The following is a 56,538-nucleotide window of genomic DNA, read 5'->3' as shown; positions in this document are numbered from 1 at the left end:
CTCGAACTCCAGCCCGAACAGGCGGTTGGCCACGTCGAACACCGCCCCCAGCATGGCGTCGAGCGTCAGGTAAGGCTTCACCTCGGCCTCATCCAGATCATGTTCGGCACGGCGCTTGCGTTCCGCGTAATAGCGCCAGTCCCACGGCGCGAGGTCTGCATTGATGCCGTCATCCTGCATCATCATCGACAGCTGCGCGCCATCGGCATCAGCGCGTTTTTTCGCGGCATTCCAGACCTCTGTCAGCAGTTCCTCGACCCGCTCGGCGGTTCCGGCCATTTCCGGTTCCAGCTTGAAGGCGGCGAAATCGGCATAGCCCAGCAGTTGCGCGCGCTCGTGCCGCAGGGCCAGAATTTCGGCGATCAGCGGCAGGTTGTCGGTCTTGGCACCGCCCGCGCCCTGACCCGAGCCGCGCAGCGACCAGGCCCGCCACGCCGCCTCGCGCAACTCGCGATCGTCGGAATATTGCAGGAATGGCACGATCAGAGAGCGGTTCAGCGTCACCACCTGCCCCGTCAGCCCGCGTTCGCTCGCCGCCGCCCGCATCGCCGCCAGCAGCCAATCGGGCAGGCCCGCCAGCCGGTCGTCGGGGATGGGCATGACGAAATCGCGTTCATCGGCCAGCACATTCTGGCCAAACTGGTTCGACAGCACCGCCAGCCGCTGCCGGATCGCGGCCATGCGGTCGCGGTCCACGCCTTTCAGCCCGGCACCGGCGCGGCGGAAATCGCGCAGCGCCAGTTCGGTGATGCGCCGATCCTCGGGCGGCAGCGCATCGGCGCCTTCCCATACGGCGGCGACCCGGTCAAAAAGCCGCTTGTCCATCCCGACCTTGCTGCCATGCGCGGCCAGAAGGGGCGCGAATTCGCGGCTCAGCGCCTCGCGCTTATCGTTGGAATCGACGCCGGTCAGCGTATAGAAAACCGCGCAGACATTGTTCAGCGTCTCCTCGGCCACTTCCAGCGCGGCAAGGGTGTTGTCAAAGCTGGCCGGCGCGGGATTGGCGGCGATCGCCTCAATGGCCGCATTGGCATCGGCAAGGGCCTGCTGCATCGCCGGGGCGAAATCCTCGTCCGAGATGAGGTCAAAGCGCGGCAGCCCGTAGGGGCCGGTCCAGTCGGTCAGTTCGCGGTTCATGGCGGTCTCCTTTGCGGGAAACCTAGGCCTCCGGGGCGCGCTGTTCCAGCCCTGAACAGACCGGGCAGTCGGGGTTGCGGTGAATGGCGATACGCCGGGTCTCGCCATAAAGCCCGTCAAAGATCAGCATTTGCCCGGCCAGCCCCTTGCCCGCACCGGCAATGCGCTTCACCGCCTCCAGCGCCATCATTGACCCGATGATGCCAGGCAGTGGCCCGGCGACGCCCGCCTCGGCGCAAGCGGGGGCGAGGCCCGCCGCCGGTGCTTTCGGGAAGATGCAGGCCATGCAGGGCGCACCATGGGCCGGGTCATAGGTGGTCAACTGACCTTCCCATTGCGCGATGGATCCGGCGATCAGCGGCACCCCCGCCGCCACACAGGCGGCATTGATGGCCGCGCGGTCGGCGAACTGGTCGCTGCCGTCCAGGACCAGGTCATGTTCGGCGATCAACGCGGTATCGGCGGCGTTCACGCGCCTACGCAGGGCGTGCACCTCGATCAGCGGGTTCAGCGCCCGCAGTGCCTCGGCGGCGGCGAGCCCCTTGGGACGGCCGGCATCACCGGTGCGATAGATGATCTGGCGTTGCAGGTTCGAGATGCTGACCGTATCGGGATCGGCCAGCGTGATCCGGCCCACGCCCGCACCTGCCAGATACAGCGCGGCAGGCGCGCCCAGACCGCCTGCGCCAATCAGCAGCACACGGGCATCGCGCAGCTTTGCCTGTCCCGGCCCGCCGATTTCGCGCAGAACGATATGGCGGGCATAGCGATCAAGCGCATCGTCGCCGCCCAGCCCCTGCCCAGCTGCCAGCCCCTGCCCCTGCCCCGCTGCCAGCCCGGCCGCCCCTCGTCCCGCAGGCGCAAGGCCCGGCGCATCCTCGATCCCCCAGCGACGCTTGACGGCGGCGCGGGCACGCTCGACCAATGCGCCGTAAGCCAGCGTGACCCCAAGCACCAGCCCGCCGATCACCCAAACCCGGGCATCAAAGCCAGTCGTGGCGCGGATCTCGGCTGCCGGGGCGGCCAGCATCAGTACCAGCACCACGATCCAGACGATAAAGATCACGACCAGAACGCGCAGCACGCCCCAGCCCATCCACCACGCCAAGCCAAGAATGCTGAGAATGGCGATGGGCAGCAGTGCCATTGTCAGCCCCGCCCGGTCGAACCGAAGCCGCCTGCCCCACGCGCGGTGTCGTCAAGCGCCTCTGCCGCGACAAAGCGGGCCTGCACGACCGGGGCCACGACGATCTGGGCGATACGGTCGCCATGGCGGATCACCAGCGACTTTTCCGACAGGTTGATCGCGATCACACCCACCGGGCCGCGATAATCGGCGTCGATGGTGCCGACGCCATTGACCAGCGACAGCCCGTCACGCAGCGCGGCACCCGAGCGGGCGCGGACCTGCACCTCGAATCCCGCCGGGATCTGCATGCGCAGCCCGGTGGGGATCAGCTTGCGTTCCAATGGCGCCAGCGTCATCTCGGCTCCGCGGCCCAGATCCGCGCGCAGGTCGGCACCGGCGGCGCCAGCAGTCTCATATGCGGGAAGCGGCAGATCCGGGTCGGCGCCGGCGTCTTTCAGGATCATGATGTCAGGTTGCATGATATTCGGTCCATGAATGAAAAGGCCGCCCGAAGGCGGCCCCGATTGGCGGTGGCGCAGCTTACCTGGGCGCGATCATCATGACCATCTGCCGGCCTTCCAGCTTGGGCATGCTTTCGACCTTGCCGGTCTCGCCGACATCGTCACGGACGCGGTTCAGCAGGTCCAGACCAAGGTCCTGGTGGGCCATCTCGCGGCCACGGAAGCGCAGGGTCACCTTGACCTTGTCGCCGCCTTCCAGAAATTTCAGCACGTTGCGCATCTTCACGTCATAGTCGTGGGTATCCGTACCGGGACGGAACTTCACTTCCTTGATGTCGATGATCTTCTGCTTCTTGCGGGCCTCGGCCTCACGCTTCTGCTGTTCGTATTTGAACTTGCCAAGATCCATGATCTTGCAGACGGGCGGGGTCGCGTTGGGGGAAATCTCGACCAGATCGAGACCAGCCTCTTGCGCCATCTCCAGCCCACGGGCGGGCGAGACGACGCCGATGTTTTCACCATCCGCCCCGATCAGGCGAATTTCGGCGACACGAATACGTTCATTGACGCGGGGACCGGCGTCACGGTTGGGGGGCGGCGCGTTATGCGGACGACGAGCTATGGTCGAATTCCTTTGATAGACTCGGTTGAATGCGACGCAAAATAAGGTGTTGCGTGCCATGATACAACCGGATTCCCCAGCATTTCGTTCCACGGCACGGGGTTTTCGCCGCGCCGTCATTGTGGCAACAGGGGCGCAAGTCAACAGGGGGCACACATGCCAAGGCTGATTGCCGTCATCGTCGCATTGCTGGCCCTGCTGGGTGCCGGCTGGTGGGGCTGGTCGAATCCCGATCTGCTGCCCGAAAGCCTGCGCGCGCGCCTGCCCGGCACCACGCCAGAGGTCGCCGCCACCCGGCCGGCGCCGCGTCCCGCGCCCACCCCACCGGAGCCGGCACCGGCACCTCAACCCCTGCCCGAATCCCGGCCCGCCAGCCCCAGCCTGACGCCTCCGCCCCAGAACGCCCCACTGCCGCCTGAAACCGGCAGCGCCATGGCGGCCGAGACCGAGCGCGTGGCCGAGGCCGCCATAGCCGCAGCCGATGCGCGGGCCGAGGCCCAGGCCCTTGCACGCGCCGAAGCAGAGGCGCTTGAAGCCGCGAAGCAGCGACTTCTGGCGACACTCGGCCCGCTGCTGGAACCCGAGGCCGACCCCACCGCACTCCGCGACCGGCTGGAGGGCCTTGCCGTTCCCGCAGATCCGATTGCCGCCCGCGTCCAGTCCGGACTGGTGGCCGAGATCACCTCGGCCCTTGCCGAGGCCGAAGTTCCTGCCGCGCCGGACCCTGCCGGCACAGACGGCGCGACCGCGCCGACCGAAGCAGCAACTGCGACCGGGACCACGGCCGGCACACCAACCGCCCTCCCCGCCGTTGGGACGGCACTGTCGGCCCGCATCAAGGACCTGCTGAAGTGACTGACAGCCTGCACAGCTATCTTGCCTCTCGTCCAGCCGAGTTGAACGCCGGCCCGATTGCGGTGATCCTTTTCGAGGACGAGGTCGAGACCGCCTCGACCTTGGACCATGCGCTGCGCGCCGGGTTTCGCACGGTGCTGGCGTTGTCACCCGGGCCGCTGGCGCTGGAAATTCCGCGCGAAGGCGTGCGCCCGCTGATCTTCGACACCCGCCGGCCCGACGCCCATGTCGTCGCGGTCAATGCCGTCAACGACGCCGTGCCCCCGGGCACCTGGCTTTATTACGGCTATAACGCCGAATACCTGTTCTATCCCTTCTCGGAAAAGCGGCGGGTGGGCGAAATGCTGGCCTTCCACACCGAAGAGCGGCGGGCCTCGATGCTGACCTATGTGATCGACCTTTACGCACCCGATCTGCAGCAATTCCCCGACGCCGTCAGCATTGAACATGCCAGGTTCGACCGCACCGGTTATTACGCATTGGGGCGTAAGGATGCCAACGGGGACCTGCTGGAACGGCAGCTGGACTTTCACGGCGGGCTGCGCTGGCGGTTCGAAGAATACCTGCCCGAGGACCGCCGCCGCATCGACCGCATCGCCCTGTTCCGCACCCGCCCCGGACTGCGCCTATTGGCAGATCACCGGTTCAACGATCAGGAATACAACACTTATTCCTGCCCCTGGCACCACAATCTGACCGCCGCAATCGCCTCGTTCCGGGTGGCCAAGGCACTGATGCGCAACCCCGGCTCGCGCGACGAGATCGCCGGTTTCACCTGGCGCAACTCGCACGAATTTCGGTGGAGCTCGCAGCAGCTGATGGATCTGGGCCTGATGGAGCCGGGCCAGTGGTTCTGATGCCCGCCGGGCCGTGCTGCTTGCGGGATGGCACGGCGATGTCTAGATAGGGCCGCAATCCGCGTGACCTGCCGTCAACTGACGGGCTGAGCGCATCTGAACAACGGGCCATTGCCCGGACAACAAGGAAGGTTCCTTTACCGATGGCAATGCAGAAGACCCAATTCGACAAGGACGATCTGCTGGCCTGCGCCCGCGGCGAACTGTTCGGCCCCGGCAATGCGCAGCTGCCCGAACCGCCGATGCTGATGATGGATCGGATCACCGAAATTTCCGAAGATGGCGGGCTGCATGGCAAGGGCCATGTCGTCGCCGAATTCGACATCACCCCCGATCTGTGGTTCTTCGCCTGCCACTTCCCCGGCAACCCGATCATGCCGGGCTGTCTGGGGTTGGACGGGCTGTGGCAGCTGACCGGCTTCAACCTCGGCTGGCGCGATTGGAAGGGCCGCGGCTATGCGCTTGGCGTGGGCGAGGTCAAACTGACCGGCATGGTCCGCCCCGATCGCAAGCTGCTGACCTACAAGGTCGATTTCACCAAGGCCGTGCAGACCCGCCGGCTGACCATGGGCGTGGCCGATGGCATCGTCGAAGCTGACGGCGAGGTGATCTATCAGGTCAAGGACATGAAGGTCGCCCTTTCGGAAAGCTGAGACCGCGGAACCGGGGACAAGGGGGCGCTGCCCCCTCGCGCCGGATGGCGCTCTCCCCCGGGATATTTGGGCCAGAATGAAAAGGGGTCGCCGGTTGGGCGGCCCCTTTTCTTGGGGCGATCATCCGGCAAGCAGGCGCGGCAGGGCCATCGTGATGACCGGGAAGGCCAGCAGCAGGGCGACCCGAAGAAGCTCGGCCAGAAAGAAGGGCAGCACGCCCTTGAAGGTTTCGATCATCGGCACATCGCGGGCGAGGCTGGAGATGATGAAGACGTTCATCCCCACCGGCGGCGTGATCAGGCCGAGTTCGACCACCACCAGCGCGAGGATGCCGAACCAGATCTTCAGGTCATCCGTGCTCATCCCGAAACCCGCGCCTTCGGCGGCTGTCTGATAGAGGCCGCCATTCAGTTCCAGCAGCATCGGCCAGAAGAAAGGGATGACCAGAAGGATCATCGACAGGCTGTCCATCAGGCAACCCAGCAGGATCAGTGCGATCAGGATCATCACCATCACCGCCATCGGCGCCATGCCGCTTTCGGCGATCCAGGTGGCGGCCTGCTGGGGCAGGCCCACGCGGGACATGAAGATCTTCATCAGCTCGGCGCCGAGCAGGATCAGATAGATCATCCCCGAGGAGCGCGCCGTGGCCTTCAGCGCGCCGATCAGCGCCGGCGCGTTCAGCGACCGGGTCAGCAAGCCGTAGATCGCGACCAGCACCACGCCGATCGCCGCCGCGGGCGTCGGGTTGAACAGGCCGCCATAAATCCCCCCAAGCACCAGCCCGAAGATCACCATCACCGGCAACAGCCCCAGCGTAGCCTCGATGAATTCGGGCCGGCTGGACACGCCGCCGCGCGGTCCGGCTTCGGGGCGGATGCGGACATAGATCGCGATGGTCAGGATGAACAGCAGCACCGCCAGAATGCCCGGCAACAGGGCGGCGGCGAACATAGTGACGATATTCGCCTCGACCATCACCGCATAGACGATCAGCACGACCGAGGGCGGGATCAGGATGCCCAGCACGCCCCCCGCCGCCAGCGAACCGGTCGCCAGTGCCGGCGAATAGTTGTATCGGCGCAGTTCCGGCAGCGCCACCTTGCCCATGGTCGAGGCGGTGGCCAGCGAAGATCCGCAGACCGCGCCGAACCCCGCGCAGCCAGCGATGGCGGCCATGGCGGTGCCGCCGCGCATCCAGCCAAGCCAGGCATTCGCGCCCCGAAACAGCGCCTGACTGAGCCCCGCGACCGTCGCCAGTTCGCCCATCAGGATGAACATCGGCACGATGGACAGGTCGTAGACCGAGAACTGGCCATAGGCGAGCGTTTTCAGCTGGCTCAGCAGCAGTGCCGGACCGTTCAGCAGCATGATGCCGCCACCACCGACGATGATCATCGCATAGGCAATCGGCATGCGGATGGCGATCAGCGCCACCAGCAGGATCAGGGCGGCGATGCCGATGGTAATCGGATCGCTCATCCCCGGGCCTCGCGAAGATCTTCGATCAGGGTCAGCAGCGCCGTCGCGGCCAGCAGCAGCAGCGAGGCGAGGATCGGCAGATAGGCCCACCAGATCGGGATCTGCAGGATTGCGGTGCTGGCGTTATAGTCGCGCTGATCGACCATGCCGGGATACATGCGCCACAGCAGCAGGCAGCCAAAGCCGAAGGCCACCAGCGATGCCAGCGCCCGCAGCCCCGCCACCACCCGCGGGCTGGCGCGGGCGGTGAAGATGTCGGCAGTGACATTCGCGTCGGTCAGCTGGCAATAGGGCAGAAAGGCAAAGACGGCGACGGCCACGCCCATCTCGGTCAGTTCGAAATCGCCCGAAAACGACGTTCCGAAAGCCGCGCCCAGCACGCTGACCGCATTGATCGCCACCACGGCCAGCAGCACGACCCCGCCCAGAATCGCCCATCCGGTGGCCAGCCGTGCGATGGCGGCGGCGAGGCCCCTGCGGCCCGGGGCCTCGTCGGCGAACATTACCGCGCCCCTGCGGCCGAGGCGTTCTTGGCGATGGACGCGCGCACGGTTTCGACAAGGGCGGCACCGTCGATGCCCTGCGGCGCGACCTCGTCGACCCAGCGGTCGACCACGGGTTCCAGCTTGGCGCGGAAGGCCTCGGTTTCTTCGGGCGTCAGGGTGATGTGGGTGTTGCCGCTGTCGACCGCGACCTTGATGCCGCGTTCGTCAACGTCGCGCCAGATCTGGCCCACCTCGACCAGCCAATCGCGGTCAGAGGCGTCGCGGAAGGCCTTCTGCACATCCTCGGGCAGGCTGTCCCAGCGCGCCTTGTTCATCGAGACCTGAAAGATCGAAGTGCCGAAGCGGGTCTTGTCAGCGCCTTCGATCTGGAACTGGGTCTGGTCCTGGATCTTCAGCGCCGGGATGATTTCCCACGGGATCAGCGCGCCGTCCACGACGCCCTTGGACAGCGCCAGCGGCAGGTCGGGCACCGGCATGGAAACCGGCGTGGCGCCAAGCGCCTCGATCACCCAGGCACCGGTGCGGGTCGGGATGCGCAGCTTCATGCCGGCGATATCGTCAGGCATGCGGATTTCTTTCGAAACGGTTTGGATCGCCTGACCGGCATGGCTGTGCAGGAACATCGGCTCGACGCCCTTGTATTCCTCGGCCAGGTGGTCGGGATAGATCTCGGCCAGGGTCAGATTGGCGGCCACCGGATCGTTGAGGAAGACAAAGGGCAGTTCCATCACCTCGGTCCGGGGGAACAGGCCGGGGGTATAGCCGTTCAACGTCCAGACCAGATCGACCACGCCGTCGCGGACCTGGCTGATAAGTTCGGGCGGGCGCCCGCCCAGCGTCATCGAGGGGTAGATCTCGATCTTCACCGTGCCGCCAGAGTTTTCCTCGACTCGTTTGGCCCACGGCTCCAGCATGTCCTTTTGCGCCGGGGATTCCGCACCGAGGAAATGATGCAGCTTGAAGACATGTTCCTGCGCCAGCACGGCATCGGCCGCAAAGATCGTCCCCAGCATGACCGCACCCGATGCGAGCGTCGCTTTCAGGTTCAGCATGATATTCCTCCCGTTTTTCGTTTTGTGGCCGCCGGTATGCGCCCCGGCACCCGTCATTCTCCCGCGGCCGAGGCTATACGGATTTCCCTGTAAGAGAATGCACTATTCACATGGAGAGGCCGCGCTTTTCATCCGGCCTGACCGGTCGGAACCTCGCCGGAAGGAATGACCTGCGCGATCATCAACATGCGCCCGATACAACGGGCGTCGACACATAGGGGCCAGCCCCGATCGTCAAGAGCGGGGCTGGCCGTCTTTCACCCGCGCTTACAGCGCGGCGGTGACGATGAATTCGACACGGTAGTCGGGGGTGGCCAGACGGGCCTCGCCGGTGGCGCGGGCGGGCGGATTGTCTTTGTCGACCCAAGCCTCATAAACTTTGTTCATGGTGTCGAAGTCAGCCATATCGGCAAGCCAGACGGTGACGGACAGGATCTTCGACTTGGACGATCCGGCCTCTGCCAGCAGCGAATCGACCGCCGCCAGTGCTTCCTGCGCCTGTTCGGCAATCCCGCTGCCGGGATTACCCACCTGCCCCGCCAGATAGACGGTATCGCCGTGGATGACGGCCTGGCTCATCCTCGGGCCGGGGTGAAGGCGTTTGATCGACATTGCAGCTTCCTTTCCGCTAGCAGATTCTGCGCAGAGTTTATGCACAAGATACACCCGGCGCCCAGCCCAAAGGCAGCGGATCGGTGATACGAAAGATTGCCTGCTTCGATATCTCGCGCGCGGCCAGCTTCGTGGTAAAAAGCGCCATTCGCCCCCATGAAAGGTGCCGCCATTGCCCCCGGTCAAACCGCTGGTCAACGACCTGAACTGGAACCTCTTGCGCAGCTTCTGCGCCATCGCCGAGGAAAAGGGCATCACCCGTGCCGCCAAGCGCCTGAACATGAGCCAGCCCTCGGTCAGTCAGGCCCTGCAACGGCTGGAGGAACAGCTGGGCTGCCAACTGGTCTTTCGCGACAGCCGCCGCTTTGCCCTGACCCTGCGCGGCGAGCGGGTCTATCAGGAATGTGTCGAGATCCTGCGCGGCGTCGACCGTATCGCCGTTCTGGCGCAGGACCGTAATGATGAAGATTACGGCACGCTCGCCCTTCAGATCATCAGCAACCTTTGCTCCCCGCTGCTGGACGAGGCGCTGCGGCTGTACCACCAGCGCAACCCCTCGATCACCTTCCATATCGAGGTTCAGAACAGCCAGGAAACCGTGCGCCGGATCAGTCAGGAAAAGACGGGTCTGGGCATCTGCCTGCTCAGCAAGCCCATCGTCGGGCTGGATTGCAAGCTGCTGTTCCGCGAGGAGTTCGTGGTCTTCTGCGGCGCCGAGCATCGCCTGTACGGTCAGGCGCAGGTCAGTGCGCGAGAGTTGCAGCAGGAGCCCTTCGTCGCCTTCACCTGCGCCACCGACGGAATGGGTCTGGAGCCGATGGTGATGCTGCGCGAGGGTGCCGGGCTTGGACGGCGGATCAGCGGCTCCAGCCACAATCTGGAGGAGGTGCGCCGCATGATCGTCTCGGGGTTAGGCATCGGTCTGCTTCCGGCGGCGGCGGTGGCCGAGGAGGTGGCCCAGGGCCAGCTGTGGCCGCTGCGTTTCACCAGCCAGCCGCTGGGGGCGGATGTCTTTCTGATCCGCCATCCCGACACCCCGCCCAGCATCCCCGAAGCCAAGTTCATCGGGTTGCTGGACGAATTACAGCAGCTTTACCCCGACATGTGCTAGCGGTCGGCGCGCGCCACCACCGCATGCAGCAGCATGTTCAGCCCGGCGGTGAAATCCTCGGGTTCGCAGCTTTCGGCATTGTTATGCGTGATGCCGCCCTTGCAGGGGGTGAAGATCATCGCCGTTGGGCAATGCATGGCCATGTGATAGGCATCATGGCCAGCCTGCGACTGGATATCGCGCCAGTCAAAGCCCATGCGGATGGCCTGATCGCGGATGCCGCCGACCAGTTCGGCATCGAAGATGTCGCCGCCCCAGAACCATTCATCCTCCACCGTGACCGTACAGCCGGCCATGGCGGCGGCGGCGGTTGCGGCGCGGCGCATCTTTTCGGCCATGACGCGGGCGGTGATCGGATCGGGGTGGCGCACATCGGCGATGGCCTGCGCGGTGTCGGACAGGATCCCCGGCTTGTTCGGCCATGCCGCCAGCCGCGACCCGGTGGCTTTGCCGTCGCCCACGGCAAATTCCCAGCCGATATCGTCCACCGCCGTCAGCCAGCGCGCACCCGCGATCAGCGCGTTGTGGCGCAGGTCCATCGGCGTCGGCCCGGTATGGGCGGTCTGGCCGTCGAAACGCACCCGCATCCCGTGGCTGGGATAGCCGCCCGTCACCACGCCCACCTGCCGGTTTTCGGCATCGAGGATCGGGCCCTGTTCGATATGCAGCTCGAAATAGGCGTCGATCTCGCCGGCCTTGCAGGGGCGGCTGCCCTTATAGCCGATGCGTTCCAACTCGTCCCCGAAACGGGGCCCGTCATCAGCGATCAGGTCGTAGACCCAGTCCACCGTGTATTTCCCAACGAAGGCGCCCGAGGCGACCATGGGCGGCGAAAACCGCGCGCCCTCCTCATTCGTCCAGTTCACCACCACGATGGGGCGGCGGGTGGTATGGCCCGCATCGTTCAGAGAGCGCACCACCTCCAGCCCGGCCAGAACGCCGGCGATGCCGTCGAAGCGGCCGCCATTGATCTGGGTGTCCAGATGGCTGCCGATCAGGATCGGGGCGGCGTCCGGGTCGGTGCCTTCGCGACGGGCAAAGATCGAACCCAGCTCGTCGATCTCGACCGTCAGGCCGGCGTCTTCGCACCAGCTGATGAACTGGTCGCGCATGATGCGGTCGTCGTCGGTCAGGGTCAGCCGCGCCAGCCCGCCGGGGCGGCCGATACCGATTTCGGCAGAGCGTTCGATGGTGGACCAGAAACGGCCGAGATCGGCCCGAGTTTCGGGGGAAAAGGACATGTCAGCCTCAACAGATTGAATGTGATGGGAAAGGCGCGTCAGGACGCGCCGATCACCGATGTGATGGCCTGCGGGAACAGCACCAGCAGGAACATGACCAGTGCCATGACGCCGATGAAGGGCAGCAGGTAGCGGAAAGATGCCGACATCGGGATCCCGGCGGTCCGGCAGGCAGCCATCAGGTCGATGCCAAGGGGTGGCGTATTGGCACCGATGGCAAGGTTGATGGTCAGCAGGATGCCGAAATAGACCGGGTTGATGTCATAGGCAGTCAGCATGGGCAGGAAGACCGGCGCCAGGATCAGGATGATCGCCAGCGATTCCATGAAGGTGCCCAGCACCAGCACCACCAGCAGGATCATCAGCAACGCCAGCGTGGCATTGTCGGTCAGCGCCTGAATGCCGTTCACGGCCATCTGCGGCACCTGTTCGGCGGCAAGGATCCAGCCAAAGACCGATGCGGTGGCGATCACGAACAGGATCGATCCGGTCATCTCGGCCGTGTCGCGCAGCAGGTTGGCGATGCCGCGCAGCGTCAGGCTGCGATACAACAGCGTTCCCGTCAGCAGCGCATAAACGACGCCGATGCCGGCGGCCTCGGTCGGGGTGAAGACACCAAAGCGGATGCCGCCCACAATGATCAGCGGCGCGATCAGGGCCGGGATCGCCTCGATAAAGGTGCGGCCAAGGACCGGCCAGGAAAACGCCTCGCCCCCTTTCCAGCCGTTCTTGCGCGAGATCCACCAGGCCACGATCATCAGCCCGAGGCCCAGCATCACGCCCGGCACGATGGCACCGACGAAGAGCTGCCCGATCGAGGTATTGGTCGCCGTCCCGTAAACGATCAGCACGATCGACGGCGGGATGACCGTGCCCAGCGAGCCTGCACAGCCAAGCGCGGCCGAGGAAAAACCGGGGTGATAGCCGCGTTCCTTCATCGCCGGCAGCATCATGGAGCCGATGGCCACGACATCCGCCACACCCGACCCCGAAAGCGAACCGAACATCATACAGGCAGCGATCATCACGATGGCCAGCCCGCCGGTGCCGCGCCCGACGATGGCGGCGCAGAAGGCCACGATGCGCGGCGCAAGCCCGCCCTGCACCATCAGCGTGCCGGCCAGCAGGAACAGCGGAATGGCCAGCAGCGTAAAGCTGTCGATCCCCGCCACCATGCGCTGCGCCACGATCATCAGGGGCGCGAGGTCCGAGATCAGCAGATAGACCACCGCCGACAGTCCCAGCGCCACCGCGATGGGCGCGTCGATCAACACCAGAAAGACGAAGCTGACCAGAAGAATGACAAGACCAAGGCTCATTTCCGCCATCCCCCTAACGCCAGGCCAAGAAGCGACAGCGCCGAGCTGATCGGCAATGCGAGGTAAAGCAACCCGCCCGGCAGGCTGGTCGCGGTCATCTGGTGGCCCCAGGTAAAACGGGTGATCTGGATGCCGGTGATCAGCAGCACGACCAGAAAGGCCGCGCCCGCAAGTGCCGCCAGAATGAAGACCGCGCGCCGCAAGGCTCCTGGCGGAAGGATCAGGTCGGTCAGCCCGGCGCGGAAATGGCTGCCCCGGATAAAGGCGGATACGACACCGAAGAACGTGACCCAGACAAGGATCAGGCGCGGGACTTCCTCGGACCAGCGGGGCGTTTTCGCCACCGCATAGCGCGAGACGACGACATAGAAGACCAGCACCCCCAGCACAGCGACACCCGCCGCGCCGATATTGCGCACCAGACCGTCAAGCCGGTCGGCCAAAGGTTTCCCGCTCATGCGCCCATTCCTCCGTCCGGGCCGCGGCACAGCTGGCATTCGTCGCAATAGGCGGCGATGACCACCCATTCCTCTGACAGGACCTCGACCTCGTGAATGACGCCGGGCGGCAGGCGCATGGCGGTGCCCTCGGTCATATGGAATTCTTGCCCGCCCGAACGTAAAACGGCCTCTCCCTTCAGGGTCATGGTCACCTCGTCGCGGGGATGGGCGTGGGGGGTGCTGCGCGCACCCCTTTTGCCCGTCGTCACCGCCAGCTTGATGAAGCCTTCGCCGCGTTCCTTGGGCGAAAACAGCACCTGCTGCTGAAAGTCGAACAGCTGCACTGGCGCCACGGCTGAAAGCTGCACCATCTCGGGCAGGCGCGCGGTCATTTGCGGGCCGCGTCCATCAGCGCCATCAGGTCAGGCCCGAAGGTCGCGGCTTCGCTTTCCCAGATCGGGGCCACGGCGGCAACAAATGCGTCGCGGTCGACCTCGTTGAACTCCATCCCCTCGGCCTTCAGCTTCTCGACCATCTCGGCATCGCTGTCGGCGACCATCTGGCGCTGTTTCTGGCCCCATTCAGTGGCGGCGGCCTGCAACACGGCCTGATCCTCGGCCGAGATCTGGTTCCACACCTGCGATGACACCACCAGCGCCGCCGAGCCCCAGACATGCTGCGTCATCGAGACATATTTCTGCACTTCGAAGAAGGACGAAGACTGGATGATCGCCAGCGGGTTTTCCTGCGCGTCGAAGACACCCTGTTGCAGCGCCGAGTAAAGCTCGCCAAAGGCCAGCGGCGCGGGTTCGGCACCAAGGGCCTCGAACGTGGCCAGCCGCACCTTGTCGGGGGTGACGCGGATCTTCAGCCCGGCCAGATCGGCGGGGGTATTGATCGGCTGCTTGCTGTTGGTGACATTGCGGTAACCGTTTTCCCACCAGGCCAGAACCTTGATGCCCTTCGGCTCCAGCAGGCCGGCCAGATGGGTGCCCAGTTCGCCATCCAGCGCCGCGAATGCCTGTTCACGGCTGGCCCAGGCATAGGGCATTTCGATGATGCCCAGCTTCGGCTCGATCGACTGGAAGGATCCGCCGCCGATGACGCCGCCCTGAACTGCGCCGAATTGCAGCCCCTCGATCATGTCCTTTTCATTGCCAAGCTGGCCGCCGCCGAAGACCTCGACTTTGACCCGGCCCTCGGTCTTTTCGGCCACTTCGGCAGCAAAGCCTTGCGCGGCGGTATGCCAGCTGTGGGAATCGGCCAGAACATGGCCGATGCGAATGGTGGTTTCGGCAAGCGCCCCCACCGGCAAACCGAAGGTGGCGGCGGCGACAAGCCCGGCCAGCAGGCCACGGCGGATCGTGAAAATCGGGTTCATGGACCTCTCCTGTCGTTATGTTATTCGGTGATTGAAGCAGCAGTTGCGCCACCTGACAAATAGCGCCAGCCAATGGCTGCGATGCTTTGCCGCAATGACCCGGCGAAGCCTTCAGGGCAGCAGTAACCCGCCATCGACATGCAGCACCTGCCCGGTGATATGGCGCGCGGCAGGTGACAGCAGGAAGCCGACGGTTTCGGCAATATCGCCCGGCTCGCCCAGCCTGCCGTTGGGGGTAATGGCGGTGGCCGACTGCATCGCGGCGGGCGTGGTGGCAGCATGGGCGCTTGCATCCTTGCGCACGAAGCCCGGTGCTACGCAATTGACCGTTGCCCCGGTTGGCCCCAGCTGCACCGCCAGCGATTTCGCCAGCGATTCCAGCGCTGCCTTGGCGGCAGCGGTGGCCGGAAACAGCATGTCATTCGTGCCATATCCATGCGCGACGAAGGAACTGATCGCGACAACTCTGCCCCGGTCCGTTTGCAGATCCGGCAAAGCAGCCTGCGCCAGACGGAAGAAGGCCATGGGCATCATCGCAAAAGCGGTTTCCAGATCCTCGGGGCCGATGTCGTCGAAGCGGGCTTTTTGCGCACGACCGGCATTTGACACGATCTGATCGACACGGCCAAACGCGTCGCGGGCGGCGGCGATCAGGGCGGGCGCGACCTCGGCATCGGTCAAATCGCCGGTCAGGGTGGCGACCGTGGCACCGCTGGACCGCGCGGCCTCGGCCACGCTCTCCAGCGCCTGCGCGTTGCGCCCGGTATGCAGCATCAGCCGCGCGCCGGGCGCGGCCAGACGGGCCGCGATGGCGGCACCGATGCCGCTGGCCGCGCCGGTGATGACGACAACCGGGTAATCGGTCATGGCGTTTCCTTTCATGCGAATGCCCGCGCCAGCAGCACCAGCGCCGAGGCCGAGGACACCGCCAGAACCACCGGCCGCACCCGCCCCTTGTCCATCATCCTGCGCCCGATCCCCGACATCAGGAAGCCCGCAAAGGCGAAGGGCAGCATCAGCGCCGCCAGCGCGAAATCAACCGTCCCGATCCGTCCCGCCGCCGCCAGCGCCGCGACAGAGATCACCCCGCCTGCGAAGAAATAGGCTTTCAGCGTCGCCCGCATCCGCTCCGGTTCCGCGTTCTGGTAAACCAGCGCCATCGGCGGCGCCCCGATCGAGGTCAGCGTCCCCATGAAGCCCGAAACCAGCCCCGCCCCGAACAGCCGCAACGGGCTGGGGGTGATGCGGATGCCCGACAGGCTCAGCACCACGGCCAGCAATACTGCCAGCCCGAAAAACGCAGAAAAGACCCGCGGGCTGAACATGCCGATCAGCATGGCCGCCAGCATGGCCGCGATCAGCCGGCCCAGCAGGGCAAAGCCCAGATCGGCGCGGGCGACGGCATGGCGTTCCTGAATCGCGCCGCCGATGCAGACGGCGGTGGCCATGATCAGCATGGCTCCCGGAACAAAGGCCGGGTCGATCAGCGCCAGCAGCGGCGCGGCCAGCATGTTGAAGCCAAAGCCTGTCGCGCCCTGAATGGCCCCGGCGCAGAAGACGGTGACGATGGCGGCAAGGCCTGGCAGGCTGAACAGCAGATCGGTCATGCGCCGCTGTTCCAGCAGGCGGCGAAATGGCCCGCGCCCCGGTCGGCCAGCGGCGGGGCATCGTCGCGGCACCGCTCGGTCGCCAGCGGGCAGCGGGGATGAAAGCGGCAGCCGCTGGGCGGGTTGGCGATATCGACGGATTCGCCCGGATGGACGATCCGGCGCCGGCTGCGCTGCACCGTTGGGCTGGGCACCGGCACCGCCGACAGCAGCGCCTGCGTATAGGGGTGGATGGGGCGGTCATAGATGGCATCACGCGGGGCGAGTTCGACGATGCGCCCGGCATACATGATCGCCACCCGGTGCGAGATATGGCGCACCACCGCCAGATCATGGGCGATGAACAGCAAGGACAGGCCAAGATCGCGCTGCAGATCCTGCATCAGGTTCACCACCTGCGCGCGGACGGACACATCCAGCGCCGAGACCGGCTCATCCGCGACGATCAGCGAAGGCTTCATCGCCAGCGCCCGCGCAATCCCGATCCGCTGCCGCTGGCCGCCGGAAAAACTGTGTGGATAGCGCCCGGCCGCATCCGCCGGCATACCGACACGGGCCAGCAGCGCCGCAACCGCTTCCCGCGCCGCCTCGCGCGAAGGGGCGAGGCCATGGACGACCAGCGGCTCGGCCACGATATCGCCGACCTTCATGCGCGGGTTCAGCGAGGTATAGGGGTCCTGCAAGACGATCTGCATCTGCGCGCGCAACCGGCGCAGGGGTTCGCCGGCAAGGTCGGTGATGTCCTGCCCTTCGAAACGGATCTGCCCGGCCGAGGTCGGGATGCGGCGCAGGATCGCGCGCCCGACCGTGGTCTTGCCCGACCCGGATTCGCCGACCAGACCCAGCGTCTCGCCCGGCGCGATGTCGAAGCTGACGCCCGACACCGCCGTCACCATGCGCCGCCGCCTGAACAGCCCGGCGCGCGACAGCTCGTAATCGACGGCGAGGTCGCGGACCGACAGCGTAGGGCTCATTTCCCGTCCCCCCAAGCGTCGACGCCCGGCTGGGTGCAGGCGACGAAACCCGCACCGAAGGGGCGCAAGGCTTGCGGAGCGCGGCAGTCGTCGCGCGCGATCGGGCAGCGGGTGCGGAAGGCGCAGCCTTCGGGCGGGTGCAGCAGGCCGGGCGGCGTGCCCTCGATGGCGGTCAGCCGGTCCTCGGGTTCGTCCAGCCGCGGGGTCGAGCGGATCAGACCCTGCGTATAGGGATGGGCCGGGCGGTCGAAAATGTCGTCGACGCTGCCGGTTTCGACGATCTGGCCCGCATACATGACGGCGACCCGGTGACACAGGCCCGCGACAATACCCAGATCATGGGTAATCAGGATGATAGACAGGCCCAGCCGTTCCTGCAGCCCGGCCAACAGTTCAAGGATCTGCGCCTGAATGGTGACATCCAGCGCCGTGGTCGGTTCATCCGCGATCAGCAGCTTTGGCTCGCAGGCGATGGCCATGGCGATCATCACCCGCTGGCGCATCCCTCCCGAGAACTCATGCGGATACTGGTCCAGCCGCCGCCGCGCGCCGGAAATGCCGACCGCCGCCAGCATCTCGGCCGCATGGTCGCGCGCCGCCGCCCGGCCAAGGCCCAGATGCTTGCGGATCACCTCCTCCAGCTGGGCGCCGATAGTCATCAGGGGGTTCAGCGAGGTCATGGGGCTTTGGAAAACCATGGTGACCTCCTTTCCCCAGATGCCGCTCGGGTGCTGCTGCGCGCCGTCCTGCACCAGCGCCTGCCCGTCCCAGCTGATGCTGCCGCCCGCGATGCGGCCCGGCACGTCGATCAGCCCCATCACCGCCTGCGCGGTCACGCTTTTGCCCGAGCCGCTTTCGCCGACGATCCCCAGCGTCTCACCCCGCCCCAGCGACAGCGAGACGCCGCGCAGCGCCTCGACCGTGCCGGCGCGGGTGTCGAAGACGACGGCGAGATCTTCGATCTTCAGCAGCGCGCTCATGTGTTCGCCCCTTTTCGGACGGCGCGGCGACGGCGTGCGGCAAGGCTGCGGGCAAAGCGCTTTTCGCGTTCCTCGGGGTCGGTGGTAACGCGCAGCCAGCCCGCAAACAGGTTGATCGACAGCACCGTCGCGACGATGGCAAGGCCGGGGAAAGTCACCAGCCACCAGGCGATGAACAGATAATCCCGGCCTGAGGCCACATCCAGCCCCCAGGAGGTCTGCGGCGGCTGCACACCGAAGCCGAGGAAGGACACCGCCGCCTCGGCCAGCACGATATTGGTGAATTCAAGGATCAGCAGCGTCAGCAGCGGCGAGACGAGGTTGGGCAGGATATGCCGGAAGATGACGCGGGACGGGCGGCAGCCGACGATCTCGGCCGCCTCGACATGGGCAGTCTGCCGGGTCGAGGACACGATCCCCCGCACCAGCCGCGCGTAAACCATCCAGTTGGTGATGGCGAGCACCCCGATCAGCGTGCCGACACCGGGGCCGATCACGCCGACCACCAGCAGGATCAGCAGGATGCCCGGAAACGAAATCTGGATATCGACCAGCCGCATCAGCACGCTGTCGGTGCGTCCGCCGCGATAGCCGGCCCAAAGCCCGACCAACGTGCCCAATGTCGCCGCGATCAGGCAGGTTGCGGCGCCGATCAGCAAGGTGACGCGCGCGCCCCAGATCACCCGCGACAGCACGTCCCGGCCCAGATTGTCGGTGCCCAGAACGTGATCCCATGACCCCCGCGTCATCCAGACCGGCGGGGCCAGCCGCTTGATCAGCGATTGCGCCGCCGGATCGTAAGGCGCCAGCAGCGGCGCAAAGACCGCCGCCAGCACGATCAGCAGGATCACGCACAGCCCGATGGCGGCGGGCATGTCATGGCGCAGATCGCCCCAAAACCCTTGCTGAGGGGACGCATTGGCCATCAGTTCAGCTCGATCCGCGGGTCAATGGATTTCGCGGCCACGTCGATGGCGATGCCGATGATCACGATCAGCGCCGCGATCACGAAGACGATCGCCTGCATCAGGAACAGATCGCCGCGCTGGATCGCCTGCACCGCCGTCAGCCCAAGGCCGGGCCAGGCAAACACGGTTTCGACCACCACGGTATAACCGGACAGCGCGGTGATCGCCTCCCACCCGGACAGGGCCAGAAAGGGGACGAGGATATTGCGCAGCGTGTGGACGCGCAGGATGCGCGGCAGGCTCATCCCCTTGGCGCGGGCGGTCTGGACGTAAGGCTTGTTCAGCTCGTCGATCATGGCGGCGCGGACCATCATGGTGAAGCGCGCGATTGGCGTCATGGCCAGCGTCAGCGCCGGCAGGACCAGATGCGCAGCTGTTCCAAAGCCCGAGGTCGGCAGCCATTTCAGCTGCACCGCAAAGACCATGATCGCCATCAGCCCCAGCCAGAATTGCGGCATGGCCAGCCCCAGCAGCCCCAGCGATACCACCAGCCGGTCGACCAGCCCGCCCGGCCGCAGCGCCGCGATGGCGCCCAGCGGGATCGAGACCAGCACCGCCAGCCCCAGCCCGGCGCCGACCAGCAGCGCGGTATTGGGCAGGCGTTCGAACACCACCTCGATCGCGGGGCGGCGTTGCCACAGGCTGTCGCCGAAATCCAGCGTCACGATATCGGTCAGGAAACGCCAGAACTGCACCGGCAGCGGCTGATCCAGCCCGATCTGCGCGGCGAAGGCTGCGCGCTGCGCGTCCGTCGCGCTCAGCGGCAGCATCAACGAGACGGGATCGCCGAAAACCCGCGTCACCACGAAGACCGTGGCCGTCACCCCAAGGACGACCAGCAGGCCTTGAAACAGGCGGCGAAGGATGAAATCCGGCACGCGGTGGCTTTCCTGCTGGCGGCCCGGCCTGCGAGGGGCCGGACGGCTGGGCTTATTCGGTCACCTTCATTTCGCTGACCATCAGCTTGGCATCGGTGCGGGGCTGCCATTCCATCCGCTCGGACATGCCGTAAATGTCGTTCAGGTTGAACAGCGGCACCGTATAGCTGAGATCATGCGCGGTCTTCTGCACCTCGTCCAGCAGCGCCTTGCGCTTGGCGGGGTCGATCTCGACGCGGGCGGCGTCGATCTTGGCCGCCATCTCGGCATCGGAATTCGACGCTGCCGCGCCGTCCTTGTGATAGATGAAGGACAGTTCGCGATCGGCATCCAGCAATTCGTTGGAATTGGCGATGAAGATGGCATCGGGGCGCGGGCCGTCGCCCATCAGGCTGTCCAGATACTGCGAAAATTCCTGAATGTCGGTGGTGACCTGAAGCCCGGTTTCGGCCCAATAGGCGGCGACCGCCTCGATCTGTTCGCGGTCCTTCAACCAGCGCCCGGATTCGCCCACCACGACCAGCGGCTTGCCGGCGGCGCCGGCCTCCTCGATCAGCGCGCGGGCGCGGTCGGGGTCGTAAGCATAGGGTTCCAGATCGGCGTTGAAACCGGTGGCGGCGGGGTTGATATGGGTGCCCTTGGCGATGCTGGCATAGCCCATGAACAGCCCGTCAACCATGGCCTGCCGGTCGATGGCCAGGTTCAGCGCCTCGCGCACCTTGGGATCCTTCGTCACCTCGTTATCCGTCCCCAGCACGAAGACCGAGGTTTCCAGCCCCGGAACGGCAGCGAATTTCGGCACGGATGCAGTGAATTCCGGCAGCAGGTTGGTGATGACATCGAATTCGCCCGCCATCAGCCCCGACAGCCGGGTGCCCGGTTCGGCCACAAAGCGGTAAGTCACCTCGTCGATCTGCGGCGCGCCGCCCCAATAGGCGTCATTGGCAACCAGTTTCAGATCGGTGCCGCGATTCCAGCCCTCCAGCTTGTAAGGCCCCGTTCCCACCGGTGCCCCGGCCAGATCGCCGGATGCAGCATAGCCCGGCTCGATCATCTTCATCCAATACATGCGCGAAGGCAGGATCGGGTCCGGCCCGGTGGTCAGGATGTTGACGGTCAGGTCATCGACCTTCTCGGCCCCCTTGATGGTGCCGAAATAGGCCATCTGTTCAGAATTGTTGGCCGGGTCGATCACCCGCGCGACCGAGGCCACAACCGCGTCGGCATTGAAGGGCGCGCCGTTATGGAAGCTGACATCCGGGCGCAGCTTGAACTGCCAGGTGGTGTCGTCGACCCGGGTGGGCGCTTCGGCCGCAAGGCCGGGGACCAGCTCGCCCGTCGGGCTGCGCGCCATCAGCGCCTCATATATATTGTCATTCACCTGCCGCTCGCCGCCATCGTCGCGCAGCTGCGGGTCCAGGGTCGAGGGCTCGGACCCGATGGCGATGGTAATGGCCTGCGCCCACACCGCGCCCGAAAGCACGGTAGAGATCAGCAGCCCGACGCTGGCGGCTCTCGTCAGTTTTGCAATCGTCATCCGGTCACCCCTGTCATGCGCATCCAGTTCGGCAGGCGGTCCAGACGGATCCCGCAGGCCGGCGGTGCAGCCGATTATTTGAACTTCAAGCTTAGGTTTACCGCCGGGGTGAGGGAAAATACGGAAAACTGGTTCCGGCATGATTTTTTATCATGGGGCCGGATCAATCCGCATCCGCCCCCCGCGCTTCGCGCAGCAGCCAGTCGCGCATCAGCATCAGTTCGGGCCGGTGTGCGCGCGCCTCGGGGACAGCGATCCAATAGGCCTCGCCCGAAGGGACCGCGGCGCCGAACGGCAGGTATAGTCTGCCGTCGCGCAACTCCTCCTCGACATGATGCAGCGGCACCACAGCCAGCCCCTGCCCGTCAAGCGCGGCGCGGATCAGCATTTCGCTGCGCGGCAAACGCGTGCCCTGAATGGCCCCGTCATGGTCCCGCCCCGAGGCACGCAGCCAGGCCAGCCACAGCGCCGGGCGGCTGGAATTTTGCAAGGCCGGCAACCGGCGAAAGTCCAGCCGCGCATCCGGGGGACCGATCTGGCCGCGCAGCGCCGGTGCCGCCACCACGGCCAACCGTTCCGAAAACAGCTTTCGCACCCGCATTCCCGGCCATGATCCCAGCCCGCGCAGGATGGTGATATCGGCCTCGGTGGCACCCGGCTCGGCGCGCGGGGGCAGCTCGGCGATCTCCAGCGGAATGCCGGGATGGGCGCGCGAAAACCCCGGCAGGCGCGGCAGAAGCCAGCGCAGAACGAAAGTGCTGCTGCCCCCGAGGATCACCGCCGCATTTGCCTTGCGGCCGCGCACGGCGTCGATGGACACCTCCTCCAACCGGTCCAGCATCTGGCGCACATCGTCGGACAGGCTGCGCCCGGTATCGGTCAGCACAAGCCGAGAGCCGGTGCGTTCGAACAGCCGCACCCCCAGCGTGGTTTCCAGATTGCCGATCTGCCGGCTGACGGCGCTTTGGGTCAGCATCAGATCCTCGGCCGCGCGGGTAAAGCTGAGATGCCGGGCGGCGGATTCAAAGGCCTGAAGCGCGGAAAGCGAGGGCAGGAAGCGGCGCATCTTGTGTCCTTATGTGAACTGTCCATGATGAAAAATCATAGCGGGTCAAATTTTCCAAGCATTCCATGCGACGCGCCTGCGCGGCTAACCTGCGTGAAGGGGCCGCATGCAGCCGTGGCCCCGCACCATTTCAGCCACTCCGCTCGGCCAACAGCAGGACCGCCATGACCACATCCGGCCCCGAACATGTCGCGGTGATCGGCGCGGGCATCGTCGGGACCTGCGCAGCGCTGGCACTGCTGGCCGATGGGCGGCGCATCACGCTGATCGACCCTGCCCCGCCCGGCGGCCCGCAGGCGGCCAGCTTCGGCAATGGCGCATTCATCAGTCCGGCTTCGATCATCCCGATGTCGTTTCCGGGGCTGTGGCGGCAGGTGCCGCGCCTGCTGGCGGACCCGGCCGGACCGCTGACGATCCGCTGGCGCAGCCTGCCCGCGCTGACGCCCTGGCTGATCCGCTTTCTGCTGTCTGGGGCCACGCCTGCCCGCGTCCGGCGCACGGCGGGCATCCTGAATGGGCTGCTGGGCGACGCACCCGGCCGTCACGCCGCAATCGCGCTTGGCATCGGCCAGCCGGGAATGATCCGCCATGACGGCCTGATCTATGCATATCCGACCCGCGCCGATTTCGAAGCCGAGGCTCTTTCCTGGACCATTCGCCGCGAAAACGGCCTTGATTGGCAGGAACTCGACGGCGGGGCGCTGCACCAGCTGGAGCCCGCCCTTGGTCCGAGCTACCGCTTTGCGGCCTATCTGCCTTCGGGCGCGTGGTGCACCGACCCGGGCGGCTATGTCGCTGCTTTGGCACAGGCAGCTGTCGCAGGCGGGGCCAATCGGCGCCATGCGCGGGCGACCGGCTTCGAGGTCATGGCAGGGAAGCTGACCGCTGTGCAGACCGATCACGGCCCCATCGCCTGCGACGCAGCACTGGTGGCGGCGGGCATCGCCTCGGGTGCATTGGCGCGGGCAGCGGGCGACCGGGTGCCGCTGGTTAGCGAGCGCGGCTATCACGTCGAACTGCCCGGCGCGACCGGTGGCCCCGCCCGGCCTATCATGCCCGCGGATGGCAAGATGGCGAACTCTCCCTGTGCGACCGGCCTGCGGGCCGCCGGTCAGGTCGAGCTGGCCGGCACCGGCGACGCCCCCGACTGGCGCCGCGCCGAGATCCTGCTGGACAATATGCGCCGCGCCTATCCGGCATTGCGTTTCGACGCGGCCCTGTTGCGGCGCTGGCTGGGGCACCGCCCTTCGACCCCCGACGGGTTGCCGGTGATCGGCCCCGCCTCGGGCGTCGGCGGGGTGCATTACGCCTTTGGCCATGGCCATGTCGGGCTGGCTGCCGCGCCCATGACCGCCGCCATCGCCGCGGCCCAACTGGCCGGGCGCCCTGCCCCCATCGATGCCGCGCCTTTTGCCGCCGCCCGCTTTGCCGGACGCATGTTTCGGGCAGCAAATCGCTAGCCACGGGTTTTCGCGCTTTTTCCGCTGCTCCTCCCTTTCGACCGCCCCCTCGGATCGGCTATGATCACGGCAAGTAACGATATGTGTCGCCTTCTCGCGGTCTTGTTTGAGAAGGGTCGGATGACTATCGTCACATCAACGAGGGCAAGCCCTTGAACGAGAAAGAGAAGGAGCGTGCATGCGCCGCGTCGTCATCACCGGGCTGGGGATCGTCTCGCCCATCGGCAACAATGCCGAGGAAGTCACCGACAGCCTGAAAGCGGGTCGTTCCGGCATTGTTTTTGCACCAGAATATGCCGAACACGGCTTTCGCAGCCAGGTCCACGGCATGCCGCAGATCGTGCTGGAAGACCATATCGACAAGCGCAACCTGCGCTTCATGGGGCCCGGTGCGGCCTATAATTTCATCGCCATGGAACAGGCGATCAAGGATTCCGGGCTGGAGGAGTCGGACGTTTCCAATCCGCGCACCGGCCTGATCATGGGGTCCGGCGGGCCGTCCACCTCGAATTTCTTTGACGCCCATCAGATCGTCATCGAAAAGGGCGCGCCCAAACGCATGGGGCCGTTCATGGTGACGCGCTGCATGTCCTCGACCAACTCGGCTTGCCTCGCGACGCCGTTCAAGATCAAGGGCGTGAACTATTCGATCACCTCTGCCTGCTCGACCAGTGCGCATTGCATCGGCAACGGGGTCGAGCAGATCCAGATGGGCAAGCAGGACGTCGTCTTTGCCGGCGGCGGCGAAGAGCTGCACTGGACCCTGTCCTGCCTGTTCGATGCCATGGGCGCGATGTCGTCCAAGTATAACGATACCCCCGAAAGCGCCTCGCGCCCCTATGACGTGACCCGCGACGGTTTCGTCATCGCCGGCGGCGGCGGCGTCGTCGTGCTGGAAGAACTGGATCATGCGCTGGCGCGCGGCGCGAAGATCTATGCCGAAGTCACCGGATATGGCGCCACCTCGGACGGTTACGACATGGTCGCACCGTCCGGCGAAGGTGGCGAGCGGTCGATGCGCGTGGCGCTGGCAACCCTGCCGGAAGGCCGCAAGGTCAGCTATATCAACTCGCACGGGACCTCGACCCCGGTGGGCGACGTGGGCGAGATCAAGGCCATCCGTCGCGTCTTCGGCGAAGGCTCGACCCCGCCGGTGTCATCCACCAAGTCGCTGACCGGCCATTCGCTGGGCGCGACCGGCGTGCACGAGGCGATCTATTCGCTGCTGATGATGCAAAACGGCTTCATTGCCGCATCGGCGAACGTGACCGAGCTTGACCCCGAGCTAAAACCTGAGGAAATCGCCTTGCAGCGTGTCGACAATGTCGATTTCGATAGCGTCCTGTCCAACAGCTTCGGCTTTGGCGGGACCAATGCGACGCTGCTGATGTCGAAATTTCAGGGATGATTTGAATGGGCGATCTTTTGAAGGGCAAACGCGGACTGGTCATGGGGGTCGCCAATGACCGCTCCATCGCCTGGGGGATCGCAAAGGCACTGGCGGGTGAAGGCGCGGAACTGGCCTTCACCTATCAGGGCGATATGTTCGCCGAACGCGTGCGGCCGCTGGCGCAATCAGTGGGCTCGGACCTGCTGATCGACGTTGACGTGACCAATGACGCCAGCCTTGATGCGGCCTTCGGCACGCTTGCCGACCGCTGGGGAAACCTTGATTTCCTGGTCCATGCCATCGCCTTTTCCAATAAGGACGAACTGACCGGACGCTTCGTGGATACCAGCCGCGAAAACTTCAAGAATTCGCTGGATATTTCCTGCTACTCGCTGATCGAGGTGGCGCGCCGCGCCCATCCGCTGATGAGCGCGGGCGGGTCGATCCTGACGCTGACCTATGGCGGCTCGAACCGGGTGACGCCATTCTACAACGTCATGGGCGTGGCCAAGGCCGCGCTGGAGGCGACGGTCCGCTATTTGGCCAACGACCTCGGGCCCGACGGCATCCGCGTCAACGCGATCAGCCCCGGCCCGATGAAGACCCTGGCGGGCGCGGCGATTGGCGGGGCGCGCAAGACCTTCCGGCACACTCAGGCCAACGCGCCGCTGCGCGCCAACGCGACGCTGGATGCCATCGGTGGCACTGCCGTCTGGCTGACCAGCGACTGGGCCGCCTGCACCACGGGCGAGATCGTGCTGGTCGATGGCGGCTATCACGTGCTGGGCATGCCGCAGAGCGAAAATCTTTGAGGTCAGGGCGGGGCTCCACCCCGTCGCCGGGATATTTGGACCAGAGTGACATGAGCACACAGTTCTTTACCGCAGATGACGGCGCGAAGATTGCCTATCGGGACGAAGGTGAGGGACTGCCGGTCCTGTGCCTTGCCGGGCTGACGCGGAACATGGCGGATTTCGATTATGTCGCGCCGCATCTGCCGGGCGTGCGACTGATCCGCATGGATTATCGCGGGCGCGGTCAGTCTGACTATACCGGGGCCGCGACCTATACCGTGCCGCTTGAAGGCAAGGATGCCGTGCAGCTGCTGGATCATCTGGGCATCGGGAAGGCCGCAGTGCTGGGGACCTCTCGTGGCGGATTGATCGGGCTGCTGATGGCGGCCATGGCGAAGGATCGGCTGTTGGGGCTGTGTCTGAACGATGTCGGGCCAGTGATCGAACGCGCCGGGCTAGAGCGGATTTTCGATTATGTCGGCAGAAACCCCGCGGCGAAAACATATGATGCCGTAGCCGAACGGATGGCGGCGTTGAGCCCGGGATTTGCCAATGTCCCTGCGGGTCGCTGGCGGGCGGATGCCGAGAAGTTCTATCTGGAAACGCCCGAGGGTTTGACCATCCGCTATGACGCCACCCTCCGCGAGGCATTTCTGGCAGCATTTCAAGGCGAGGCGCCCGATTTGTGGCCGCTTTGGGACGCCACGGCGGGCATCCCCGTGGCGCTGATCCGGGGGGCAAATTCTGACCTGCTGTCACCCGCGGCCTATGCCGAGATGCGGACGCGTCGGCCAGACGGCATCTATGCCGAGGTGCCTGACCGCGCCCATGTGCCCTGGCTGGACGAGGCGGAGAGCCTGGGCGTAATCCGCAGCTGGATCGGGGCGATGACAGGTTAGCCTGCCTTCCCAAACCCCTCTGTTCTGCGCCTGTCAGGCGCCGGATTGGGGATAGTCATGGCAAATGGCCCGCGATCTTTCGATTGCGGGCCATTGCTTTTTCGATCTTAGCCGCGCGCCTTTGGCCGGCGCGGTGCTGCCGTTCCCGCGTCACCCCCGCGAGCGCCGGGACGCGCGGATTTGGCGGCGTATTTTCCGGCGGCCTTGCCAGCGGGTTTTCCTGCGGGCTTGCCGGCCGGCTTGTCCCCTGCCCAGGTTTTCGCCTTCGGTTTGCCGGCGAATTTGCCCGCAGGTTTGCCCGCCGGTTTTCCCGCAGATTTACCAGCGAACTTCGCGGGCTTTGCGCCTTCTGCCGGCGCGGTCTCTTTGCTTCGGGCGCTTTTCTGCGCGCCGGTCCAGCGGGCCTTTTGGCGCGGGGCCTCGGCCGGGGGGGCGTCCGCCTCGGTCACGGGCGACCAACGCGGCGTGTCGTCCGGCGCGGGACGGGGCGCGCGAGCCTCGCGCGCGGGTTTCGAGGGGCGCGAATTCGGGCGCGAGTTGGGCCGGGGTTCGCGCCGGCTGGTGTCAAGCGAGGGTTCGCCCTGCATGCGATGCATCATCAGGCCCGGCTCGATCTCCAGCGCCTCGCCGAAGCGGGGGGCGTCAGCCGTGGCGATCTGCACGAAGCTTTCATTCTCGCGGATGCGGATGGCACCTATGGAGTCGCGGGTGATGCCGCCTGCCTCGCAGATCTTCGGCAGCAGCCAGCGCGCCTCGGCCCGGCCGGTATGGCCGACCGAAAGCTGGAACCAGACCGAGCTGCCGAATTCGCGCGGCGCGCGCGGCTTGGCATCCGAATGCGGCACCGAGGTGTCGGTCAGTTCTTCTGGCGAGGGCCGCCCCTCGCGCCAGAGCTGCACAAAGGCAGCCGCGACCTGTTCCGGCCCCACCCGCGCCAGCAGGTCATTGGCGATGGCCATGTCTTCCAGCGAGGTTTTCAGCGCCGGGTGTTCCAGCATGCGGACATCATCGCGGGCGCTGACCTCGTCGGCGGAAGGCGCCTTGCCCCATTCCGCCACCACCTTCGCTCCAGACAACAGACGCTGCGCCTTCTTGTATTCCGAAGGCGCCACGATCAGCGCCGAGACACCCTTGGCCCCCGCCCGCCCGGTGCGGCCTGAACGGTGCAGCAGGGTTTCCGAATTGGTCGGCAGGTCGGCATGGATCACCAGCTCCAGCCCCGGCAAGTCAATACCGCGCGCGGCGACATCGGTCGCGATACAGACCCGCGCCCGCCCGTCGCGCAGCGCCTGCAGCGCATGGGTGCGTTCCTGCTGCGACAGCTCGCCCGACAGCGCCACGACGCGAAAACCGCGATTGCCCATTCGGGCCAGCAGGTGGTTCACATTGGCGCGGGTCTTGCAGAAGATGATGGCGGTCTGCGCTTCATAATAGCGCAGCAGGTTGAAGATGGCATTCTCGCGGTCGCGCGCGGCAACCGACAGAGCCCGATAAGCGATGTCGCCGTGCTGGCGCGCCTCGCCCATGGCGGCGACGCGCAGAGCGTCGCGCTGGAAATCTCGGGCCAGCTTTTCGATGGCGGCGGGCACCGTGGCCGAGAACATCAGCGTGCGGCGGGTCTCGGGCGCGGATTCAAGGATGAATTCCAGATCCTCACGAAAGCCGAGATCCAGCATCTCATCGGCTTCATCCAGCACCGCCACGCGCAGATCGGCAAGATCCAGCGAGCCGCGCTCGATATGGTCGCGCAGGCGGCCGGGGGTGCCGACGACGATCTGGGCGCCACGTGCCAGCGCCCGGCGTTCGGTGCGGTAATCCATGCCGCCGACACAAGTGGCGATCTGGGCGCCGGTTGCGGCATAGAGCCAGCCGAGCTCGGCCGCGACTTGCAAGGCCAGCTCACGCGTCGGCGCGATGGCCAGGGCCAAGGGCGCACTGCCTTGGGGCAGACTGCCAGTTTCGCCCAGCAGGTCAGGGGCGGCCGCGATGCCAAAGGCCACCGTCTTGCCAGAGCCGGTCTGTGCCGACACCAGCAGGTCACGGCCCTGCGCATCAGGTGCCAATACGGCCTGCTGCACGGCGGTCAGGGTTTCATAGCCTCGGTCGGCCAGGGCCGCAGCCAAAGGCGCGGCGATATCGGAATTGGTCATGTATTCTGCCTGGAATGGGGCCGGAGGCCCGGGTGAGCGGCCCGGTCCTGCTGGCGCGCGGCCCATAACCCGCACGCATCCCAGAACAGCCGATCCGCCGCAGTATCGCCGCAGTTGCAGAAAGTCAAAGGCGTTTCGCGGAAATGCCGTGGATCCGGGCAGTTTTTCCCGCCCGGCGGTCCTGCGCACCAATGCAACGCATCAGCGCAGCAGATGATGTCAGATCGTCACCTGCTTGAGCAACGCTTTCGCCGCATCGGTCAGGTCGCGCTCGCACATGCGGTCGATCAGCGCAATCTGCGCATCCGTCAGATAGTCGGCAAAGCCGCCAACCTTGCCGCGCCGCATCCGCAAATTTTCCTCATTCGTGCGATCATAGTCATGGCCGGGCAGGCCCTTCCTCAACTCTAGCTTGCGCATGTTCTGAAAACTGGCGGCCTCGACAGCGGCGGCAAGATGATGCTGTTCGACATCCAGCCCCAGGAAGTTCAGCACGCGCGCCGTCTCTGTCATGGGATCAGCCGTCAGCCGTTCATAGCTGAGCGTGACATGCCGGCGTTGCTGCAAGCCACGCGCCCAGCCGTTCAGATATTCGGTCAGCGCAGCAACGCCCTGCCCGCGATCAGTTAGAAATTCATCAAGGCTGCCCGAGAAACGGTGCTTCTGGCCGGTCGCATGGAAATAGGAAGAAACGATCACATCCTTCGGATTGCGAAGCATGAAGATTGTCGGACATTTGCGAAATACCCGCGCGGAATAGCTTCTGTGACTGACCGCGATCAATGGCGGCTTCGGCTTCGCATTGCCAAACCCGAACGCGGGCAGTCCCCGTGTGGCGTCCATGTCGAAATTCGGCACAACCGTGAACATCGAGTGAAGATCCGGCGCGGCCTTCAGCCCGTAGGCTTTATTCAGATAAGATGACAGGATAAACCGAAACCAGGTCCGCCCGGATTTCGGATAAGAGGCCAGGATCGCGTCAATCCGATCCGTATAGGAACTGCGCGCGACACTGTTGGATACGCGCTTCCATGCATAATGCAGCATGTTGGGCAACGTGTTCATCGCTCCGAATCATATCAGAAACCACTCAGTCAGATTTTACGATAGATCGTTTAGTTTACCAGTAATATCGGGGCACGATCGCGTCAGGTGTCGCGGCGCAAACGAAGCTCTCTCACAGCGGCAGGAAAGCTGTCACTCTCGATTGGATAGCGTGCCGTTTCGTGCCATGCAGTTTCGTCGAAATCCGGGAAAAAGGCATCGGCGTCGTCGACAACGGTGTCGACCTCGGTAATCAGCAGACGGTCGGCACGAGGCAGCAACTCCGTATAAATCCGCTGGCCACCGATGCCGTAAAGGCGGGCATAGCCGGCGGTGCGTGCCGCAGGGATGGCGGCGTCCAGATCAGGGACCGCGTGACCCGGCAGGTCCAGCGTCGTGGTGACGACGATGTTCAGCCGCTCTTTCAGGGGTTTGAACGGAAGGCTTTCCCAGGTCCGCCGCCCCATGATCAGCGCGCCGCCCAGTGTCTCGCGCTTGAAAAAGGCCAGATCCGCGGGGATGTGCCAGGGGATCTGCCCGGCCCGACCGATGGCACCGTTGCGGGCGCGCGCGACAATCAGCGTCAGCATCAGACAGCCACCGGCGCCTTGATGGCGGGATCGGGGTCGTAATTGAGAAACTCAAAATCCTCGAATTTGAAATCGAAGATTGAATCGACCTTCCGGGTAATCCGCAGCTGCGGCAGCGGTTTCGGCTGCCGCGACAGTTGAAGCTCCACCTGTTCCACATGGTTGGAATAGATATGGGCATCGCCCAGCGTATGGATAAAATCGCCGGCCTCATAACCTGTCACATGGGCCAGCATCGCCAGCAGCAACGCATATGACGCGATATTGAATGGCACCCCCAGGAACATATCGGCAGAGCGCTGATACAATTGCAGGTGCATCTTGCGCCCGATAATTCGGACCTGCCATAGCGTGTGGCAGGGCGGCAGCGCCATATCGGGCACGTCACCGGGATTCCAGGCCGAGACGATCAGGCGGCGGCTGTCGGGGTTCTTGCGGATATTCTCGACCAGCTCGGCGATCTGATCGACCGAGCGGGCAAAGAACAGCGGCTGGCCGTCTGCCGCCGCGCCAGCCGGTTCCAGCGCCGGAAACCGCCGCCATTGATGGCCGTAAACCGGGCCAAGATCGCCATTCGCGTCGGCCCATTCGTCCCAGATCGACACCTTGTTCGCCTTCAGATAGCCGATATTGGTGTCGCCGGCGAGAAACCACAGCAATTCGTGGATGATCGAACGCAGATGCAGCTTCTTGGTGGTGACCAGCGGAAAGCCCTGCGACAGGGGGTAACGGCTTTGCATACCAAAATAGGCGATGGTGCCGGTACCGGTGCGATCGGTGGTGACCTCGCCCTGTTCCAGAATCGTCCTCAACGCCTGATGGTATTGCTGCATGCCCGGTCTCCGCTTTGCTGTTGCCCCTTCTTAGCGCCACCCGGTCACCCCGGCCAGCATTCACATTGACCCGACGCGACGCGTGGCAGATTGTCGGCGAGATTGCTGAAAGGACAGAACATGACGCTTCGCTATCTGCACACCATGGTACGCGTAAAGGATCTGGAACAGTCGATGGCCTTCTATCGCCTGCTCGGGCTAGAGGAAACCAAGCGGATCGAGAACGAGAAAGGCCGATTCACGCTGGTTTTCATGGCCCCTCCCGGACAGGACGAGACCCCGATTGAGCTGACGTATAACTGGGACGGGGATGAGGGGTTGCCCGCGGACAGCCGGCATTTCGGGCATCTCGCCTACCGCACTGACGACATCTATGCGCTGTGCCAGAAGCTGATGGATGCCGGCGTGACCATCAACCGGCCGCCGCGCGACGGGCATATGGCCTTTGTGCGCAGCCCCGACAATATCTCGGTCGAGCTATTGCAGGACGGCCATCTGGACCCGCAGGAGCCATGGGCCAGCATGGAAAATACCGGTCATTGGTAGGATGCTGCAACAGGCTGCCGAAATAGGATAGCGGGGCAGATGCGGACAAGGCCGTTTGCGCCCGTCTTGACGGCTGCCGCGATCGCCATTGCGGTCGCAGCGCAGGGCATTGGCAACTGGAACACCGACGGCCCGAGCAATCCCTAGTAGATATAGCGAATTTGCTCGGTCCAATATCGCTCGATCCGGCGCCATTGCCCGTTCACTTGGTCCAGCGGCGGATCGTCAAGGATGCCGGAGGCCACAAGATCATCGGCATGGCGGGCGAAAAGCTGACCGATCTGTTCGCGCACCGCCTGGCCCGCATCGCTAAGCCGGACCCGCACAGACCGGCGGTCCTGATCGCTGCGTTCGTGGTGGACATAGCCCATGCCCACCAGCTTCTTCAGATTATAAGATACGTTCGAGCCCTGATACATGCCGCGTGACCGCAATTCGCCGGCCGATACCTCGGCCTCGCCAATGTTATACAGCAGCAATGCCTGCACAGGTGTCAGGTCACAGCGGCCAAGCCGTTCAAAGTCGTCCTTGATCAGATCAAGCATCAGCCGGTGCAGTCGTTCCAGCAATTGCAGGCTCTGAAAATAGGCATGAACCGTGTCCCCTTGGGGACTGTGGTCCGGACTTGGCAGCGCAGCGTTCATGTGGTCATCCCCTTACTAGGGACGACCTTGACGCAAAAAGCCGAATCTTCGGTTAATTCGACAAATTTTTCTGAGGCCTGTTGGTAAACTCGGCGGGCTGGTCCTTGAAACGGCCAAGCGCAAAGGCAGAAATCACGTCCAGCACGGCAGAGATTTCGGCCGGACCCTCCGCCTGCCCGCGCGACCGTGCCATGATCCAGCGATACAGGTCTTGGTCGTTTTCACCCATCACCTGTTCGTATTGCGCCATCAGGTCCTCGGACAGATCGGCCAGTTGCGAATCGGCGAACGGGCCCAGGATCAGGTCCATTTCCTTCATCCCGCGCCGCCAGCTGCGCATCTGCAGCCGCTTCAGCCGGATTTCGGGATTTTCCATGGCTTGCCTCGCTTGTCGCCTGACCGCGCGCACCCTAAGACGTAAACGTCACAATTCCAAGGAGCGCGCGATGGCCTTCCTCTCTGATGCGATCAATCGAATCAAGCCCTCGCCTACGGTCGCCATGACCGGACGCGCGGCCGCCCTGAAGGCCGAGGGCCGCGACATCATCGCGCTGTCCGCCGGAGAGCCGGATTTCGACACCCCTGAACATATCCGCGAGGCCGGCAAGGCCGCCATCGACGCCGGCCATACCCGTTATACCACGGTCGACGGCATTGCCGAACTGAAGCGCGCCATCTGCGACAAGTTCGCGCGGGAAAACGGGTTGGATTATACCCCCGATCAGGTCAGCGTCGCCTCGGGCGGCAAACAGATCCTGTTCAACGCGCTGCTGGCCACCGTCAATCCCGGCGATGAGGTCATCATTCCCGCACCCTATTGGGTCAGCTATCCCGATATCGTGGCGCTGGCGGGTGGCACCCCGCTCATTGTCCCCTGCCCGGCCGAGGACGGTTTTCGCCTGACCCCCGAATCCCTTCGCGCCGCCATCACGCCGCGCACCAAGTGGCTGATCCTGAATTCGCCTTCGAACCCGTCGGGTGCGGCCTATGACGCTGCACAGATGAAGGCACTGACCGATGTGCTGCTGGATTTCCCGCAGGTCTGGGTGCTGACCGACGACATCTATGAACATCTGGTCTTCGACGGCTTCACCTTCGTGACCCCGGCCCAGGTCGAGCCGCGCCTGAAAGACCGCACCCTGACCATGAACGGCGCCAGCAAGGCTTACGCCATGACCGGCTGGCGCATCGGCTACGCCGCCGGGCCTGTGGAGCTGATCCGGGCCATGGCGAAGCTGCAATCACAATCAACCTCGAACCCCAGTTCGATCAGCCAATATGCGGCGCTGGCGGCGCTGACCGGGCCGCAGGACTATCTGGAAACCTCGCGCGCGGCCTTCCAGCGTCGGCGCGATATGGTGGTGGCAGGGCTGAACGACTGCCCCGGCATTACCTGCCCGACCCCTCAGGGGGCGTTTTACGTCTATCCCTCGATCAAAGGGCTGATCGGCACCGTTTCGGCGGGTGACACCACCATCACCGATGACGAGACCTTCGCCAACGCTCTGCTGGACGAGACCGGCGTGGCCATCGTCTTCGGCGCGGCGTTCGGGCTGTCGCCGCATTTCCGGGTCAGCTATGCGGCCAGCGACGACACGCTGCGCGAGGCCGTGGCACGCATCCGCGCCTTCTGCGAAGGCTGCCGTCGCGACTGATCGCAATGATGGGCGCCCGCCGCAGTGACGCAGCGGGCGCCCGTGTTCATTCCGGCCCCTTTACCAGCGCCAGTCGCTCAGGCTGCTGTCGGCGCGTCCATCGCGGATGAAGGTCCGGCCGGCGCGGCGGGGCGCGCGCAGGCCCGCACCGCCATCCAACCCGATATCCTTGCGCAAGTGGTCAGGAATTTCGTCCAGCGTGCGCAGGACCAGCCGGCGCTGATGCCGATCCTCATCCCACAGGGCGATACGCTGCAACAGCCGCGCCAGGGGCGACCGGAGTTTGGGGGCGGCCGACAGTTCACAGATCGTCATGGTCATCGCTTTTCTCCCATTTCATCAAGACGCGTCTGCTGACCCTCATAAAGCGGGCTTGTGCCGCCAGAGGAGCCGGTTCGGGCGTCGCTTTCAGATTTCTACTGCGAAGCCTGGGCTTTTCCTGCCTGTCAGCTTCTTTTCATGTCCTCACAATGCTATGCTTGCGGTCGAAAGGCCAACAAAACGCCAGCAAGCCGACATAAGGACAGCTTATGGACCTTCCGCCCCTCTCCGCCCTTCGCGTCTTTGAGGCTGCGAGCCGCCAGCTCAGCTTCACCCGCGCCGCCGAAAGCCTGGGCATGACCCAGGCCGCCGTCAGCTATCAGATCAAGCTGCTGGAGGAACGGCTGGGCGGGCAGCTGTTCCTGCGCAAACCCAAGGGGCTGGAACTGACCGCCCTCGGCACCCGGTTGGCTGGTCCGACATCCGAGGCTTTCGATCTGCTGCGCGAGGCCTATTCGGGCCGCACGGGCCTTGCCGAGACGCTGACCATCTCGGCATTGACGACCATGGCCGGAAACTGGCTGTCCTTTCGCCTCGGGCGGTTCCAGATGGCCCAGCCGGAACTGGCGGTACGGCTGGAAACCGACGACAGGCTGGTTGATTTCGCCCGTCAGGATGTCGATGTGGCGATCCGTTTCGGCACCGGACCATGGGAGGGACTGGTTGCGCAAAAACTGTTCGACGCCGAGCTGACACCGATGCTGTCACCGGCCTTGCTGGAGCGCGAGGGCCCGATCACCACGGCCAAGGACGTGATCGACCTGACATGGCTGAACAACGAGGACAGCGCCTGGGATGGGTGGTTGAAAGCGGCCGGAGAGCCAGAGATGTCCTGCGTCCACACCCGACGGTTCACCATGGATTCGCAGCTGCATCTGGGCCGCGCGGCGCTGGCGGGGGATGGTGTCGCGCTGCTCGATCCGCGTTTCTTCCGAATGGAACTGGCCAGCGGATCGCTGATTCAGCCCTTCGATCTGCGGTGGCGATGCGGCGGGGCCTATTGGCTGGTCTATCCCCACGCCCGGCGTAATCGGCCCGCCATCAAGGCCTTTCAGCGCTTCATGATGGCCGAGGTGGAAGCCGAAGACACCACGCTGGCGGCCGCGGCAGTCCGGGCGACGCCGACCGGGGCGACTGCCGCCCCGGCGAATATTGCTGCACCGGTCAAAGCGCCGTCCAGCCGCCATCAACGCTGATCGTCGTGCCGGTGATCTGGGCGGCCGCGTCCGAGGCCAGAAACACCGCCGTGCCCCCCATCTGTTCGACCGTCGCGAACTCGCCCGAGGGCTGGCGCGCCAGCATCACGTTCTTGATGACATCCTCGCGGCTCATGTTATGGGTCTTCATCTGGTCCGGGATCTGCTTTTCCACGATCGGGGTCAGCACATAGCCGGGGCAGATGGCGTTGCAGGTGATGCCCTTGCCGGCCTCTTCCAGCGCGGTCACCTTGGTCAGCCCGACCACGCCATGCTTGGCAGCCACATAGGCCGACTTATAGGGGCTGGCCGTCAGCCCATGGGCCGAGGCGATATTGATGACGCGTCCCCAGCCCTTCTTCTGCATTTCCGGCAGCGCCGCCGCCGTGCAATGGAAGGCAGAGGACATGTTGATCGCAATGATCGCATCCCATTTGTCGACCGGAAATTCCGGGATCGGGGCGACATGCTGAATGCCGGCATTATTGACCAGAATATCGCAGGAACCCGCCTTTTCGATCAGCGCCCGGCATTCGTCAGCCTTCGACATATCGGCCTGAATATAGCGCACATCGACACCGAATTCGCTGGCCATGTCAGCCGCCAGCTTGTGGTCGGCCTCGTCATTGGTAAAGCTGTTGAGCACCACATCGGCACCTGCAGCCGCCAATTCGCGCGCAATCCCCAGCCCGATCCCGGAATTTGATCCGGTCACAACGGCGGTCTTTCCCTTCAGAACATTCTCGAACATGGGCTCACCCTTTCGGTTTGTGTCGACAAATCTCTACGCTCCGCGCAGGCCGACCACAACCGAAGGCCCCAATGGATCAGAAGGGGCGATTCCCACCCGGCCCTATGCGGATGATCGGGCCGCAAAGCCATTAAAAAAAGCGCCCGCACGAAGCGGGCGCCAGTCATGAGGCAGGTTTCATACAGGCAAGAAACCTATCGAGCAGTGAGTTATATATAGGCGAAACCGCGCCCGAGTCCAAGGCTGTTGTTTGTCACGGTAAACACCCTCGGATAGGCTGCGCATTGAAATCACTGGCATTTGCCAGAGCTAAGCGAAGGACTGCATGCGAATCTTCAATTTCCCTAACGATTCCGCGATCAAGCCCGCCATTCTGGCCGGTTTCTGCAGCTTCGCGACTGTTGCAGCGATGCCGCTGGCAAGTGCTGCCGAGCCGGCGCATGGCATCGCGATGTACGGCGATCCAGCCCTGCCGGAAGGCTTTACACATCTGCCATATGCCAATCCTGACGCTGCGGAAGGTGGTTCGATTCGCTTGCCCGAATCGGGCAGCTTCGATTCGCTTAAGCCATGGGTTCTCAAGGGCAATCCGGCGCTGCCGCTGTATACGATGCCCGGCGTTCTGGCCGAAACGCTGATGCTGCGCTCGCTGGACGAGCCCTTCACGCTTTACGGCCTGCTGGCGGAAACCGTGGAAACCGACCCCGGCCGGACTTGGGTTGAATTCACCCTGCGGCCCGAGGCCCGCTTTTCCGATGGCAGCCCTGTCACCGTCGAGGACGTGATGTGGTCCTATGAAACGCTGGGCACCCAGGGCCATCCCCGCTATCGCGGCGTCTGGTCCAAGGTCGCAAAGATGGAACAGACCGGCCCGAACAAGGTCCGCTTCACCTTTAACACCAACGACCGCGAACTGGCCTTGCTGATGGGCATGCGCCCGATCCTGCAAAAGGCACAGTGGGAGGGGAAGGATTTCAGCGATTCCAGTCTGGAGGCGCCAATCGGCTCTGGCCCCTATGTGATCGAGCGCGTCGATCCCGGCCGTTCATTCACGCTGCGCAAGAACCCCGACTGGTGGGGCAAGGACCTGCCCGTCAATCAGGGGCTGCACAACCTCGACCGCGTCACCTACGACTATTACGGCGACGCCAATGCCATGTTCGAGGCCTTCAAGGCCGGCGAGTTGGACGCCTGGCGCGAACTCAGCCCCAGCCGCTGGGAAAACGAATTCGACTTCCCCGCCGTGACCTCGGGCGCCGTGGTGATGGCCGACATTCCCCACCAGCGTCCGACCGGCATCACCGGCTTCGTGATGAACACCCGCAACCCGATCTTCGCCGATTGGCGCGTCCGTCAGGCCCTCATCGAAGCCTTTAACTGGCAATTCATCAACAACACCGTCTCGGGCGGCAAGGATCAGCGCATCACCTCGTACTTCGCCAATTCGGAACTGGGGATGACGCCCGGCGCGCCCGCAGAAGGGCGCGAACTGGCGCTGTTGGAGCCCTTCGCCAAGGACCTGCCCCCCGGCACTATCGACGGCTATGCCCTGCCCGAGGGTGCCGACCGACCTCTGGACCGCCCTGCCCTGAAACGGGCGCTGAAACTGCTGGAGGAGGCCGGCTGGACCATTCGCGACGGCCAGCTGACCGACGCCCAAGGCCAGCCCTTCCGGTTCGAGATCCTGCTGAACCTGTCGGGCAGCGCCATCACCACGGCCGCCGAGATGCGGCAGATGTCGGAAATCTATGCCCAGGCCCTGCGCAATCTTGGCATCACCCCGGTGATTACCCTGCTGGACAGCGCCCAATACACGCAGCGCACCAACAATTATACTTTCGACATGACCTGGTTTGACCGCGCGCTGTCGCTGTCGCCGGGCAATGAGCAGATGCTGTACTGGGGCGCAAAGGGCGTGACAGAGCCGGGGACGCGCAACCTGATGGGCATGAACTCTCCTGCCGCCGAGGCGATGATCGCCGCCATGGTCAGCTCCGCCACGCGGGCGGACTTTGTTGCCGCAGTCCGCGCCCTCGACCGGGTGCTGACGGCCGGACGCTATGTGATTCCGGTCGGTTTTGCGCCCGAGGGCCATATTGCGCATGACAAGGTTCTGAAATTCCCGGACCGACTGCCGATTTATGGCGACTATCCGGGCTTTTTGCCCGAAACTTGGTGGCAAGAGGGCGGCGCGTCGTAGGGAACCTGCAGCCGCCCGAGGCCGTTGCAGCCTAAGAACGCCGCTGCAACGCCCCGGCGCAGAAAGATGAAGGAGCCCGTCCATGAGATGGCATCACGTCGCCGATAACTGGCCCGCATTCTACGAAGCGATCATCGACCGCTGGCCGGGCGTGGACGAATCCGATCTGGACGAGATCGACGGCGATCAGCGGCAGTTCCTTCGTCTCATCGCCGATGTCGGGGCCATGGAAACCGACGAAGCACGCGAGGAAATCCGTGAATGGCTGGCCGGAGAGATCCCGGCGGATGTGGTGATGGACGAAAGCCACGACGACCGCTCGATCCGGAACTCAGCCAAATATGTGGGCGAGGGCGAAGACGAATATGCCGACGACGCCCGTTTCGGCGACGACGACGAGGAATCTGACGACAACGACTGACCTGCCATCCTTTCCTGCGGTCAATCTGTCCCCGGGAATGCGCTGATATCAGGGACCGACGCATTCAAGACCATTCCGCCAACGGCAAAAAATAAGCGCCTGCCGGGATCTCCGACAGGCGCTCTTTGGTCAGGTTTCAAGCTGCGCCGCTGTTAACCCTCGGCGTCAGTCTTCGCTCAGCACGTCATCCTCGCCCGGCGCGACGGCGAAATCGAGGCCGTGGCTGGCGCGGATCTTGTCTTCGATATCATAGGCCATGGCCGGGTTGTCGCGCAGGAACTGCTTGGCGTTTTCACGCCCCTGCCCGATGCGTTCGTCGCCATAGGAATACCAGGCGCCCGATTTCTCGACCACGCCGGCCTTCACGCCGAGGTCGATCAGCTCACCCATCTTGGAAATCCCCTCGCCATACATGATGTCGAACTCGACCTGCCGGAAGGGCGGCGCAACCTTGTTCTTAACCACTTTGACCTTGGTCGAGTTGCCGACCACTTCGTCGCGGTCCTTGATCGCGCCGGTGCGGCGGATATCCAGACGGACCGAGGCATAGAATTTCAGCGCGTTCCCGCCCGAGGTGGTTTCGGGATTGCCGAACATCACCCCGATCTTCATGCGGATCTGGTTGATGAAGACCACCATGCAATTGCTGCGCCCGATCGAGGCGGTCAGCTTGCGCATCGCCTGGCTCATCAAACGGGCCTGGGCGCCAACCTGATGATCGCCCATATCGCCCTCGATTTCCGATTTCGGCGTCAGTGCGGCGACCGAATCGACCACCACCATGCTGACCGCCCCCGAACGCACCAGCGTGTCGACAATTTCCAGCGCCTGCTCGCCCGTGTCCGGCTGCGAAATCAACAATTCATCAAGGTTCACACCCAGCTTGCGCGCATATTGCGGATCAAGCGCGTGTTCGGCATCAACAAAGGCGCAGACGCCGCCCTTTTTCTGTTCCTCGGCGATGCAATGCAGCGTCAGCGTCGTCTTGCCCGAGCTTTCCGGGCCGTAGATCTCGATGATCCGCCCCTTCGGCAGACCGCCAATCCCCAGCGCGATATCCAGCCCCAGCGAACCGGTCGAGGTCGCCTCGATCTCGGCCACGGGGTTGTCGGCGCCCAGCTTCATGATCGAGCCCTTGCCGAACTGCCGTTCGATCTGCGCCAGCGCGCTGTCCAGGGCCTTCTGCTTGTCGGCCGATCTCTTATCCATATTCGTGTCGCTCATCCTGCCAAACTCCTTGCCCTTATGTCAGAACACCTGTCCCGGCTCAATCGGCGCTGGCTAATGTTCCGTTAATGTTCTCAATACGTGAACACCCCGCATATGGCAAGCGCGCTTAACCAAGGTGACATCAATTCCTTAACCGAAGGTTTACACCCGCCCGGCCACGCCATAATTCGTTACCGAACCTGACGGGATGAATTCATGCTGATATTCTGGGACCAGCGACTGGCTTTTCTGGCGACGCCAAAGGCCGGATCAACCGCCGTAGAAGTGGCGCTGGAGCCACTGGCGAGCCTGGCGGTACAGCGCCCGCCGGAAATGAAGCATGTCGATGCCACGCGCTTTCGCCGCCATATCCAACCCTGGCTGCAAGGCATGACGGACGACCCCTTCACCACGGTGGCACTGATGCGCGAACCCATCGACTGGCTGCGCAGCTGGTATCGCTTTCACCTGCGCGACGAGGGCGATCTGCACGCGCCTGACCAGGCTGACACCGCAGCCGCCGATGACGTCATTGACAGCACAAGCTTCGAAAACTTCGTACGTCGCTATATTGACCATCCGGGATCGGTCACCCAGGGAATCGGCACCCAATCCGCCTTCCTGACCGCGGGCGAGGCCCCTGTTGACCGTATTTTCCGCTATGAAGATATGGCCACCTTCACCCATTTCCTTGACGACTGGCTGGGCTGCGAAATCAGCCTTCCGCGCATCAACGTACCGCCCTCGGCCGATGTGAGACTTTCGCCCGGAACCGAAGCCGACCTGCGCCGCGCCCTGGCCCCCGATTTCGCGCTTTACGAAACGCTCGGCTAGGATCGGCGGCGGGTCCGTCAGGCGGCATGTTCCAGCTTGTCGCCCACGGCCGAGATCAGATCGGTCAGCGAAAACGGCTTTTGCAGGAACGATGCACCCTCGACCGGGTTGCGGCCGTCCTCGAACACGTCCTCGGTATAGCCGGACATGAAGATCACCCGCGTACCCGGCCGGTCTTTCAGCGCGTGCCGCACCCAGCTGAGCCCGTCCAGCCCCGGCATCACCACGTCAGAGACGAACAGATCGACCTTCAGCCGGTCATCTGTCAGCAGCTCCAGCGCCTCCTCGCCCGATGCAGCCTCGATCACCTGATAGCCGCGCAGCTTCAACGCTCGGCTGGCGAAGGCACGAACCGGCGCTTCGTCTTCGACCAGCAGCACCCGCAATTCGGGCGGCGCGGTCATCGACACAGCGCGGGCGGGGACGTCAGGCTCGTCTGGTTCGAGATCCGCGCCCAGATGTACCGGCAGATAGATGGTAAAGGTGGTCCCTTCGCCCAGCACGCTGTCACACATGATATAGCCGCCGGTCTGCTTGATGATGCCGTAAGCGGTCGACAGGCCAAGCCCGGTGCCCTCGCCCAACCGTTTGGTGGTAAAGAAAGGCTCGAAGATCTTGCCCAGCATATCGGGCGGGATACCACAGCCACAGTCCGCAACCGCCACCCGCACATAGCGTCCCGGCGGCACCGCAAAGCGTCCGTGCAGCTGCGGCGCGGGCAGATCCACGTTCTGCGTGGAGACGTCGATACGTCCACCCTCGGGCATGGCGTCCCGTGCGTTCACAACCAGGTTCATGATGACCTGTTCGATCTTGCCGCGGTCTGCACGAACGGGATCCAGCCGAGGGTCGTGGCGCTGTTCCAGCGTGATTTTCTCGCCCACCAAGCGGTTCAGCAGATGGGAGAGATCGGCAATGGTATTGCGCAGGTCCACCCGTTGGGGCTTCAGCGTCTGCTTGCGCGAGAAGGCCAGCAGATGACTGACCAGATTGGCAGCTCGGTTGGCGTTCTGGCTGATCTGGTCGAGGTCGGCATAATCCGGGTGGCCTTTGTCGTGCCGCAGCATCAACAGGTCGCAATGCCCGCTGATCGCCGTCAGCAAGTTGTTGAAGTCATGCGCGATCCCACCCGCCAGTTGGCCCACCGCCTGCATCTTCTGGCTTTGCACGAATTGCGCCTCAAGCGTCTTCACGGCACGGGCGTCGGATAATACAGCGATCAGGGTGCGTGGCTCGTTATCTTCGGCATGCAGCGAGACCTGGATAAAGCGGTCCTGCCCGGCGCGAGGTGCCCGCAGCACTTCGGGGGCGGCGGGACCGCCTGCCGCCAGCGCCTCGGCCAGCCAGTCGTCGAAGGGTCGTCCCAGCCCATCCAGCAGCTTCGCCACATGCTGGCCGGTCGCGTCGCCGCCACAATACGGTTCGGCAGCGCGGTTGGCGTGCAGGATGGTGCCATCCGCAGATAGCCGCAGTACAGCGATGGGCAAGCGGTCGTAATCCATCGCCTCGGCAACGACAGACTGCGAGGGGTCGTGCGGCAACGACAGCCGGACGATGCTGTTCCCCGCGCGTTCGGCGCTGATCTTGCGGCCGTCTGGCAGGTCCTGAACGGCGCGCCCATGACGCAGCGCGCGGGTCAGCAGGCGCGCGGTTTCCCCGTCGGCATCCGCCAATTGCCCGGCCATCAACTGGGACAGTGGCCGGCCGACATGATCGCCCCACAGATCCAGCGCCTCGGGAGACTGGGCAAGGACCATGCCGTCACTCGCCACGGCCCATTCAGGATCCTCTGCGATTTCCAACTGCGGAAGCAGGCGTTTCAGCTGCCGGCGCTGCGCCAACCCTTCGCGCGCCCGCGACCAGGCGATGCTGCCGCCCAGAAGGTACCAGCCCAGCATGGCCATCAGCCCGCCAAGCGACAGTGCCAGACCCGGATTGGGACGGGCACCTTGGGCATGCAACCACAGTTCGCCTATCACCAGTGGCAGCGCCAGCAACGGCACCCACAGCCCGGCATTGCGCGGCAGCCGTTGCAGCAGTTTCGCCATCTGTCCCGTCCTCACCAATCCCGCACAGGCTTAGAACCCAGAGCTTAAGAAAAGGTTAACGCGCGCCCTCATCGCGCCGAAGGATCGCAAGGAAGAAGCCGTCTGAACCGCTTTCGGGCGTCCAGGATTTCCGAAACTCCTGCCTGTAATCAGCGTACTGCTGCAGGAAGCTGTCAACTTGATCGCCGTTCTCGGCGTCCAGCAACGAACAGGTCATATAGGCGATCTGCCCCCCCGGCCGGACCAATGGCGCGACTCGCGACAGGATCTCGGCCTGCACCTTGCGCAGATCATCAAGCCCCTCACGGGTCAGCCGCCATTTGGCGTCCGGCGTTCGCCGCCAGGTCCCCGAACCAGAGCAAGGCACATCGGCCACCACCAGGTCGTAATCGGCGCCCAGCCCATCGGGCGGCGACAGCGCGATGCGGACGCCGGCACGGCGGGCGCGTTCAGGCACGTCGGACATCCGCGCGGGCGCGGCATCATGGGCGGTCAGGCGCAGATCCTCGCGCGCGGCAAGCGCCAGCGATTTGCCGCCGCCGCCGGCGCAAAAATCCAACACTCGATCGCCTTTCGACAAGGGCAGCGCAGCACAGGCGAATTGCGGCGAGAGGTCCTGCAATTCGACCATCCCGTCGCGATAGGCGCCAGACCCGGCGATGCGCCTTTCGCCCGCAGTGACGCGCAAGGCGGTGGGCAAGGCGTCATGCGGCGCGGTCTCGATCCCCTCGCCCGCGAGAGCGGCACGAGCGGCCTCGACACTGGCGCGGCGGGGATTGACGCGCAGCCAGACCGGGGCGCGGGCACGCATGGCATGGGCCAGCGGCAGCGCCTCTGCGCCCAGCGAGGTCTGCCAGTCGGGCCAGATCCATTCCGGCAGGTCGGGCAGCGCCTCGGCCGCCGCAGCGTCGGTCGCGGCAAGTTCGGCGGCATTCAGCGGTTCAGGCGCGTGGCCTTGGCCGGTAAAGGTCAGCGCCGGATCCTCTCCCCGCGCGCGGATAAGGCCCAGCATCAGCCCGCGCCCGGTCAGCGCGCCGCCCAGAGCGGCAAGGCTGTCACGGCGGCGCAGCGCCTCGAAAACCAGATCTCGGATGGCGGCGCGGTCGCCCGAACCGGCGAAACGGCTGGCCCGGGCCCAGCCCAGAAGTGCGGCCTCAGCCGGGGTGCCGGATAACACCCGATCGAGCACCCCGATGGCGGCGTTAACGCGGGCGGCCGGCGTCATTGCGAACCCCCGGCGGGGCTGGCGCTGTTGATCCCCACGCGGGCGCGAACCCAGCGGCTCAGCCGGGTCTGCCCGCCGTCAATGACGGAAAACAGCGCCGGCACGAACAGCAGCGACAGCAGCGTCGACAGCAGCAGGCCGCCGATCACCGCGACGGCCATGGGCGCGCGGAACTCTCCCCCTGCGCCCGATCCGATTGCCGAGGGCACCATCCCCGCCGTCATGGCGATTGTCGTCATGATGATCGGCCGCGCCCGCTTATGGACCGCATCCAGCAACGCCACACGCTTCGGCGTGCCGGCAGACATCGAGGTAAGGGCGAATTCGACCAGCATGATGGCGTTCTTGGTCACGATACCCATGAGCATCAAAAATCCGATCAGCACCGGCAGGCTCATCCCGTAATTGAAGAAATACAGGCCGAAGATCGCCCCGCCGATGGCCAACGGCAGCGACAGCAGGATCGATATCGGAGTGATGAAGCTGTGAAACAGCAGCACCAGCACCACGAAGACCAGCATGACGCCGGCCGCCATGGCGGTGCCGAAAGCCTCGAAAATATCAGCCATGATTTCGGCATCGCCCGAGGATTCGATCTCGGTCCCCGGCGGCAGTTCGATGGTATTCTGCAACATGGTGATCTTTGCGTTGGCCGGGCCGAGCCGCGCGCCGTCAACCAGATTGGCCTTGACCGAGGTCCGGAAGCGCCGGTCATAGCGGCTGATTTCCGTCGCGCCCGCGCCATAGCCCAGATTCGCCACGGTTTCCAACGGCACCAGCCCGTTCGCGCCCGGCACGCGCAGGTTGCGCAGCACGTCCATATCCTCGCGCGCGGCCCGGTCCAGCCGCACGACGATGGGGATCTGGCTGTCACCGCTATTGTATTTCGCCAGGTTTTCTTCGGCATCGCCGATGGTGGCAATGCGCAGCGTGGTTGCCAGATCAACCGCCGAAACGCCCATCGCGGCAGCAAGATCGGGCTTTGGCGTGATGGTGATTTCGGGTCGGCGCAGGTCGGCCTGGCTGATCACGCCTTCCAACTCCGGCATCTGCGCCATCTGCTCGGCAAGTATCTGCGCCGCCTCGGCCGCGCCCGCCTCGGTATCGCCCAACACGCTGATCGAGATGTCGTTCTCGCCGGCTTCGTTCTGGAAGCTCAGCCGCATGTCGGGCATGTCCGCAAGCGCCTGCTTGACCTCTGCCTCCAATTCGAACTGGCTGCGGTCGCGGTCGCCCTTGGGGCCGTAATTGACGAACAGCTTCGCCACCGCGACATTTCTGCCGCCGCCTTCGACGAAGACAGACCGCACTTCGGGGAAGTCATCCAATGCCCGGGTCACGCGGCGGGCGGCGTCCTCGGTTTCGTGAATGGTGGCGCCGGGCGGCAATTCCACCGTCACGGTCGAGCGGCCGATATCGGTGGGCGGCATGAATTCGCTGGGCAGCAGCGTCGCCGACCAGATCGAACCTGCAAAGATCGCCAGCCCCGCCAGCAGCGTCAGTGCCCGGTGTTTCAGCGTCCAGCCGGAAACCCGCATCAGCAGGCGCATGACCATGCCGTCCTTTTCCTCGGACAGGTGGGCATCCTTGAGGAAATAGGCCGCCAGCATCGGCGTGATAATCCGCGCGACCAGCAATGACAGCAGTACCGAGACCGCGACCGTCAGCCCGAATTGCTTGAAATACTGCCCCGCGATGCCCGACATGAAGCTGACCGGGGCAAAGACCGCGACGATGGAAAAGCTGATGGCGATGACCGTGGTGCCGATCTCGGTCGCGGCTTCTTCCGACGCCTGATAGGCCGGCACGCCCATATTGATATGGCGGACGATATTCTCGATTTCCACAATGGCATCGTCCACCAGGATGCCTGTCACCAGCGTGATTCCCAGCAAGCTGATGGTGTTGAGCGTGAAGCCCAGCATATCCATGACAAAGAATGTCGGGATGATCGACAGCGGCAGCGCCAGCGCCGCGATCAGCGTCGCGCGCCAATTGCGCAGGAACAGGAAGACCACGACGATGGCGAGCGCGGCGCCTTCATACAGCGTCTCCATCGCGCGGTGAAAATTCGACTCGGTGTAAACGGTGGTGTCGTCGATCTGGTAAATCTCGATCGAGGGATAGCGGGCCTGAATCTCGGCAAGCTTTTCCTTGGTGCCATCGGCGGCAACCAGGTCGGATTCGCCGCTGGCGCGGAAGACGCCGAAAGCCACCACGGGCAACCCGTCATACAGCGCAAAGCTGCGCTCCTCTGACGCACCGTCGATGACCGTGCCAAGCTGGTCCAGCCGGATCGTCGCCCCTTCGGCAATGCGGATCGGGGTCGCGGCCAACTGGTCCAGCGTCTCGGCCGCGCCAAGCGCGCGGATGGAAAACTCGGTTCCCGCCAGATCGCCGCGGCCACCGCCAAGGTCGATATTGCGCAGCCGCAGCTGTTCCGACACGCCCGCCGCCGTCAGCCCGTGCGCCAACAGACGGTTGGGATCCAGTTCCACCTTGATCTCGCGATCCGCCCCGCCCAGCCGGCTGACCTTGCCCACCGCCTCGACCGAGGCCAGTTCGCGCGACACGATGTCGTCAACGAATTTGGACAGTTCTTCGATCGATCGGCCGTCATCGCGCACCGCATAGGTCAGGATCGGCGCGCCGGTGACATCCAGCCGCCGTACGACCGGTTCAGTCACGCTTTCAGGCAACTCGCCCCGGACCTCGGCCACCGCATCCTTGATGTCGTTGACGGCGCGGTCACTGTCGGTTTCCAGCTCGAATTCCACCACCACGGTAACGGAGCTGTCGCTCGCCGTTACCGTGGTATGGCGCACCCCTACGACCGAGGCGATGGAATCCTCCAGCGGCTGCGCCACCTGTGTTACAAGTTCCGACGGTGCCGCGCCCGGCTGCCCCAGTTGGACGGTCACGATGGGCAGGTCGATATTCGGGAACTCCGTCACCGCCAGCGTGCGGAAACTGTAAAACCCCGCGACCAGCAGGACGAGGAACAGCGCAATGGGCGGAACCGGATGGCGGATCGACCAGGTGGACAGGTTCACGGTGCGACCTCCGCCCTGGCGGCACCGCCCGGGGGCGGCTGATCGCGATCTGCCCCCGCTTCGGCGCCGGCATCCGGCGCTGTCACGGTGACCACATGGTCGCCGTCGCGGAAGAAGGCACCGGCGCGGGTGATCACCTGCTCGCCCGCCTTCAGGCCTGACAGGATCTCGCGCCGGCCCTGCCAGATGACGCCAGCGGCAACGGTGCGGGTCTCTACCGTGCCATCTGCGACCACCTGCACGACCTGACCACCGGCATCATCCAGCACCGCCGTCAGCGGCACGGTCAGCCCTTCATGGCGGTCGATGATGACCCAACCGCTGGCGAAAAGCCCCGGCCGCAGCCCATCAGAGGCGTCCAGCGTTATCCGCAGCTCACCCAACCGGGTGGCGGGGTCGACTGCGGCGGGCAGACGGCGAACCCGGCCCTCGACCTCTCCCAGGCCGGCGACGGTGGCGATGGCCGGATCGCCCAGCTTCAAGCCCTTCAGCGCGGTTTCGACCACCTCGGCCTGCCATTCGATGCTGCCGTCACTGATGATGGTGAACATCGGGTCACCCGAGGCGCTGCCCATCACGCCCAGCTGGGCGTCGCGGGCGCTGACCACGCCATCGACGGGCGAGGTCACCTCGGTCCAGTCAAGGTTCAGCCGCGCCAGATCCACCGCCGCCTCGGCCTGGGCACGCGCGGCTTCGGCCACGGCCAGCCCGTCGCGGGCCGAGGCCGCCTGCGCACGCGCCGCCGCTTCGGCCGCGATGACATCGTCAAGGGCCGCGCGCGTGGCAGAGCCCCCTTGCTGCAATTGCCGGGTACGTTTCAGCGCCGCCAGCGCCTGCGCAAAGGTCGCCTCGGCGCTGTCGATCTGGTTGCTGGCCTGCCGGACTGCGGCTTCGCTGCGCTGCGCCTCGGCTTCGGCCTGGGCCAATTGCGCCTTTACCGCCGATTGCGACAGCCGCGCCAGAACCTGCCCACGGGTCACCCGATCACCCGGTTCGACCAGCAATTCGGTCACCTCGGTCCCGGCCAGTTGAGGATAGATCAGCGCCGGCGAACGCGCGACAAGGCTGCCCGAGACCGGCACCCGCAACTCGACCGGGGTGACGCGCGCCGCCTCGACCGTGGCGGGCTGGGCGGCGCTGGCGGGTGCGGGTGCTGCGTTTTCGGCCGCGGCATCAGATGCAGCATCGGAAGCATGGGCCGGCGCGGCCAGAAGCGTCAGGGCAACAAGGGTACGAAACACGGATGGATCCTTCGACATTCGCCGCGCCAGTCTCGGGCGGCAATCGTTTCAGCAGATGCGGAATGGGCCTCTTCCAATTCTGGTCGGGCCGCAGCCTAGCGCAACCGCGCGCCCAACAAAAGCGAAAGCCTGGACGGACCAGATGTGTTAAGAATGTGTGAACGAAAGATTAATTCGCAAATAATCGCACAAAATCGCACAGAAATTCTCCTGCAAACATGCAGATTCGCTACTAGCCGTTGACGCGAGAAGGATGCAAGTTACAGTTAGGTTAACTGCTTCACGCATTTTTCATTCCAGACATGTCCCGGCCCCACCAACGCGCCAAATCACGCGATTCCAGCAAACCCGGCGCCAAGGCGAGCCGGGCGCGCCGAACACGCGAGGAGCTGCGTCAGGCCACGCTGGATGCCGCGCGCGAAATCATCACCCAGGACGGCCCCGAGGCGTTGACGGCACGGCGCCTTGCGCAGGCGGTGGGCTACACCCCGGGGACGATCTATAACCTGTTCGACAGCCTGCCCGACGTGCTTTGGCAGGTGAACCGCGACAACTTCGCCCGGATTGCAGAACTGTTCGCCGACCTGCCGGGCGATGACCCGGCCGCCCGGCTGCGGGCGCTGTGCAGGCGCTATCTCGATCTGGTCGAAGCAGAGCCAATGGTCTTCCGCGCGCTGTTCGAAGGCCCGCGCCGGTCAGAGCTGTTTCCCGAATGGTATCTGAACGCCATTGCCGACCTGCTGGCGCGCGTGGCCGAAGAGATCCGCACCCTTGCCCCCGCCATGCCGCTGGAGACCGCCAAAAGCGAAACCACCGCGCTGTTTGCCGCCATTCAGGGCATCGCGCAGCTGCGCTCCTCGGGCCGGCTGGAATTGCTGACCCCGGTTTCCGCCACCGATCTGGCCGACAGCCTTGTCACCCGCATTCTGCGCGACGCAGCCACCCAGAACGGCTAGGTTGCAACCGCTGCCGTCCGCCGTCGGAAGATACGGCGCACGATCAGGAACAGCGCCGGGATCAGGAATACCCCCAGCACCGTCGCCGCTATCATCCCGCCCATCACGCCCGAGCCGATGGCGTTCTGCGCCCCCGCACCCGCGCCAGTCGCACGTGCCAGCGGCAACACGCCCAGGATGAATGCCAGCGAGGTCATCACGATCGGTCGCAGCCGCAACCGCGCGGCGGTCAGCGTCGCATCCAGGATCGACTTGCCCTGCCCCTGCAACTCTACCGCGAATTCGACGATCAGGATGGCGTTCTTGGCCGCAAGTCCGATCGTCGCCAGCAGGCCCACCTTGAAATAGACATCATTCGACTGGCCCAGAACATCGGCCCCGATCAGTGCCCCCATCAGCCCGACCGGCACCGCCAGCATGACCGCGAAGGGAATTGTCCAGCTTTCATACAGCGCCGCCAGCGACAGGAAGACCACCAGTGCCGAAATCGCGTAAAGGAAACCTTCCTGCGACCCTGACAGCCGTTCCTGATAGGAAATGCCGGTCCAGGCGATGCCGTAGCCGCCATCAAGTTCGGCCGCCAGCGCCTCCATCCGGTCCATCGCATCGCCGGAACTGACGCCCGCCGCCGGTGACCCCGACAGCGACAGCGCGGCGGTGGCCCCGTATCGGTCCAGCGAGACAGGAACCTCGTCCCAGCTGACCGTCGAAAACGCGCCAAATGGCACCATCTCGCCGGCGCTGTTGCGCGCGCTCCAATCCGCGATGTCATCGGGCTGCATCCGGTAAGGCGCATCGCCCTGCACGATCACCGGCTTCAACTCGGTGCCAAGCTGAAAATCGTTGACCTCGGTCCCGGAATAGATGGTCGACAGCATCGCGTTAACGCTGGACAGGGTCAGGCCCAGCCGCTCGGCCCGTTCACGGTCGATATTGATGCGCAGGGCGGTCTTCTGCTGGTCCTCGGCGCCGCGTAAATTCGTCAGCTGGCCGCTTTCCTCGCCGTCCGAGACCAGCTTTTCGGCCGCCGCCACCAGCGCATCCTGACCATGGGCGCCCTGATCGACCAGATAGCCGCTGAAGCCGTCGGTGTTTCCCATCCCCATGATTGCCGGCGGCTGCATGAAGAAGATCTGCCCGCGACGGTCGCCAGCGAAGGCCATGGTCGCGCGCATGGCGATTTCGCCCGCGCCTTGCCCGTCCTGCGCCAGCCGTTCGCCATAGTCGCGCAGTTTCACGAAGACCATGGCCGAGTTCTGCGAACTGCCCGAAAAGCCGAAGCCCAATGAGCCGAATGTCCCCTCAACCCCGTCCGTTTCCTGTTCCAGCAGATAGGTCTCGACATCCTTCATCACCGCGTCGGTCTGGGCCGTGGTCGAGCCAGAGGGCAGGTTGACCATGGCCATCAGCACGCCCTGATCTTCCTCGGGCAGAAAGGATGCGGGCAGCCGCTGATAGAACAGCGCCGCCAGCGCCACCACCACGGCAAGCCCAGCCAGTGCTGCCATCGGAACTTTCAGGAAGCTGCCGAGCACGCGGATATAGCCGTTCTGGGTCCGCGCGAACCAGTTGTTGAACCAGCGCGCGGGCGCGATGCCCTCGCCTTTCCTCGGTCGCAGAAGCGAGGCGCAGAGCGCCGGCGTCAGCGTCAGCGCGAAGACCGTCGACAGCACCATGGCTGAAATGATGGTGACCGAGAACTGGCGATAGATCACCCCGGTCGCGCCGCCAAAGAAAGCCATGGGCAGGAACACCGCGCACAGAACGGCAGTGGTGCCAATCAGCGCGCCGGTGATCTGATCCATGCTGCGCTCGGTCGCCTCCAGCGGGCCGATGTCCTCATCCTCCATCATCCGCTCGACGTTTTCGACCACGATGATGGCGTCGTCGACCAGCAGGCCGATGGCCAGAACCATGGCGAACATGGTCATGGTGTTGATGGAAAATCCGGCCACCGCCAACACCCCGAAAGTACCCAGCAGCACCACCGGCACCGCCAGCGTCGGGATCAGCGTCGCGCGCCAGCTTTGCAGGAAGATCAGCATGACCAGGAAAACCAGCGCGATCGCTTCGGCAAGGGTGTGATAGACCTTCTCGATCGACAGCTCGACAAAGGGCGATGTGTCATAGGGGATTTGGATGGACACGCCTTCGGGCAGCGATCCGGCCAGCCGGTCCAGTGTCGCACGCACGCTTTCGGCGGTATCGACGGCATTGGCACCGGTGGCCAGGTTCACCCCGAACCCCGCCGCCGGCAGGCCGTTGAAGCGCGAATTGCCGCCATAGCTTTCCTGCCCGATCTCGACCCGCGCCACATCGCCCAAGCGCACGATGGCACCTTCGGCAGTGGTTTTCAGCAGGATCGCGCGAAACTCGTCGGCGGTGGTCAACTGGCTTTGCGCGGTGACATCGGCGGTGAATTGCTGGGCCTCGATCACCGGCTGATCGCCAATGGCTCCGACCGAGACATTGGTGTTCTGCACCTCGACCGCCTCGGTCACGTCAGAGGGCGTCAATGAATATTGCCGCAGCTTGGCCGGGTCCAGCCAGATCCGCATCGCATAGCCGGAACCAAAGCTGTTGACGCTGCCGACGCCTTCGGTCCGTTCGATGGCATCCTGAATGCTGTTGGACATCAGATCGGCCAGTTCGGTCGCGTCACGGCTGCCATCGTCGCTGACCAACGCCCCGATCATCAGGATGGACGAGGTTGAACGCGAAACCCGCACGCCCTGTTGTTGAACCACCGTGGGCAATTGGCTGGTGATGCCGGAAACCTGGTTCTGGACCCGGATCTGGGCGTCCTCGCCATCCTCGTTCTGTTCGAACACGACCGAGATCGAGGCCGATCCCCGCGACGAGGACGAGGTCATATAGACCATCCCGTCAAGCCCGGTCATCGCATCCTCGATCACCGAGGTGACGCTGTTCTGCACCGCCTCTGCCGACGCGCCGGTATAGGTGGCGCTGATGCGTACAGTGGGCGGCGCGACCTCGGGATATTGCGAGACCGGCAGTTGCGTCATGCCCAGCGCGCCCAGCAGCATGGTCACGATGGCGATGACCCAGGCGAAGACCGGGCGGCGAATGAAGAAACGCGACATGGTTACTGCCCCGCTGCGGCGGGAGCGGTGGCGGCGGCGTCTTCCGAAGCCGCGGCATCTGCCGCCGTGCTTTCGGGGGCCGCCCCCTCTGCAGTCTGGACGATGCCGCCGGTTGCGACGGTGACGGCGACCGGTGCGACCTCGATGCCGTCGCGCAGGTTGTCGCGATTGTCGACGATCAGGACCGCGCCGGCATCAAGCCCGCGCGGGATGATCCAGGCGGAATCGGTGGTGCCGGTCGGTTCGACCCTGCGGGCCACGGCCTTGCCACCTTCGACCAGATAGACCTGCACCGTTCCGTCGGCCTGCGCCGTCCCCGCGATCTGCGGCACCAGCACCGCCTGTATCGTGCCAAAGGTCAGCTCTGCCTGCACGAACATCCCCGGCAGCACCTCGCGGTCCGGGTTGGCGATCTCGACCCGGACGTTGAAGGTGCCGGTGCTGGTCGAGACCTGCTCGCCCACCGAAATCACCTGACCCTCACCGCTCAGCGCCTCGCCATTTTCCAGGATCAGCTGCACGCCAAGATTGTCGCCGGGCTGCAGGGTGCCACTGCTGAACATCGCCCGCAGGCGCAGCATCTGCGCGCTGGTATCGGCCAGATCGGCATAGATTGGGTCAAGCTTCGTCACCGTCGCCAATTCGTCCGACTGCCCGCTGGTCACCAGATCCCCGACCGAGACCTCGGGGACCGAGGCCTGCCCGTCGATCGGGCTTTTGATGGTGGCATTATTCAGGTTGAACTGGGCGGTCTTCACCTCGGCCTCGGCCACGGCGACAGCGGCCTCTGCCTGCAAAAGCGTGCTGCGCGCGCTGTCGGATTCGGCCTGAGTGACGCCGCGCCCGGCCAGCGCGCCGTAACGGTCGGCATTGGCCTGCGCTTCGTCACGGGCGGCATTGGCACTTGCCAGATTGGCCTCGGCCACCGCCAGGGCTGCCTGATAGCTGGTGGCGTCGACCTGGAACATCGGATCCCCCACCTTCAGCGCCTGCGAGGGCTTGTACAGGATCTCTTGCACCACGCCCCCGACCTGCGGCCGGATCTGCGCATCCTCGCTGGCGACCGCCACCCCGGCGAGGTTCAGCCGCAGCGGCACCCGCTCAACCGCAAGGGTGATCGTCCCCACCGAAAGCGCCTGCGGCGTCTCGCCCCCCGGCGGAGGCATCTGCGCATGACCAGCGGTGATCGGGGTAAGGGCCAGAAACGCAGCCAGCGCGGTCGACGGAAAACGGGGCATGTCAAATCCTGCACGAATAAACGTCACTGCAGGCAGCATGGCGGGGATTCAGCGCAAGGTAAATCCGGCGCAACGCGGCATCAGGGTTGCACCAGCGGCAACTCGCGGCCCGCACCGAGGAGTGCCCAATGCGCGCGGATCTGCGCAATCACGCATTTTGCATACGAACACCAGCAGATGGTTGTTGCCGTCGCCCAGACAGCACTGGCGTTCACCCTGTGCGACGGTCAGCACGCACCCTGACGCTGCCCGTCAGACGAAGATGATGTCATCGGCCATCAGGTCGGCATTCGTCACGCCCGCCACCCGCACATAGCTTCCGGAGCCGAATTCCAGCAACATGTCGCCGCGCAGATACCGCACACCGTCAAGCAGTTCATCCACCGTGGCGTCCTGCAAGCCCAGCGCGTCGCGATCCAGCCACAACTCATCGCGGTTGTCCGTAAAGTCGAGGATGATCATCCGGCCGCCCTGAAAGACGAACTCGTCCGCGCCTACGCCGCCGGTGATGGTGTCCTTGCCAGCATCGACATAGAAACGGTCATTACCGTTTCGCCCGTTCAGGACGTCATGGCCAGCGCCACCATACAACACGTCGTCGCCTGGACCGCCATACAGCCGGTCATTGCCCACACCGCCCTTCAATACGTCATCGCCGTATTCACCAAACAGCTGGTCGTTGCTGCCGCGCCCCTCCAGCAGGTCATTTCCAGAACCGCCAGTCAGCGCGTTGCGCAGGTTGTTGCCATACAGAAAGTCATCGGCTCGGCCCGAGGCGAGATTTTCGATCCCGCTCATGCTGTCGCCGGCGGCGCTACCCGTGTTGAGCCCCGGATTCAACATATCTACACGAACCGCGCCCCCGAAATAGGCCGTATCCGACCCCGCGCCACCGATCAGGCGATCGCGGCCGGGGCCGCCGTTCAGCCAGTCGTCGCCGGCACCACCATACAGCCGGTCATTACCTGAACCGCCCGCCAGACGATCATCACCGCCCTCGCCATAGATCCGGTCATTGCCTGCATGGCCATAAAGTTTGTTCTTGGCGCCCTGCCCCTCGATCAGGTCATTCGCCCGCGAACCTCTGACACCTTCGATGATGGTCGCGCCCTCGATCTGGATATTGCCGCGCAGCCCGAATGCCGAACTGATGGCGCCCGGTGTCAGGTCGATATCGACGGCCTCTGACGATCCGCTGAAATTCAGGGTGTCCAGCCCGGAACTGTCCATGATCGTCAGCGCGAACGGCGTCTGCAGTTCGTCGCTGGCGATCAGGCGACCAATGCGGCCATGAATGCCGGTGGCATTGGTGTCCCAGAAATATGTGGTATTACCGGCCCCTGCCGTGGGTTCGAGATTATAGAGCCGCTGGATACCGGCAATATCGCCCGGCATCGGCGTCAGCAGGTAAGCGTACGAGGCGTTGACGGCCGTATTCTCCTCCTGCGAGAAATAGGACATGACCGAGATCTGCCAGCTGTCATTGTCGTAGTGATTGTCGACGCCATAGGTGCCGTAGAAATTGTACTGGCCAGAATGGCCCAGGCCAAGCGCGTGGCCGATTTCATGAAGCCAGGTCTGATAGGTATAGCTGCCGAATTTCGAACCGAATTCTGCGGTATAATCAGGCCCGACCAGCACGGTTGGATAATATCCGTACACGCCACCTTCGAACTTGAACCGGCTCCAGTTCGTCTCGGCCCCATCAATGTTGTCTTCCAGCACGATATCTGCATTAGCAGCGTTGTTGATCCGAAAATTCAGCCCAAGATCCGCCCAGGCACTGATCGCCCAACGCGCAAGTTTCTGGTTCGCCGCCGTCAGGGATGACAGATCGACCGTGATCGTGCTGCCAAGGTTGACCGGCT

The 56,538-nt window shown here is 64.6% G+C and carries 52 protein-coding genes (2 of these 52 only partly in view); 15 read left to right on the top strand and 37 right to left on the bottom strand.

The annotated features are described in order from the left end of the window. From G7044_RS01425 to infC, 4 genes are all read right to left on the bottom strand, one after another. Positions 1 to 1,137, bottom strand: partial view of a M3 family metallopeptidase gene (locus tag G7044_RS01425; RefSeq protein WP_166324876.1) — the 5' portion only. 888 nt of this gene lie to the left of the window's left edge; the window shows 1,137 of its 2,025 coding nt (coding positions 1-1,137); the start codon lies at positions 1,135 to 1,137; its stop codon lies off the left edge, out of view. Positions 1,138 to 1,159: 22 nt separating this feature from the next. After that, the gene (locus G7044_RS01420; RefSeq protein ID WP_166324873.1) at positions 1,160 to 2,284 is read right to left on the bottom strand and encodes a HesA/MoeB/ThiF family protein; all 1,125 of its coding nucleotides are present in this window, start codon (positions 2,282 to 2,284) and stop codon (positions 1,160 to 1,162) included. A gap of 2 nt (positions 2,285 to 2,286) precedes the next feature. Then, positions 2,287 to 2,745 carry a dUTP diphosphatase gene (dut, locus tag G7044_RS01415; RefSeq protein WP_166324870.1) on the bottom strand — a complete coding sequence of 153 codons (459 nt, stop codon included), beginning with the start codon at positions 2,743 to 2,745 and terminating at the stop codon, positions 2,287 to 2,289. A 61-nt stretch (positions 2,746 to 2,806) separates the two neighbouring features. Beyond that, the gene (infC, locus tag G7044_RS01410; protein ID WP_166324867.1) at positions 2,807 to 3,409 is read right to left on the bottom strand and encodes a translation initiation factor IF-3; all 603 of its coding nucleotides are present in this window, start codon (positions 3,407 to 3,409) and stop codon (positions 2,807 to 2,809) included. A 96-nt stretch (positions 3,410 to 3,505) separates the two neighbouring features. Between infC and G7044_RS01405 the strand changes: the two genes are divergently transcribed. The 3 genes from G7044_RS01405 (at position 3,506) to fabA (ending at position 5,714) form a co-directional block, all read left to right on the top strand. Continuing rightward, positions 3,506 to 4,204, top strand: coding sequence for a hypothetical protein (locus G7044_RS01405; protein ID WP_166324864.1), 699 nt, complete (start codon positions 3,506 to 3,508; stop codon positions 4,202 to 4,204). Further along, entirely contained in the window at positions 4,201 to 5,061 is an 861-nt protein-coding gene (locus tag G7044_RS01400) for a glycosyltransferase family protein (protein WP_166324861.1), read from the top strand. The genes G7044_RS01405 and G7044_RS01400 overlap by 4 nt, the downstream gene beginning before the upstream one ends. 143 nt (positions 5,062 to 5,204) lie before the next feature. Then, positions 5,205 to 5,714: a bifunctional 3-hydroxydecanoyl-ACP dehydratase/trans-2-decenoyl-ACP isomerase gene (gene fabA, locus G7044_RS01395; protein ID WP_166324858.1), complete on the top strand. Its 510-nt coding sequence runs from the start codon at positions 5,205 to 5,207 to the stop codon at positions 5,712 to 5,714. Between the two features lie 120 nt (positions 5,715 to 5,834). Here the strand turns inward: fabA and G7044_RS01390 are convergent, their stop codons facing one another. The 4 genes from G7044_RS01390 to G7044_RS01375 form a co-directional block, all read right to left on the bottom strand. Next, entirely contained in the window at positions 5,835 to 7,196 is a 1,362-nt protein-coding gene (locus G7044_RS01390; RefSeq protein WP_166324855.1) for a TRAP transporter large permease, read from the bottom strand. Continuing rightward, entirely contained in the window at positions 7,193 to 7,699 is a 507-nt protein-coding gene (locus G7044_RS01385; protein WP_166324852.1) for a TRAP transporter small permease, read from the bottom strand. The genes G7044_RS01390 and G7044_RS01385 overlap by 4 nt, the downstream gene beginning before the upstream one ends. After that, positions 7,699 to 8,754, bottom strand: a complete 1,056-nt coding sequence (locus tag G7044_RS01380) for a TRAP transporter substrate-binding protein (RefSeq protein WP_166324849.1) — start codon at positions 8,752 to 8,754, stop codon at positions 7,699 to 7,701. The genes G7044_RS01385 and G7044_RS01380 overlap by 1 nt, the downstream gene beginning before the upstream one ends. A gap of 267 nt (positions 8,755 to 9,021) precedes the next feature. Then, positions 9,022 to 9,366 (bottom strand): RidA family protein, encoded by a 345-nt coding sequence (locus G7044_RS01375; protein ID WP_166324846.1) that lies wholly within the window; start codon positions 9,364 to 9,366, stop codon positions 9,022 to 9,024. A gap of 172 nt (positions 9,367 to 9,538) precedes the next feature. On the opposite strand from G7044_RS01375, the gene G7044_RS01370 reads away from it, so the two are divergent. Then, a complete protein-coding gene (locus tag G7044_RS01370) occupies positions 9,539 to 10,477 on the top strand; it encodes a LysR family transcriptional regulator (protein ID WP_235931103.1) in 939 nt (312 codons plus the stop codon). On the opposite strand, the gene G7044_RS01365 is transcribed toward G7044_RS01370, so the two are convergent. From G7044_RS01365 to G7044_RS01305, 13 genes are all read right to left on the bottom strand, one after another. Further along, complete coding sequence (locus G7044_RS01365; RefSeq protein ID WP_166324843.1) at positions 10,474 to 11,718, bottom strand: Zn-dependent hydrolase; 1,245 nt, start codon at positions 11,716 to 11,718, stop codon at positions 10,474 to 10,476. The genes G7044_RS01370 and G7044_RS01365 overlap by 4 nt on opposite strands. A gap of 38 nt (positions 11,719 to 11,756) precedes the next feature. Next, on the bottom strand, positions 11,757 to 13,037 hold the full coding sequence (locus tag G7044_RS01360) for a TRAP transporter large permease (protein ID WP_166324840.1): 1,281 nt from the start codon (positions 13,035 to 13,037) through the stop codon (positions 11,757 to 11,759). Next, the gene (locus tag G7044_RS01355) at positions 13,034 to 13,495 is read right to left on the bottom strand and encodes a TRAP transporter small permease (protein ID WP_166324837.1); all 462 of its coding nucleotides are present in this window, start codon (positions 13,493 to 13,495) and stop codon (positions 13,034 to 13,036) included. The genes G7044_RS01360 and G7044_RS01355 overlap by 4 nt, the downstream gene beginning before the upstream one ends. Beyond that, the gene (locus G7044_RS01350; protein WP_235931102.1) at positions 13,492 to 13,869 is read right to left on the bottom strand and encodes a cupin domain-containing protein; all 378 of its coding nucleotides are present in this window, start codon (positions 13,867 to 13,869) and stop codon (positions 13,492 to 13,494) included. Before G7044_RS01350 ends, G7044_RS01355 begins: the two co-directional genes overlap by 4 nt. Continuing rightward, positions 13,866 to 14,858, bottom strand: a complete 993-nt coding sequence (locus G7044_RS01345; RefSeq protein WP_166324834.1) for a TRAP transporter substrate-binding protein — start codon at positions 14,856 to 14,858, stop codon at positions 13,866 to 13,868. Before G7044_RS01345 ends, G7044_RS01350 begins: the two co-directional genes overlap by 4 nt. Positions 14,859 to 14,969: 111 nt before the next feature. Next, complete coding sequence (locus G7044_RS01340; protein ID WP_166324831.1) at positions 14,970 to 15,725, bottom strand: SDR family NAD(P)-dependent oxidoreductase; 756 nt, start codon at positions 15,723 to 15,725, stop codon at positions 14,970 to 14,972. An 11-nt stretch (positions 15,726 to 15,736) separates the two neighbouring features. Beyond that, positions 15,737 to 16,465, bottom strand: a complete 729-nt coding sequence (locus tag G7044_RS01335) for a sulfite exporter TauE/SafE family protein (RefSeq protein WP_166324828.1) — start codon at positions 16,463 to 16,465, stop codon at positions 15,737 to 15,739. Beyond that, positions 16,462 to 17,439: an ABC transporter ATP-binding protein gene (locus tag G7044_RS01330; protein WP_166324825.1), complete on the bottom strand. Its 978-nt coding sequence runs from the start codon at positions 17,437 to 17,439 to the stop codon at positions 16,462 to 16,464. Before G7044_RS01330 ends, G7044_RS01335 begins: the two co-directional genes overlap by 4 nt. Continuing rightward, positions 17,436 to 18,419: an ABC transporter ATP-binding protein gene (locus tag G7044_RS01325; protein WP_166324822.1), complete on the bottom strand. Its 984-nt coding sequence runs from the start codon at positions 18,417 to 18,419 to the stop codon at positions 17,436 to 17,438. The genes G7044_RS01330 and G7044_RS01325 overlap by 4 nt, the downstream gene beginning before the upstream one ends. Further along, positions 18,416 to 19,345: an ABC transporter permease gene (locus G7044_RS01320; RefSeq protein ID WP_166324818.1), complete on the bottom strand. Its 930-nt coding sequence runs from the start codon at positions 19,343 to 19,345 to the stop codon at positions 18,416 to 18,418. The genes G7044_RS01325 and G7044_RS01320 overlap by 4 nt, the downstream gene beginning before the upstream one ends. Then, a complete protein-coding gene (locus G7044_RS18185; RefSeq protein WP_166324815.1) occupies positions 19,345 to 20,265 on the bottom strand; it encodes an ABC transporter permease in 921 nt (306 codons plus the stop codon). The genes G7044_RS01320 and G7044_RS18185 overlap by 1 nt, the downstream gene beginning before the upstream one ends. 52 nt (positions 20,266 to 20,317) lie before the next feature. Then, positions 20,318 to 21,802: an ABC transporter substrate-binding protein gene (locus G7044_RS01310; protein WP_166324812.1), complete on the bottom strand. Its 1,485-nt coding sequence runs from the start codon at positions 21,800 to 21,802 to the stop codon at positions 20,318 to 20,320. A gap of 163 nt (positions 21,803 to 21,965) precedes the next feature. Further along, positions 21,966 to 22,868 (bottom strand): LysR substrate-binding domain-containing protein, encoded by a 903-nt coding sequence (locus G7044_RS01305; protein WP_166324809.1) that lies wholly within the window; start codon positions 22,866 to 22,868, stop codon positions 21,966 to 21,968. A 164-nt stretch (positions 22,869 to 23,032) separates the two neighbouring features. Between G7044_RS01305 and G7044_RS01300 the strand changes: the two genes are divergently transcribed. From G7044_RS01300 to G7044_RS01285, 4 genes are all read left to right on the top strand, one after another. Beyond that, positions 23,033 to 24,328 (top strand): NAD(P)/FAD-dependent oxidoreductase, encoded by a 1,296-nt coding sequence (locus tag G7044_RS01300; protein ID WP_166324806.1) that lies wholly within the window; start codon positions 23,033 to 23,035, stop codon positions 24,326 to 24,328. 178 nt (positions 24,329 to 24,506) lie between these two features. Continuing rightward, positions 24,507 to 25,736: a beta-ketoacyl-ACP synthase I gene (gene fabB, locus G7044_RS01295; protein ID WP_166324803.1), complete on the top strand. Its 1,230-nt coding sequence runs from the start codon at positions 24,507 to 24,509 to the stop codon at positions 25,734 to 25,736. Positions 25,737 to 25,741: 5 nt separating this feature from the next. Next, positions 25,742 to 26,530 carry an enoyl-ACP reductase FabI gene (locus G7044_RS01290; RefSeq protein ID WP_166324800.1) on the top strand — a complete coding sequence of 263 codons (789 nt, stop codon included), beginning with the start codon at positions 25,742 to 25,744 and terminating at the stop codon, positions 26,528 to 26,530. A 50-nt stretch (positions 26,531 to 26,580) separates the two neighbouring features. Further along, positions 26,581 to 27,411: an alpha/beta fold hydrolase gene (locus tag G7044_RS01285; protein WP_166324797.1), complete on the top strand. Its 831-nt coding sequence runs from the start codon at positions 26,581 to 26,583 to the stop codon at positions 27,409 to 27,411. A 107-nt stretch (positions 27,412 to 27,518) separates the two neighbouring features. Here G7044_RS01285 and G7044_RS01280 read toward each other — a convergent pair whose 3' ends face one another. The 4 genes from G7044_RS01280 to G7044_RS01265 all read right to left on the bottom strand — a co-directional run bounded on the left by G7044_RS01280 (position 27,519) and on the right by G7044_RS01265 (position 32,028). Further along, on the bottom strand, positions 27,519 to 29,561 hold the full coding sequence (locus G7044_RS01280) for a DEAD/DEAH box helicase (protein WP_166324794.1): 2,043 nt from the start codon (positions 29,559 to 29,561) through the stop codon (positions 27,519 to 27,521). A 219-nt stretch (positions 29,562 to 29,780) separates the two neighbouring features. Beyond that, positions 29,781 to 30,608 (bottom strand): sulfotransferase domain-containing protein, encoded by an 828-nt coding sequence (locus G7044_RS01275; RefSeq protein WP_235931162.1) that lies wholly within the window; start codon positions 30,606 to 30,608, stop codon positions 29,781 to 29,783. A gap of 101 nt (positions 30,609 to 30,709) precedes the next feature. Further along, positions 30,710 to 31,195 carry a dihydrofolate reductase gene (locus tag G7044_RS01270; protein WP_166324791.1) on the bottom strand — a complete coding sequence of 162 codons (486 nt, stop codon included), beginning with the start codon at positions 31,193 to 31,195 and terminating at the stop codon, positions 30,710 to 30,712. Continuing rightward, on the bottom strand, positions 31,195 to 32,028 hold the full coding sequence (locus G7044_RS01265; RefSeq protein WP_166324788.1) for a thymidylate synthase: 834 nt from the start codon (positions 32,026 to 32,028) through the stop codon (positions 31,195 to 31,197). The genes G7044_RS01270 and G7044_RS01265 overlap by 1 nt, the downstream gene beginning before the upstream one ends. A 120-nt stretch (positions 32,029 to 32,148) precedes the next feature. On the opposite strand from G7044_RS01265, the gene G7044_RS01260 reads away from it, so the two are divergent. Beyond that, the gene (locus tag G7044_RS01260; RefSeq protein WP_166324785.1) at positions 32,149 to 32,574 is read left to right on the top strand and encodes a VOC family protein; all 426 of its coding nucleotides are present in this window, start codon (positions 32,149 to 32,151) and stop codon (positions 32,572 to 32,574) included. A gap of 143 nt (positions 32,575 to 32,717) precedes the next feature. Here the strand turns inward: G7044_RS01260 and G7044_RS01255 are convergent, their stop codons facing one another. Continuing rightward, on the bottom strand, positions 32,718 to 33,218 hold the full coding sequence (locus tag G7044_RS01255) for a MarR family winged helix-turn-helix transcriptional regulator (RefSeq protein WP_166324782.1): 501 nt from the start codon (positions 33,216 to 33,218) through the stop codon (positions 32,718 to 32,720). A 52-nt stretch (positions 33,219 to 33,270) separates the two neighbouring features. Continuing rightward, a complete protein-coding gene (locus G7044_RS01250; protein WP_166324779.1) occupies positions 33,271 to 33,594 on the bottom strand; it encodes a succinate dehydrogenase assembly factor 2 in 324 nt (107 codons plus the stop codon). Between the two features lie 70 nt (positions 33,595 to 33,664). On the opposite strand from G7044_RS01250, the gene G7044_RS01245 reads away from it, so the two are divergent. Next, positions 33,665 to 34,873 carry a pyridoxal phosphate-dependent aminotransferase gene (locus G7044_RS01245; RefSeq protein ID WP_166324776.1) on the top strand — a complete coding sequence of 403 codons (1,209 nt, stop codon included), beginning with the start codon at positions 33,665 to 33,667 and terminating at the stop codon, positions 34,871 to 34,873. A gap of 60 nt (positions 34,874 to 34,933) precedes the next feature. Here G7044_RS01245 and G7044_RS01240 read toward each other — a convergent pair whose 3' ends face one another. Beyond that, positions 34,934 to 35,194, bottom strand: a complete 261-nt coding sequence (locus tag G7044_RS01240; protein ID WP_166324773.1) for a hypothetical protein — start codon at positions 35,192 to 35,194, stop codon at positions 34,934 to 34,936. Between the two features lie 209 nt (positions 35,195 to 35,403). Between G7044_RS01240 and G7044_RS01235 the strand changes: the two genes are divergently transcribed. Continuing rightward, positions 35,404 to 36,390, top strand: a complete 987-nt coding sequence (locus G7044_RS01235) for a LysR substrate-binding domain-containing protein (RefSeq protein WP_166324770.1) — start codon at positions 35,404 to 35,406, stop codon at positions 36,388 to 36,390. On the opposite strand, the gene G7044_RS01230 is transcribed toward G7044_RS01235, so the two are convergent. Beyond that, positions 36,359 to 37,141, bottom strand: coding sequence for a 3-hydroxybutyrate dehydrogenase (locus G7044_RS01230; RefSeq protein WP_166324767.1), 783 nt, complete (start codon positions 37,139 to 37,141; stop codon positions 36,359 to 36,361). The genes G7044_RS01235 and G7044_RS01230 overlap by 32 nt on opposite strands. 325 nt (positions 37,142 to 37,466) lie before the next feature. On the opposite strand from G7044_RS01230, the gene G7044_RS01225 reads away from it, so the two are divergent. Both G7044_RS01225 and G7044_RS01220 read left to right on the top strand, forming a co-directional pair. Continuing rightward, positions 37,467 to 39,341, top strand: coding sequence for an extracellular solute-binding protein (locus tag G7044_RS01225; RefSeq protein WP_207630135.1), 1,875 nt, complete (start codon positions 37,467 to 37,469; stop codon positions 39,339 to 39,341). Between the two features lie 82 nt (positions 39,342 to 39,423). Beyond that, positions 39,424 to 39,762, top strand: coding sequence for a hypothetical protein (locus G7044_RS01220; protein WP_166324764.1), 339 nt, complete (start codon positions 39,424 to 39,426; stop codon positions 39,760 to 39,762). A gap of 165 nt (positions 39,763 to 39,927) precedes the next feature. Here the strand turns inward: G7044_RS01220 and recA are convergent, their stop codons facing one another. After that, a complete protein-coding gene (gene recA / locus G7044_RS01215; RefSeq protein WP_166324761.1) occupies positions 39,928 to 40,986 on the bottom strand; it encodes a recombinase RecA in 1,059 nt (352 codons plus the stop codon). 201 nt (positions 40,987 to 41,187) lie between these two features. Here recA and G7044_RS01210 point away from each other — a divergent pair, with 201 nt between their 5' ends. Beyond that, on the top strand, positions 41,188 to 41,805 hold the full coding sequence (locus G7044_RS01210) for a hypothetical protein (protein WP_166324758.1): 618 nt from the start codon (positions 41,188 to 41,190) through the stop codon (positions 41,803 to 41,805). Positions 41,806 to 41,822: 17 nt separating this feature from the next. Here G7044_RS01210 and G7044_RS01205 read toward each other — a convergent pair whose 3' ends face one another. From G7044_RS01205 to G7044_RS01190, 4 genes are read right to left on the bottom strand one after another with little or no spacing between them, the layout of a single operon-like run. Continuing rightward, positions 41,823 to 43,853, bottom strand: a complete 2,031-nt coding sequence (locus tag G7044_RS01205) for a hybrid sensor histidine kinase/response regulator (protein WP_166324755.1) — start codon at positions 43,851 to 43,853, stop codon at positions 41,823 to 41,825. A 55-nt stretch (positions 43,854 to 43,908) separates the two neighbouring features. Next, complete coding sequence (locus G7044_RS01200; RefSeq protein WP_166324752.1) at positions 43,909 to 45,078, bottom strand: RsmB/NOP family class I SAM-dependent RNA methyltransferase; 1,170 nt, start codon at positions 45,076 to 45,078, stop codon at positions 43,909 to 43,911. Next, positions 45,075 to 48,131, bottom strand: coding sequence for an efflux RND transporter permease subunit (locus G7044_RS01195; RefSeq protein WP_166324749.1), 3,057 nt, complete (start codon positions 48,129 to 48,131; stop codon positions 45,075 to 45,077). Before G7044_RS01195 ends, G7044_RS01200 begins: the two co-directional genes overlap by 4 nt. Next, a complete protein-coding gene (locus tag G7044_RS01190; protein WP_328803785.1) occupies positions 48,128 to 49,372 on the bottom strand; it encodes an efflux RND transporter periplasmic adaptor subunit in 1,245 nt (414 codons plus the stop codon). The genes G7044_RS01195 and G7044_RS01190 overlap by 4 nt, the downstream gene beginning before the upstream one ends. Positions 49,373 to 49,674: 302 nt before the next feature. Here G7044_RS01190 and G7044_RS01185 point away from each other — a divergent pair, with 302 nt between their 5' ends. Then, complete coding sequence (locus tag G7044_RS01185) at positions 49,675 to 50,328, top strand: TetR/AcrR family transcriptional regulator (RefSeq protein ID WP_166324743.1); 654 nt, start codon at positions 49,675 to 49,677, stop codon at positions 50,326 to 50,328. Here the strand turns inward: G7044_RS01185 and G7044_RS01180 are convergent. The 3 genes from G7044_RS01180 to G7044_RS01170 all read right to left on the bottom strand — a co-directional run. Next, on the bottom strand, positions 50,325 to 53,432 hold the full coding sequence (locus G7044_RS01180) for an efflux RND transporter permease subunit (protein ID WP_166324740.1): 3,108 nt from the start codon (positions 53,430 to 53,432) through the stop codon (positions 50,325 to 50,327). The two genes, G7044_RS01185 and G7044_RS01180, sit on opposite strands and share 4 nt — an antisense overlap. 2 nt (positions 53,433 to 53,434) lie before the next feature. Beyond that, on the bottom strand, positions 53,435 to 54,670 hold the full coding sequence (locus G7044_RS01175) for an efflux RND transporter periplasmic adaptor subunit (protein ID WP_166324737.1): 1,236 nt from the start codon (positions 54,668 to 54,670) through the stop codon (positions 53,435 to 53,437). A gap of 252 nt (positions 54,671 to 54,922) precedes the next feature. Further along, positions 54,923 to 56,538 carry the 3' portion of a M10 family metallopeptidase gene (locus G7044_RS01170; RefSeq protein WP_166324734.1) on the bottom strand. 64 nt of this gene lie beyond the right edge of the window, so only the last 1,616 of its 1,680 coding nucleotides appear in the window; the start codon falls outside the window, past its right edge — the gene reads right to left on this strand; it ends in the stop codon at positions 54,923 to 54,925.

The sequence above is a fragment of the Paracoccus xiamenensis genome, assembly GCF_011308835.1.
Classification (GTDB): Bacteria; Pseudomonadota; Alphaproteobacteria; order Rhodobacterales; family Rhodobacteraceae; genus Paracoccus; species Paracoccus xiamenensis.
Note: the sequence above shows the minus strand (reverse complement) of the source record. Positions and strands in the feature narration are given on the sequence as shown.

Excerpts from the sequence above, each read along its gene's own strand:
- G7044_RS01260 (WP_166324785.1), top strand. The coding sequence starts at position 32,149 with ATGACGCTTCGCTATCTGCACACCATGGTACGCGTAAAGGATCTGGAA.
- G7044_RS01240 (WP_166324773.1), bottom strand. The coding sequence starts at position 35,194 with ATGACCATGACGATCTGTGAACTGTCGGCCGCCCCCAAACTCCGGTCG.
- G7044_RS01345 (WP_166324834.1), bottom strand. The coding sequence starts at position 14,858 with ATGAACCCGATTTTCACGATCCGCCGTGGCCTGCTGGCCGGGCTTGTC.
- G7044_RS01175 (WP_166324737.1), bottom strand. The coding sequence starts at position 54,670 with ATGCCCCGTTTTCCGTCGACCGCGCTGGCTGCGTTTCTGGCCCTTACC.
- G7044_RS01360 (WP_166324840.1), bottom strand. The coding sequence starts at position 13,037 with ATGAGCCTTGGTCTTGTCATTCTTCTGGTCAGCTTCGTCTTTCTGGTG.
- G7044_RS01325 (WP_166324822.1), bottom strand. The coding sequence starts at position 18,419 with ATGAGCGCGCTGCTGAAGATCGAAGATCTCGCCGTCGTCTTCGACACC.
- G7044_RS01340 (WP_166324831.1), bottom strand. The coding sequence starts at position 15,725 with ATGACCGATTACCCGGTTGTCGTCATCACCGGCGCGGCCAGCGGCATC.
- G7044_RS01330 (WP_166324825.1), bottom strand. The coding sequence starts at position 17,439 with ATGAGCCCTACGCTGTCGGTCCGCGACCTCGCCGTCGATTACGAGCTG.
- G7044_RS01320 (WP_166324818.1), bottom strand. The coding sequence starts at position 19,345 with ATGGCCAATGCGTCCCCTCAGCAAGGGTTTTGGGGCGATCTGCGCCAT.
- G7044_RS01355 (WP_166324837.1), bottom strand. The coding sequence starts at position 13,495 with ATGAGCGGGAAACCTTTGGCCGACCGGCTTGACGGTCTGGTGCGCAAT.
- G7044_RS01285 (WP_166324797.1), top strand. The coding sequence starts at position 26,581 with ATGAGCACACAGTTCTTTACCGCAGATGACGGCGCGAAGATTGCCTAT.
- recA (WP_166324761.1), bottom strand. The coding sequence starts at position 40,986 with ATGAGCGACACGAATATGGATAAGAGATCGGCCGACAAGCAGAAGGCC.
- G7044_RS01245 (WP_166324776.1), top strand. The coding sequence starts at position 33,665 with ATGGCCTTCCTCTCTGATGCGATCAATCGAATCAAGCCCTCGCCTACG.
- G7044_RS01280 (WP_166324794.1), bottom strand. The coding sequence starts at position 29,561 with ATGACCAATTCCGATATCGCCGCGCCTTTGGCTGCGGCCCTGGCCGAC.
- dut (WP_166324870.1), bottom strand. The coding sequence starts at position 2,745 with ATGCAACCTGACATCATGATCCTGAAAGACGCCGGCGCCGACCCGGAT.
- G7044_RS01225 (WP_207630135.1), top strand. The coding sequence starts at position 37,467 with ATGCGAATCTTCAATTTCCCTAACGATTCCGCGATCAAGCCCGCCATT.
- G7044_RS01200 (WP_166324752.1), bottom strand. The coding sequence starts at position 45,078 with ATGACGCCGGCCGCCCGCGTTAACGCCGCCATCGGGGTGCTCGATCGG.
- fabB (WP_166324803.1), top strand. The coding sequence starts at position 24,507 with ATGCGCCGCGTCGTCATCACCGGGCTGGGGATCGTCTCGCCCATCGGC.
- G7044_RS01290 (WP_166324800.1), top strand. The coding sequence starts at position 25,742 with ATGGGCGATCTTTTGAAGGGCAAACGCGGACTGGTCATGGGGGTCGCC.
- G7044_RS01265 (WP_166324788.1), bottom strand. The coding sequence starts at position 32,028 with ATGCAGCAATACCATCAGGCGTTGAGGACGATTCTGGAACAGGGCGAG.
- G7044_RS01210 (WP_166324758.1), top strand. The coding sequence starts at position 41,188 with ATGCTGATATTCTGGGACCAGCGACTGGCTTTTCTGGCGACGCCAAAG.
- G7044_RS01350 (WP_235931102.1), bottom strand. The coding sequence starts at position 13,869 with ATGACCGCGCGCCTGCCCGAGATGGTGCAGCTTTCAGCCGTGGCGCCA.
- G7044_RS01420 (WP_166324873.1), bottom strand. The coding sequence starts at position 2,284 with ATGGCACTGCTGCCCATCGCCATTCTCAGCATTCTTGGCTTGGCGTGG.
- G7044_RS01365 (WP_166324843.1), bottom strand. The coding sequence starts at position 11,718 with ATGTCCTTTTCCCCCGAAACTCGGGCCGATCTCGGCCGTTTCTGGTCC.
- G7044_RS01310 (WP_166324812.1), bottom strand. The coding sequence starts at position 21,802 with ATGACGATTGCAAAACTGACGAGAGCCGCCAGCGTCGGGCTGCTGATC.
- G7044_RS01180 (WP_166324740.1), bottom strand. The coding sequence starts at position 53,432 with ATGTCGCGTTTCTTCATTCGCCGCCCGGTCTTCGCCTGGGTCATCGCC.
- fabA (WP_166324858.1), top strand. The coding sequence starts at position 5,205 with ATGGCAATGCAGAAGACCCAATTCGACAAGGACGATCTGCTGGCCTGC.
- G7044_RS01255 (WP_166324782.1), bottom strand. The coding sequence starts at position 33,218 with ATGAACGCTGCGCTGCCAAGTCCGGACCACAGTCCCCAAGGGGACACG.
- G7044_RS01230 (WP_166324767.1), bottom strand. The coding sequence starts at position 37,141 with ATGTTCGAGAATGTTCTGAAGGGAAAGACCGCCGTTGTGACCGGATCA.
- G7044_RS01205 (WP_166324755.1), bottom strand. The coding sequence starts at position 43,853 with ATGGCGAAACTGCTGCAACGGCTGCCGCGCAATGCCGGGCTGTGGGTG.
- G7044_RS01385 (WP_166324852.1), bottom strand. The coding sequence starts at position 7,699 with ATGTTCGCCGACGAGGCCCCGGGCCGCAGGGGCCTCGCCGCCGCCATC.
- G7044_RS01390 (WP_166324855.1), bottom strand. The coding sequence starts at position 7,196 with ATGAGCGATCCGATTACCATCGGCATCGCCGCCCTGATCCTGCTGGTG.
- G7044_RS01220 (WP_166324764.1), top strand. The coding sequence starts at position 39,424 with ATGAGATGGCATCACGTCGCCGATAACTGGCCCGCATTCTACGAAGCG.
- G7044_RS01405 (WP_166324864.1), top strand. The coding sequence starts at position 3,506 with ATGCCAAGGCTGATTGCCGTCATCGTCGCATTGCTGGCCCTGCTGGGT.
- infC (WP_166324867.1), bottom strand. The coding sequence starts at position 3,409 with ATGGCACGCAACACCTTATTTTGCGTCGCATTCAACCGAGTCTATCAA.
- G7044_RS01335 (WP_166324828.1), bottom strand. The coding sequence starts at position 16,465 with ATGACCGATCTGCTGTTCAGCCTGCCAGGCCTTGCCGCCATCGTCACC.
- G7044_RS01275 (WP_235931162.1), bottom strand. The coding sequence starts at position 30,608 with ATGCTGCATTATGCATGGAAGCGCGTATCCAACAGTGTCGCGCGCAGT.
- G7044_RS01250 (WP_166324779.1), bottom strand. The coding sequence starts at position 33,594 with ATGGAAAATCCCGAAATCCGGCTGAAGCGGCTGCAGATGCGCAGCTGG.
- G7044_RS01380 (WP_166324849.1), bottom strand. The coding sequence starts at position 8,754 with ATGCTGAACCTGAAAGCGACGCTCGCATCGGGTGCGGTCATGCTGGGG.
- G7044_RS01185 (WP_166324743.1), top strand. The coding sequence starts at position 49,675 with ATGTCCCGGCCCCACCAACGCGCCAAATCACGCGATTCCAGCAAACCC.
- G7044_RS01375 (WP_166324846.1), bottom strand. The coding sequence starts at position 9,366 with ATGTCGATCAAACGCCTTCACCCCGGCCCGAGGATGAGCCAGGCCGTC.
- G7044_RS01300 (WP_166324806.1), top strand. The coding sequence starts at position 23,033 with ATGACCACATCCGGCCCCGAACATGTCGCGGTGATCGGCGCGGGCATC.
- G7044_RS01235 (WP_166324770.1), top strand. The coding sequence starts at position 35,404 with ATGGACCTTCCGCCCCTCTCCGCCCTTCGCGTCTTTGAGGCTGCGAGC.
- G7044_RS01270 (WP_166324791.1), bottom strand. The coding sequence starts at position 31,195 with ATGCTGACGCTGATTGTCGCGCGCGCCCGCAACGGTGCCATCGGTCGG.
- G7044_RS01305 (WP_166324809.1), bottom strand. The coding sequence starts at position 22,868 with ATGCGCCGCTTCCTGCCCTCGCTTTCCGCGCTTCAGGCCTTTGAATCC.